Below are 56,666 nucleotides of genomic sequence, written 5' to 3' on the forward strand. Positions count from 1 at the left end.
TGGCGATCCGGCCGGCGCGGCCAGCATCGCCGCCAAGATCGACGCGCCGAATCCCCGGGTGGCGAGCGTCGCGGTGCAGGCGCTGCTCGGCAGCGGCCGGACCGGCGCGGCGATTTCCGTCGGCCGCAACGCGCTGCGTGCCGGACACGACAGCGCGGCGCTGCGTTCGCAACTCGCCCAGGCGCACCTCGCGCGCGGCACGCACGACGACCGCCTCGTCGCCGCGCTCGAACATCTCGCCGCGGGCGTCCGGATGGCGCCGGACGATCTGCGGCTCAATTCGCTCTATGGCGAAACGCTCCTGCGTGCCGGGAGCTTTGCGGAGTCGGTGCCGTTCCTCGAGAAAAGCGCCGCGCTCGCGCCGGGGCTGGAACACGTGCGGGCGATGTACGCGCGCGCCTTGCGCCATTCCGGCGATCACGCGGCGTCGGCCGAGCAGTATCTGCAACTGGCCCGCTCGAATCAGGAGCACGCGCGCTGGCAGCGCGCGGCGGCCGGCGCGCTGACCCAGGCGGGCCGCATGGACGAGGCGGCCACCCTGTTCGACGCGTTTATCCATCGCCGTGCGGCCGGCTTGCCGGCCACCTTCGAGCAGGCGTTCGCGCGGATCGATGCTGACGCCAACACGATCACGGTGCCGCGCGCGCGGCTCGACTGGGCCTGGGCGCTGCGCGGCGCGAGCGGCGAAGCCGGCGCGGAGCCGGCGGCGGCACAGCCTGCGGCGCAAGCGGCGACACAAGCGCTGTCGCGCGAGGACTGGGAACGTGCGGCGCAATGGGGCTATCTCGCCGACCACCTGCTGCTCGACTGGCTCGAATGCCGCGAGGATCGCGCGGAAGAAGCGATGGAGCTGCTCGCGAACCTCGACGAGGCCGAGCAGTTCTTCGAGCCGCTGTGCGAGGGCGGACGCGGCTTCGTGCTCGCCACGGCCCACGTGGGGCCGCTGTACGGCGGCCTGATGGCGCTCGATCTGCTCGACATTCCGTCGCGCTGGGTCGCATCGACGCCGAGTATCAGCCGCAGCCACTACGCCCGCTCGCTGATCTCGACGAGCGACAGGACCGAAGTGCAGGTCGTGAAGGCCAGCCTCAAGGCGCTGCAGGAAGGACATGCCGTGTGTCTCGCCGTGGATGGCGCGCTCAATCCAGCCGCGGCGCGCGTGCCGTTCGAGAGCCAGGAGATCACATGGTCGAGCTTCGCCGCGCGCGCCAGCTACCGCCTCGGACTGCCCTCGGTTTTCTATGCGCCCAGATGGGAGCGGGGCCGCATCGTGCATACGCTCGAACGGCTCTCCGAGCCGCATGACGGCGAATCGCTCGAAGACTACGTCGCGCGATGGCAGCACGAATGGCTCGCGCATCTGCGCGGCCATCTCGCCGGGCAGCCGGAAAACCTGCGCCTGAGCGGCGGACTCTGGCGGCACGTGGTGGCGGCCGATCGCTCGAATGCGGCGACGGACAAGGGTTGATTGGGTTCACTAACGATTACGCGGAAGATTACGCAGAACGTGGAGAAGCAAACATGAAACAGAACGAAACCGCGGCGCAAGCCGGCTTGCCGTCATGGCTACAGGACGGGACGCAGGATGGGCTGCGAACCTTGTTGCAGGAAAAGCGCTATTGCTGGCTCGTCACCGGCGCCGCGGGGTTTATCGGCTCCAATCTCGTCGAGACCTTGCTGCTGCTCGGGCAGGACGTGCGCGGCCTCGATATTTTCGCCACCGGCCACTGGCACAACCTGCACGAAGTGAAGAAGCGGGTCGGCGAGGCGGCCTGGAGCCGGTTCGCGTTCCACGAGGCCGACATTCGCGACGCGGACTCGTGCGCAAAGGCGGTCGCCGGCGTGGACTACGTGCTGCATCAGGCGGCGCTGGGCTCGGTGCCGCGCTCCGTGAAGGACCCCAAAACGACCAACGACGTCAACGTGTCCGGCTTTCTGTCGATGCTCGACGCCGCGCGCCAGGCCGGCGTGCGGCGCTTCGTCTATGCCGCGTCGAGCTCGACCTACGGCGACGAACCCAATCTGCCGAAGCGCGAGGAGCGCATCGGCAATCCGCTCTCGCCGTATGCGGTGACGAAGCTCGTCAACGAACTCTATGCGAGCGTCTATTCGCGCACCTACGGTTTTCATTCGATCGGCCTGCGCTACTTCAACGTGTTCGGCCCGCGCCAGGATCCGGACAGCGCGTATGGCGCGGTGATCCCCAAATGGATCGCGGCGATGCTGGCGGGCGACGACGTGCAGATCAACGGGGACGGCGAAACGAGCCGCGACTTCTGCTACGTGGGCAACGTCGTGCAGGCCAACCTGCGCGCCGCGTTGAAGGAAGACCTCGCCGCGAGCGACGTCTACAACGTCGCGGTGGGTGGCCGCACCACGCTCAACGACCTGTTCTCGATCATCCAGGCCGGGCTCGCCACGCATGGCGTTCACTACGCGAAGCAGCCGGTCTACCAGTCGTTCCGCGCGGGCGACGTGCACCATTCGCAGGCCGACATCGCGAAGGCGGTACGGGAGCTTGGCTTCTCAGGGCTGTTCGATCTCCGGCGCGGCATGACAGAAGCACTCTCCTGGTACCTCGCATTCATCGCGGGCGAGCGGTCGCCTGCTTGAGTCGGCTCAAGCAGGTTCGAACCGGCCGGATGCGGCAGGTCGCGTCAATCGATAAAACACACTCAGGCATGGATTTCAGCGACGCGAAGAATGCGCGCGTCGGTGCCGGCTGAAGGCGAATCTCCTGAGCTACCTTTGCGATGGCGACGGGGCGCGGGCGTCAAGTTCTTCGCGCGGGTGCGCGTGGGTCGCAACGCGATCACTGCAGCGGAAACTCGATGTGCAGTTCGTCGATTCGCCGTATCAGCAACTGATCGGTCTCGCTGACTGGCTGCACCCGGTAATATGCGCTCGACCTCGCGATGCAAACTAGTCGCGCCTGTCGAGAAACCGGCAGCACATGCGTAGATCAATCATCGCTTTGCGCTCAGCAGTCCGGCGTTGCCGTGCGCTCCTGACACTAAATTGTCCTCCTGCGTCAACTGTCCGAACTTCTCGTGCAGCGCTTTCACGTCCACCGGCGCCTCGCTCGACGGCGCTCCAGTCGCACCAAACGCGTCTGCAGCACGCTCCTGTAGCTGCCGCTTCCCTTCCATGATCTGGTTCTGATGCACATCGAACTGCTGCGCCAGTTCGGCCAGTGTCCGCTCGCATTTGACTGCCGTCAGCGCTACTTTTTCTTTCAACCCCGCTGAGTGCGTACGTCGGGTTCTCTTCATCATTTCGTCGGTTCGTTTGCCAGCATTTTAGCTGGCTTAGCCTATGTTCTCCCTGTATTTCGTCGATTTCTGGTTCCAACTTTCCCGTTGGTTCGATCTCACAATCTTCGAGGCGCTCTATGGGCAGAGTATCCGACTCGCCGGGCTGTCGCTGTGTGGTTCGCATCGTTCACCATCACTGCCTCCATCAGCTTCATTTTTCCGGGGAGGACGCCTTCGGTGCTACGTCGCAATCCCATAGGGCCGTATGGCCTGCCTTTATATAAAGGCTCCTCCTTATATTCAGAGAAATGAATCAGAGAAATCTTAAGATAGATAGCAATTTCGGGAAAAATTAATTGGAACAATCTGAATGCTCATGCTGAAGGTCAATTTAGTTCTGGTCCTATATCAATCCCCTTGCACCTTTAATAAGCTTGGCCAGCTGCCTTGAGGCTATCTAAATAATTTAACGACGACTACCGATGCCTGACGCAGGTGTAAGTGTGGCGGAAGATCGCAATTAGGCCGAGAAGCAGCAAAATTAATTCTAAACTTTGGAGTATGGAACATGAAAATGAAAGCAATTCTCCCGGCTCTCGCAGTCGGCAGTCTGTTTGGCCTTACGTCGCTCGGCGCATACGCCGCAGACGGCACGATTACCATCAACGGCTCTGTCACGAGTCACACGTGTTCGATCGACGGAAATGCGAGTGGCGCCGCCAATAAGACGATCACGCTCGACCCGGTATCAGCCGGTGCACTGGCTGCGACGGGCCAGACTGCTGGTATGTCGAAGGCTGCTGACTTGAAATTCGCGTTGTCGGGCTGCACGGGCGGAGCCAAGGCAATCGCAACTTTCGAGAACGGCGCGACTGTCGATCAAACAAGTGGCCGTCTGTTGAACATGGCCAGCACTGGCGCCGCACCGAACGTGCAAGTCGAGCTGCTGAACGGCGCCTTCCAGCCGATCAATATTCTGACCAACTCGAACAACCAAGTGGCGACCAACGGCGCCACCATTACGGGCGGTCTTGCCACGCTGCAGTACTACGCACGCTACTACGCGACGGGCACGGCAGGTCCCGGTGCCGTGCAATCAACCGTGCAGTTCTCGATGAATTATCTGTAATCGTTGAACGAAGACGCCCGCATGAGTGGGCGTCTTCCCGCAGCTTTTTTCCGAACGAAAAATCAAAGGTGCTTGTGATGAAGTTGTTTAGGCAAATGACTACGGTGATTGCTCTTGCCGGTACGCTGCTCGTTTGCGGTGCACAGGCAAGCGTGACGATCAGCGGTACACGCATCGTGTATCCGCTTGAGCAACGTGAAGTCTCGGTCAAGCTAAACAACGACAGCAGTGAGCCGTCGCTGGTACAGGTGTGGATCGACGACGGCAATGCCAACGCAAAACCTGATGAGATCAAGGTGCCATTCGTCATTACACCGCCGATCTTCCGTATGGACCCGAAGAAATCGCAGACGTTACGCGTCACGTATAGCGGTGAAGCACTGCCGCAAGATCGTGAGTCGGTCTTCTGGCTCAACGTGCTGGACATTCCACCGAAGGTCGAGGCGACCGCCGACACCAATACGCTCCAACTGGCGTACCGCACCCGCATCAAGATATTCGTGCGCCCTTCAAAATTGCCGGGCATCCCAGAGGATGCACCAGCACAACTCAGCTGGAAGATTGCAGCTTCGCCTGATGGCAAGGGCCAGGCAGTGAGCGTAACGAATCCGACACCCTACTACGTGTCGTTTAGTGAAGTCGATGTCGCAAGCGGAGGTCACACGTTCAAAAACGAACGGGGTGGCATGGTTGCTCCGTACGCGACCGAAGTTCTGCCTATCGACAAGATGAATGGGGCATCCGCCGGCGCGAAGGTTCACTTCATCGCAATCAGTGACTTCGGCGGTCCCATCGCTGGCGACGCGACGCTCGGCCCGTAATCCGGCGGAGACCAAACAGATCTTTGGCACAACCCGAAGGTTTTCCTAGTTGGAGTGCCTTGCACAGGCAACGTGCGGGGCGACACGTGCCGATTAAAGATGTCGGATTTATTCAAATGATGAAGAGCCCACCTCGTCTGAAATATAAAGCTTGTCGCCGCGACGTCCATGTCTGGTTCAAGTCAAATCCTATTGCTGCAGTTGCGGCATCAGTGTTCTCGGTCGTCGGAGGCGTTCAGTCCATTGACGTAAGGGCTGAGGAAACTGCCACTGTTGCGACCGCGCAGTTTGATACGACGTTTTTGCGCATGGATCCGACGCAACCGGTGGACATCTCACGATTTTCACGAGGGAACTCCCCTTCTCCGGGTATTTATCCTGTCGACATTCTCGTGAACGATATTCGCGTCGCACACGAGCCAGTGAGTTTCGTGACAACAGGCGGTGGGCAAGGTGTGCATGCCTGTCTGAGCTACCAGATGCTGGAGAAGCTTGGCGTCGACTTCGCCAGGGTGCGTGCGGACAGCAGCGTCAAGTCATCCTCGCCCGATACGGACTCCAGTACACCTGGATTGCATGCCAGGCAGGCGGGGGAATCAGGCGTTGCCACTGCAGATGAATGCGTCGATCTCACGGCGCTGGTGCCAAACGCGTCGATCGACTTTGAGTTCTCGGAGCAGAAACTCATGCTCAGCGTACCGCAGAAGTACATGCGTAATGCTGCGCGAGGTTATGTGCCGCCGGAGATGTGGGAGGATGGTGTGAACGCGGGGTTTGTCAGCTACAGTGCGAACACGTATCGCACGAGTGGTTCAGGCATGAATTCGACGCAGAGCTATCTGGGCCTGAACTCCGGCGTGAACATTGGTTCGTGGCATTTCCGTCACCGCTCGTCCGCCTCGCAGGCGACTGGCCGAGGTACGCAGTTCGATAATATCGCCACATATGTCCAGCGTGACCTCACCGCACTCAAGTCCCAGATAACGCTGGGTGATGGGTATACCACTGGGGACGTGTTCGATAGTGTGCAGTTTCGCGGGGTCCAGATCGCGACAGATGACCGCATGTTGCCAGACTCGCTGCGCGGCTACGCACCGGTCGTGCGCGGAACGGCTGAGTCGAATGCGCGCGTGACAATTAGGCAGAATAATCAGCTTATCTACGAAACCAGTGTGTCACCGGGACCATTCGAGATCACAGACCTCTACGCTACAGGATATGGAGGAAATCTCGATGTTACTGTCACCGAAGCAAGTGGTCGGACCAGGACCTTTACTGTGCCGTATGCGTCTGTTGCGCAGTCGTTGCGGCCGGGAGTTACGCGCTTCTCTGTGACTGCGGGTCAGTTGCGGAATAACAGTCTCGACAGACAGCCGAATTTCGCGCAATTTACGCTACAGCGCGGTTTGACGAACATGCTGACTGCGTACGGTGGCGGTATCGTCGCTACCGGCTATCAGTCTGCAAACCTGGGCGTGGCACTCAACACCGGGTTGGGTGCGCTTTCTGCCGATGTGACCGGAGCGCAGACACAGGTCCCTGGTCAGAGTTCCATGCGTGGCACCAGCTTACGCTTCGGCTACAACAAGTTCTGGGATCAGACCGGTACTAATTTTGCGGTGGCGGCTTATCGCTATTCGACGTCGGATTTTATGAGTCTGTCGGACGCAGCATCAGTGCGCGATCTGGCGGCCCGCGGCCACGACATCAATTCAGTTTATCGCCAGAAGAACCGCTTTCAGCTGATACTCAACCAGAGTTTGGGCAGTTACGGTAATCTGTTTTTGAATGCATCGGCGCAGCAGTACTGGAATCGTAGCGGCAACGACACCTTCTATCAGGCAGGCTACAGCAACAGTTTCAAGTACGGCTCATACAGCCTGAGTGCCGGACGCGCGCGCAACTTAAATGGATCGGTGTCTGATCAGTACATGATCACATTGTCGATTCCGTTAGGTCGTGGCGCTCGCGCACCGTTGATGTCGACAAATATCTCGAGATCGGGCGACAACACTAACGTACAGACCAACCTGAGCGGTTCCTTGGGCGACAGCAATCAGTACTCCTACAACGTTTACGGTACTCGAGCTTTTGGGAACGGCAGCAGTTCGACCAATGCCGGGGTCAGCGGTACGTACCGCGCACCGTATGCGGAGCTGCAAGCTTCGGCAAGTAGCGGCACCGGGTCGAGCCAGGTGTCGGCAGGCATCAGCGGGTCGGTGGTCGTCCATCCTGGTGGGGTGACGTTGTCGCAGATGGTCGGCGATACCTTTGGCGTGATCGAAGCGCCAGGCGCGGAGGGAGCTGGCGTTACTGGCGCTGCGGGGGGCAAGATCGACGGACGCGGCTACGCTGTGGTCCCGTACCTAGACCCTTACCACATCAACACGATCGACGTCGACCCGAAGGGGACCTCAACCGATGTCGAATTCCAGTCGACTTCAGAACAGGCCGTGCCACGACTCGGCTCGGTGGTGATGCTCAAGTATAAGACGGTGAGTGGCCGTGCAGCGTTGATCCGTGCGCCACGAGCCGATGACAAGCCACTGCCGTTCGGCGCTGATGTGGTGGATAGCAGTGGACAGACCGTTGGCGTCGTCGCGCAGGACAGTCGCATTTTTGCGCGCGGGGTGGAAGACCAGGGTTCACTGTTCGTGAAGTGGGGCACGGCAGGGTCCGAGCAGTGCCGGATCGATTATGTGTTGCCGCAGCCGACGGGTAAGCCGCAGTCAGCGTATCCGTTGGTGGAGGGACATTGCGTTGCCGAGGGAGCAATCCCAATGAAGGCGGATTCCCTCAACGTCGATGCTGTGCAGTGAAATACGAAATAAATGTGCGAACGGGGCAGAACACTGTCCAACGATACCGGCGATAGCACGTCCTGGCTCATGTCGGTAGTTGACTGAGCGCGTGCAGCTTGGCGCCTGGTCACAGAGATAGATTTCATGAGATGCGCCGTTTTATAACGGAAGTGTCGGTTTCTTGGAGTGGAGTGGGAATGTTCAATATTCTTGATAAGGCAGATAATGTCACAGGTGCTGTACGTGCGTGGCTGAATCCATGTGTAAAGGCTCCGATAGGTTTCGGGGCGAAGGCTGTAGCGCTACTCGTATTGCTGATGGCCGGAAATGGGAGCTTCGCGGCGGACCTTATCTCGATAACTCCAAATCCGCCTCCTACCCTGAATTTTCCGTCCATTATAACGATGGGGCGTGATAACCCTAACCCTTATGGCCCGACAGTTGAGCAGACCTTCCAGGTGACCCTTGGTCAAGACGTGGCCTGCAATATTAATAGGTATATAGAGATTGGCAGCATCCCTGTCACGGGCACTGGTTCTGCTGAGGGCGTATTCAAGACAGGCCTTAGTGGCATTGGCGTATTGTTGAAGATGACAAGAGTACTAGGGGGAGATGTGAATGATCTCAAACCACTTGTTTCTGGTTCTTTAGGTACATTGTCAGATCCTGGGAGGAACAAAGGTAGCTACCCCATAAAAATTTCAGCTACACTGGTTCCCCTCAAAAATGGGGGGGCTGCTTCCGGGAACGTGGGTAGCTTGCCATACATAAAGCTAACGCTGGGGGCATTCGGGTGCATGTCTGGTGGCCCATCTGTTGTTCAGTATCTGGGAAGTGGAACGATATCGGGCGCCACTACATGCAGTATCAACCCAGCCAACGCAGCCTTGAGTTTCCAGCTACAGGCGGTCGACTCGAAGGACCTGCCGACCATTGGTTCGAACGCAGGAGGCCAAGCAAGGCTGTTGAACGTGGACTGCGGTGACGCCCGCCCAAATATGTTTGCTACGTTCACCGACTCAACTAATCCGGGTAACAGATCTGACAAGCTGACACTAGTAGACGCTGAAGACGATTCAACGGCAAAGGGTGTGGCCTTGCAACTCGTTATAGCAACACCTGATGAGGGCGCGAAGCTCATCTCGTTTGGTCCCGATTCGTCAGCCGCAGGAACAGCGAATCAAATTCATCTGGTTAACACCGCGACCAGGCCGGGGAGTAGTGGTTATATCTTCACGATTATCGCACGTTACGTCCGCACAGGAACGATCACGCCGGGTAGGGTGAATGGCCTGGCAACGTACACGATGTCATATCAGTAGCAGATGCGCAGCGCGGGACAGTCTAAACACGATGTGATGAATGATTCGAGGATCCAGTTCAAATAGGAGCAGCATGAAACCTCCCGTTTTCTTTCAGATTCAATATCGACTGCGCTCGCGGACCCAGTGTGAAGGGGCTCCACCACGCCGTTGAGCGCTCATACAGAATGAGAATTAATAGTCTTCCGTACGCTCGCCCGGTAGCGCGTACTGCACGCGCTGGTAAAGGGGAAACACCGTGCTGTAGCCAGGAACCGGAACAGGATCGGTTCCAGCCAAATGCGGGAACACATACATGACCAGGTCCGGGTTCGGCAGCCGATGGAACTGGCGATTGATCTCGTTCTGAGCGGTGCGCGTATAGGTCCTGCCGTCGATGACAGAGCCCTGCTCCAGCAGCGGTCGCCGCAACTGCTGGCGCGCGTCCAGTAACCGGCGTGTCGCTTGGCTGCCTGTGGCAGATCCGGCTGTCTCATAATCCCAAATATCCAGCATGGTGCTGCCGTTATGAGGCAGCAGTTTCTCTTTGTCGGTGGCACAGCCAGCCAGAAGTGCCACTGCGAAAAGCACCCCCACGTATTTAGTCCAGGTCCAGAACATGGGAACCTCCTGCGCTATAGTCGACGCGGCGCCCCTTGGGGGCGTAGTCGATATTGATGGACCGTTCCAGATGAACGGCGACTTTGGCTCCGGGCTGCACATACACAGCGGCGAACGCCTGACCGTACAGTTTGTTGACCCACTGCGACATTTCTTGAACGCCACCGGCGAGAATGCGACCCATCGCTTCGTTACCTGAGATACCGACGGTGCCCAACTGGCCATTGCTCCCGGCCACCATGGCGACGTTACCGTTGTCAGATTTGATGAGAGAGGCTGCGCCGGCACCAGCGGCCGTGATCAGTGCCTGCGTGCCCAGATATTGCTGAGCATTACTGCGGCGTTCGCCGCTGACGCACGGAATACCATAAGGGTCGCTGATCCACCCGAGGCTGCCGTCTGTGGTCACACCGCTCGCGCCCTGAGTGTTTCCAGTGTCATCTTCATCGCGGTCATTGCGGCCGGATCCAGGCACCGTGCGCACCGTCCCGTCCTTGAATATGAAAGTCAGCGAACGAATGTTTCCCCGCACGCACGACAGCGTCCAGTCGCCGGAGGCTGTACCGCTGACAACGGCGCCTGCCACCTCAGGCAGATCGACGCCGTTGGCGGTGAGATTTTCCGGGCCGATCAGAACCTTGAATGGAAACGGGTCGTTCACCGTGCCGTCCACCGGCACTCGACCGATCAGCGCTGTCATGGCGATCGAGCCCATCAGCGTCGAGTTCGATGGAACGGTGTAGACCGGCTTGAGCCGACTCGCCTGGTCCAGATCGCGATCTCGATGGCGAACGGTTTCTCCCGGTTGTTCCAGAGCTGTCTGAGCGGGGCCGAAGCTCGTAGGGAAACTTAATGATTTGCCGGCTGCACCGCGACCAGCGGAACCTTCGGCGGGACGCGCGTCATCTGGCTCAACCCAGCGCATGCCATCGATAAAGCTCTTCCCATCACTGGTGTCCAGACCCAGGCCGACAGGCAAGTCAGACGGATTGCTACCTGCGCTACCAAGGCTGTCCATACGCCGTTGCAGATCCTGTAGAACGCTGGCGGTCTGGCTCTTTTCACCTTCGAGCGCCGCACGGTCTTCCTGTAGACGCCGGCGCTCCGTCTCGAGTGCGCCCTGTATCCTCTGCTCGATCGACGCTTCACGCGCGCGCAGGCGCTCGGTTTCCTCTTTCTGCTGCTTGTTGTCGCCCAATGCGGTTTGAAGCTCAGTGCGTAACTGTTTGACTTGGCCGACCAGGGTAGCGACGGTATCACGGGGCGTGTCGCCTTCTATCCCCAGCGCCTTCATCTCGTCCGGGGTCAGGCGTGGCCCGCTGTCAGCCACTTTGCTGGCGTGATCGCCGCCGCTAAACAGCTTGATGCCCACAAACAGCACCAGTAGCACGAGAGGGAGAACCAGCCACTTCAAGAGACGGTTACTTTTCATGGCGGTCTCCTGCATCGGGCGCCGTCAGGTTCAGTGAGGCGTCGAACGGACTGAGCACTGGTAGCAGCGATTCAGCCAGGCCATGCCTGCGGGTTACCAGATAGACCACCGTGGTATCGCTGGCTTGTCCGGCAGGTCCAAGGTCAGGATGCTGGAAGGTTGCTGTCACGAAGTCTCCCTGGAGTACGCGGGGGTCGAGCGACAACACGTTGGACGTGGTGTTGCGCAGGCGCACAGCCGTTACCCAGAAATCCTCCAAGCGCCAGGCCGCCAACGCGCGTGCCTGCACGGGCAACGATGGCAGCAACGAGCGCAGCGACAAGTCACGACGAACGTTAACGCGGCCTATGCCGCTTACGGCTTCTACCGTGCGCAGAGGCGCAAACAGGTTCTGTGCGGCATAACGGGTGAGCACCACTGGGACGGGTGTTTCCTTTGATGGATTCGATGGAGCTTCGCTTGCCTCTCCATCTTCACTACGCGCGGAGCGGTCGGCGGTTCCGTAGCGCTTGGGTGCTCCGTCTCCTTCGACGATACGCACGGGCTCCAACGTAGACTGGTTTTTTGCCGCCGGTTTGGCCTCGATATCCAACAGGATCAGCGCCCCCGTGTCGGCGTCTTGCAGTTGTAGACGCGACGGCTCGATAACGTCGCTGGCTCGAAGGTAGATCGCGCCACCCGCACTCTGAACACGCAGCTTGCCATCAAGCTCTGCCGGTATGCCAACCCGTACATTGCGATCGATAAACACGACACGCTCCTGGTCCACCAGCAACGGAATAGCGAGTGGCATGCGCTCCCAGCGCAGGATTTCAACAGCCTGCGCGGCGACCGGCACGCTAAGAGCAAGGAGGGCGAGCAGACGCATCATGGCGTGGCTCCTTCAATGGACAATGCCTTGGCCGGGGCCGGGGCGACCGTGACAGGCGCGGAAATGCGTTGCGGAGGCTGGCTGTAACAGTCGAGAACCAGGCCGAACGGATTGCGTTCCGGATCCTGGTCCGAGCGGGTGACTTTCACCGAGTAGCGCACCAATGCTCGCTTGACCGGCTCCGAGCCGTAGTACTCATCGGCGTTGAGATCCAGCGTGACAATCCAGTCTCTATCGGAGAGCGCTTTCACGCGCGCTGTCGGATCGTCGCCATATCCACGCCCCGGAATTTCGTAGACACCCCGTACCCGCTGGCGAAGTTCGCCAGCGGCGCGGCGAGTATCCAGGTCCTGCTGCAAATATGCGTGGCAACCGGGTGTCAGATATGGTGAAAGTGCATTGAGGTTGCGGGCATAGTCTTGCTCGCCATTGGCGGGCCACCGATGCAACTGCTGAAAGATGTAGTAGGTGAATGCGTAGACCGACTCTGGTGGCACTTCCCACCATTTTCTAGTACTGCCCGAACGCAGGTCCGGGGGTACATGAATGGTCAGGTCGCGAGGGGCGCTCCACCACCCTCCTCCGAGTACCAGTGCCAGAACGAACAGCGCACCGGCGCCAAACCGAAGCGTCTTCACATGCGACGTCAGATGGGCGACCTCGTTCTTGAAACGGCTCATAACTTACCTCGCTGCGTGCTCCAGTACCCGGAACGCGTAATGAGCCTGCCGCGGCTTGGGCGTGTGGCCAGTGCTGGAAAGTTCTGAGCCAGATACCACTGGATCTGGCGATGCAACCATGTCTCAGGTCGTCCACGTTTCAGACGCCGCAGGAGGCCACCACCGATGAACACGCCTGCTGCGATTCCAGCCACAATCATCGTGGGCATCAACGCAATGCTGGATGCGAGCCAAGCCAGCGGAATGCCCAGAAGCAGGCCTGCGGCGCCAGACAAGCCTGCGCAGATCCAGAGCTCGTCAGCGGTGAGTCCACGGACCACAACCGGCTGGCGATTCAGCCGGTGTGGCAGGAACTGCACGGTGCCTTCCTGATCGTGGCTCGCCATCACAACACGCCCGTAGCCGTGGTCAGCAGCCAGATGCCGATGACCAGGAGCATGGCGCCCACAGCCACCGACAGGCCGAATTGTCCCCATGTGGCCCGACCCGTGTGGATTTCGGAATAACGGGTGTACGCGTGATAGCAGACGCCAAGAAACATTGCCGCAATTACTATCAGCGCAACCAACATGATGATGTCGTAACCGTAATTCTGCAGTGTCTGCAGAATGCCGCTGCCCTGGCCGCGGGAAGGATCTTCCATCTTGGGAAGTCCAGCCGAAATGGCAGAAAGCGGCGTGCTCGCCAGGGCAGCCAGGAGAACAGATCGAGTCGATACACAGGATTGTTTGAACTTCATATCCAACGCCTTTTTAGAGTTACCGAAGAAGCAGGAAAGCCAGTACGATGTACACGGAGAAAAAGCGCACGAGCACCGCAATGAACTGACGCTGATTGATACGCTGCTCCACCCATCCGACGTAGGCGGTGCGCATCGCCCAGACTCCCCACACCAGAAGCAGGGCGAACAGCATGCCCAGAAGCAGGATCGAGAGATCATGCGCAGTGATGCCACTGTTGGCCTGGAAGGCCGCATCCTGAGCTGCATTCACGGCGCCTCCCGCCTGCTGACATCATTGCGGTAGTTCCCCATGAGCTCGACCGGATCGCGCGGTTGTGCGCGCTGCGGTGTCAGGTAGTCCTGAATGCCCGTCCGGACGCGGCGAACGTCCTCACGCAAACGGGCGTAGTCGAAGTGGTAGCGAACTCCGTCTTGTTGGCCGGTCGACTCGGCTATCGCTGCACCTCGCTCAGCTTGACGCTCCAGTCCGTCGAGTTGACGTACCAGCACTGCCAACTCGGCACGCTGCTCTGCCTCACCGGCACATGCCACCGAGGAAAAGCCAGCCAGCACGAGCGCTAACGTCCAGCGGTGGCAGAAGAGGAAAAACATGTTCGCTATTCCGAGTTGAGGAGGAATGGCGAAAGGTTCCTGCAGAATGGCCTGAGGCGCTGCAATCAATCAGAATGCCGACCTAACCGGATTTATGGGCCGGGCTAGGGCGCTGTTAAGCTGAGGAGCGCGGCACGCGCACAAATTTGTCTGCCGACAGTTTCAGCGAATGCAGTGGCCCGGATGTGCCGCCTCTTTCGGTAAGAGAGACTGACTATCGACCTGCCGGCGCTACTGTTGGAGTAAGGCTATAAATACTTCTTAAAGCTCCCTGCAGTCAGGCTCACCGCGAATCCCAGTAAGGCGGCGCTCGGCAGCAGGATCAGAAGCGGGTGCGCTGAGATCGGCAATGCCAAGTACGTGACCCAGGGCAGCACGGCCAACGGCATCAGGCTGGCTTTCGCACGGTGGTAGACGAAGCCGGATTCGCGGCCTGCGCCGAATCGGCGTACGTCCCTCCGTACCAGGCCGTCGATCAACCCGACGAACGCTGCCGTAAAAATCAGCGGAAGCGTCAGCACCAAGACCAGCAGGCGCACTAGGAAGGTGAGCGTGGTGAAGGCCGCCGCGATCAGGTAGCTCTCGGCCCAAACATAGACTTGGCTGATGTAGTACTGGAAGTTCCGGGTTTGCTCATGGCTGGGTGCGCGAGCGCGCTCTGCGGTCCGGCTCATGCGCTCCAGCAGCCCTGATCGCACGAACACCCATTCGTAGCCGGTATCCACCAGCGTGCGCGCCGTGCGCCCCGGTTCTTGCACGACCATGCTGCGCGTGAAATGGCTGGACAGGTGCCCCAGTTCGTACTGCAACATCTCCTGGGAATGGCGCCAACCCTGGTCCTGCCAGAACAGGTGCATACCGACACACTCAATCACGATCGAGAACAGCAACGAGCCGATCAACACTCCAAGCAGCCGGAACGGCAAGGTGATGGTGCCGAGGATCAGGCCCTGGCGCTGGTTCTGCTCCCGTTGCGCGGTCGAGGCGGCATCTTTCATGGCGCGGCCTCATCGGCAGCACTGTGGCCGGCGGTGTTGGCTACTACGTGAGTCCCGATCGCAGCGGCATCGTCCAGCAGGTCGTCAGGCAAGGCCGCGTCCTGCAAAACCGGGGAGCTGGTGAACTCCCACCACTGCGTGGCTTCGCTGTAGCTCTGCCGCATGTGGCCGGCCAGTTGCTGCAAGTCCGCCGGCATCACTTCGTCCGGGTCCGGGGCCGGCAACGGCATCCTGATCTTCCAAAGCTGACCGCCCTGCAGCAGCGCAAAACACTGGCCCTTGGGCAGGCCGACGATGTGCGACGGTTCGATCATCGGCACGCTGGTACTGCTGATGCGGTCCTGGGTATTCGACGTGAAATCTGTCGCTCCGCGAATGTCCGAGCTATCGGTCGCACCGGAAACGATGGTCGTGGTGTAGACCTCGACCTTGGGCAGTTGTCGGGTCAGCAGTTCAGCAGTCGCCGTTTCCCGAACCCGTAGCATGAACAGGTTATTGAAGTTACCTATCACCTGGCCTGCCTTCGCACGGTTGCCGATGCGGGCCTCAATGTCCGAAAGCGTCTGGGTGTACGCGGTGACTTGCAACCCGGCGCCGCCGCCCTTGTTGATCAGCGGGATGAACTCGTCGCCCATCAGCTCGTTGAACTCGTCGGCGTGGACGTTGATCGGCACGCGCGAACCAGCCGAAGCGCCGGGCAGGCCATCGTCGATTCCGTGCTTGTAGATGTGCCCAGCGACCGACACTAGATCGGAGAACATGGAATTGCCGACGGCTGCGGCGACTTCGGCGTCGGACAGCGCATCCAGGCCCACATAGACCACCGCACGCTTTCGGATGACCTGCATCCAGTCGAAGATCGGCCGCGGGTCGCCCAAGTCGGCGTAGTTCGGGGCCAGAAGCTGGGCGATCTTGCCGCTGGTGAGTTTCTCCAGCAGAGGCAGAAGGCTGGCGACGATTTTGTCGAAATATGTCTTGTCATAGCGGACGGCAGAGCGCAGGCCGTCCAGCACCGGATCGTAGTTGCGCGCCTGCGAGAGGTACTGCTCGAGCGCCACCACGCGCTTCTCGCGCCCGATCATGTTGCGCGGGATGTTCTTCTCATTGAGCTTTGCCTCGATCTGGACGATCACCTCCCAGGCCTTGGGCTCCGTCTTGGAAAAAAAATGCTGGGCGTATTCGATGAACAGCGCATCAATGTTGATGACGTGCCGCTGGATCAGCATGTAGTCCGGACGCTGCCCCAACTCGACCAAAGCGCGGGCGATGATGTTGACGAAGCGCCAAGCGAACTCCCTGAAGGCCGCGCTGTTTCCTTCGCCGGAGAGTTGCCCAGCGATGCGGGTGGCGACTTCCGAGATGCGCCCGAAGCGGCCCACCGCGTTGTATCGGGCGCTGATCTCCGGCCAGCCGAGATGAAAGATGTAGAACTCGCCTTCGCGCCCCGCACGCTTGGCCTCGACGTACATGCGTTTGAGCAGGTCCGCATCGCCCTTAGGATCGATGACGATCACGACCTCATGCTCGCCCGCCGCGTTCACGCGCCGGATGTCCTGGGTCACGAACAGTTCGGCCAGCCGCGTCTTGCCCACGCGCGTGGTGCCCAGCACCAGCGAGTGCCCGACACGCTCGCCCAGCGGCAGGCTGACGTCTACCTCCTCGGGTTCGATGCCGTGCAGCCGCGGCAGGCCACCCACGGGCGGCAGCGGCCGCACCGGGTTGAAAGGCACGTCCCAGCCGGTGAGCGCAGGCAACCGGGACAGCGGGAACGGCGCGAACTCCAGCCGTTCCTCCAGCCGCCGCGACAGTCGGTAGGCAGGCGTCGGCTCGACGTAGCGGCGGAACTCCGGCCGGTACGTCTGCATCAGCCTATGGGTGTGCTTCTGTTCCCACAGGAAACCCCGCCCGACGAACAGCCGCTGCTGGCTGACCGGCACGTCCTTGCTGGTCATCACGTATCGCGGCAGACGGCGGATATTGCGCCGGTAGCGCAGGATGACGCGGGCATCGCTGTAGCGGATCGCGCCGTAGGCGAAAAATGCCAGTGCACTGCCGACCCCCATGGCAGGGCTCAGTGCGAGCGACCATGGGGCCACCAGAGACAGAAACGCGGCGCCTGCACACGCTGCGACGGTATATAGCTCTACCGCTGGACGCAACAAAACCTCGACGGGTTGCTTCCCTGACATGGCTTCATTGCTCGATGCCGGTGGCGGTTATCAGCGCTGGGTAGTGCCGCAGGCCCAGGCGATCGGCCAGGTCGTCGCCAGCCACGGGCGCAAGTGGCACACCAGGAGCCAAGACACGCAGCCGCTCCAGGCCTTGCATGGTCTGCACGTTGACCACCAGGCCGACCGCGCCGCGCTCGCGCAGCGCAGTCGCATGGCGGCGCAGCCAGGCCTGGGACTGTTGATTTGCACCGAATCCTGACCCACCCTCTGCAGTAATTTGCATCGAATCTTGACCCACGTAGAACACTGACCTGCTCGGCAACGGGCGGGGGAACGGAGTGATCGACGTGGCTATATTGAGCATCATCCGACGCTGGCACTTTCGCGATCATGTCTCGTTGCGCGAGATTGCCAAACGGCTGGGCGTGTCCAGAAACACGGTCAGGCGTTACATACGGGCCGGCACGGTCCTGCCCGCCTATCCCGAACGTCACAGCCCCAGCAAACTCGACGGGTTCGCTGCGAAGCTTGCTGGCTGGTTGAAGACCGAGGCGACGCGACCCCGCAAACAGCGCAGAACCCTCAAGCAGATCCACGCGGACCTCTGTGCACTGGGCTTCACCGGCTCCTATGACCGGGTCGCGGCATTTGCCCGGCGCTGGCGACAGGAGCAGCGCGAGCAGGCGAAGACGACCGGGCGCGGGACGTTCGTTCCCCTGCGGTTTGCTGCAGGCGAAGCGTTCCAGTTCGACTGGAGCGAGGACTGGGCCGTCATCAACGGCGAGCGCACCAAGCTGCAGGTCGCGCAACTCAAGCTCAGCCACAGTCGAGCCTTCTTCCTGAGAGCCTATCTGCTGCAGACTCACGAGATGCTGTTCGACGCTCACCATCATGCGTTCGTTGCGTGGGGCGGCATTCCACGCCGCGGCATCTACGACAACATGAAGACCGCCGTCGACAGGGTGCGTCCCGGCAAGGTGCGCGAAGTCAACGCGCGGTTCAGTGCAATGGTGAGCCACTACCTGTTTGACGCCGAGTTCTGCAACGTCGCCTCGGGGTGGGAGAAGGGGCAGATCGAGAAGAACGTCCAGGACAGCCGTCACCGGCTCTGGCAGAAGGTGCCGACGTTCGGTTCACTCGCCGCACTCAACGACTGGCTGGCCGACCAGTGCGTGCTGCTGTGGCAGCAGACCCGACATCCGGAGCAGGACATGACGATCTGGGAGGCTTGGTCGGCCGAGCGGCCACACCTGATGCCGGTGGGCCAGCCGTTTGATGGTTTCGTCGAACACAGCAAACCCGTCTCGCCAACCTGCCTGGTGAACTTCGAGCGCAACCGGTACAGCGTGCCAGCGTCGTTCGCCAACCGACCCGTCAGTCTGCACGTCTACGCCGCGAAGCTCGTCTTCGTCGCCGAAGGCCAGGTGATTGCCGAACACGAGCGGCGTATCAACCGCAGCCACGACCGCGGCGAGACCATTTACGACTGGCGTCACTACCTGGCAGTCTTGCAGCGCAAGCCGGGAGCGCTTCGCAACGGTGCACCCTTCGCCGAGTTTCCAGCCGGATTCCGCAAGCTGCAGGGCGTGCTGCTCAAGCGCCCCGGTGGCGACCGGGAGATGGTGGAGATTCTGGCCCTGGTCCTGCTGCACGACGAACAGATGGTGCTTGCAGCAGTCGAGCTGGCGTTCGAGGCCGGCGCACCGAACAAACAGACGGTGCTGAACATCCTGAGCCGGCTGCTCGACAGTCCGCCAGTGCCGCCGCTGCAGACGCCACAGGCCTTCGCACTGAAGGTTGAGCCACAGGCCAACGTGGGCCGCTACGACCGTTTGAGGAATCGGGAGGACGATCATGCAGCCTGACGTCATGATGCAGATGCTCAAGTCACTTAAGCTGCACGGTATGGCACAGGCGTTAGGCGAGCTCGCCGCGCAGGACTCGCCGGCCTACAAGTCAGCTTCGCTTGTGCTTGCCGGGTTGCTCAAGGCGGAAATCGCAGAGCGCGAAGTGCGTTCACTCGCGTATCAGATGAAGGCGGCACGCTTCCCGGCGTATCGCGACATCGGCGGCTTCGACTTCAGTTGCAGCGACGCCAACGAAGCGCTGGTGCGCGAGTTGTACAAGTGTGAGTTCATCGACTCCGCGCACAACATCGTTCTGGTAGGTGGACCTGGCACTGGAAAGACCCATCTGGCAACCGCGATCAGTGTGCAGGCTCTCGAGCACCATCGACGCCGCGTGCGCTTCTTCTCCACCATCGAGCTGGTCAATGCGCTCGAACAGGAGAAGCTCGTGGGCAAGCCCGGACAGCTCGCCACGCGACTCATGTATGCCGATCTTGTGGTTCTCGACGAACTCGGCTATCTGCCGTTCAGCCAGACCGGCGGTGCCATGCTGTTCCACCTGCTCAGCAAGCTCTACGAACGAACCAGCATCATCATCACCACCAACCTGAGCTTCGCTGAGTGGGCCAGTGTGTTTGGAGATGCAAAGATGACGACGGCGCTGCTCGACCGGCTTACGCACCATTGCCATATTGTAGAAACAGGCAACGATAGCTACCGTTTCAGAAACAGCACGACACAACCGAAGAAGGAGAGAAAGAAGACCCAAATACCCACTGAATAACCCGCAAAGCTGCTCCAACGGGTGGGTCAGAATTCAATGCAATTCGTGGGTCAGGATTCGGTGCAAATCAACAGCCGTAACGTTCCGGCGCAAGGTCGGCGCGTTATGAACTGCTTTGCAACTACAGCTCTTAAACGAATTTCATACAGTTATTAGACGATCCGAACGGCTTTTCAGATTGATCCCATATTCAAATCACCCGCAAATCTGCACGCTTGTGCTTGGAGAATTCCATACACGTCCACATCTACTGAGCACTTTTTGCTGGTCATTCCTTTACTGCAAGCAATGATCGTAGGTGCTCAGCCCCAGGGGCTCGTATGGCAAACCAAGCACATTAACCTTCTGCATCTTCTGTCCGTCTTATCACAGTCGCTCTGCTCAACCACATCCAACCGGGTGATGTGGCACTGACCATCGATGCATTTGAGCAATGGTTGGGCACAATCACCGATGGGGCGGTGACCTTGGATTGCCTGCGCGCCGTCGCAGGCAATCTTCCGGCTATCCGAAACTTCCTCAATCTGGCAGACCTGCTAGGCGATAGCGTATACGTCTGTTACGTTGAGGTCTGCTGCATAGAGCGTCGCACGAATCAAATGCAGCATGCTTTGCATATTGCGATAGTTCACTGTCTCAATCGCGTTGCGACCCTTCAGTTCTTCCTGCGGCGTCAACAGGGCATCATAGATTTGCCAACCGTCCCGACCCGGTTCATTGCGCATCACCATATTGATCAGTTGGTGTTTGACTGGCTCCAGATGCCAAACGGGAATCCGCTGACCTTTGTTGCCTATCGTGAGCGCGAGCAGTTTTCCCTCGCGAACTTCGTGGCTGATCCAGCGTCGTGACTTTCCTGCCATCCTGGCGTAGTCGGCAACGACCACGTTGTGCGACGCCTCGAACTTCTCCAGAAGCTGCATGCGTTCGCGATGCTGATCAGTCGGAACAGGCTGGGCATACTGGGGCACATCTACAGCCGACAGGCGCTGGCTTTTGTCGACGAGATCGATGACGTCGTTCCCGGGTTTTGAGACCAGCAATACAGGCGGTGCCAGATGTGCCTGCAAGTGACCTCCCGCCATAGCGTCCGGTGACATGAACGGCACGCCGCTCAAGTGAACGGTCAGTGTTGTGCTGGCCGCCTCGAGCTTTCCCTGTTCGAGCAGATCTAGACGATCAGCCCAGTCCTGCATCATCACACGTCGCTGCTCGACGTATTCTGCGTGGTTGTAGGCCGACGCCACCCGGTTAGGATCAACGTGTGAGAGCTGCGCTTCAATCCAGGGCTTGGGATAGCCGATCTCGTGGAGCGCCGTGGACATCGTGCCGCGCATTCCGTGACCAGTGAGCAACGTGTCGTAACCCAGACGCTTGATCGCCATATTGACCGTGTTTTCACTCATGCGCAGCTTCAGATCGCTGACGTGCGGGAACAGGTACCGTTGTGCAGGCTTGACCTGGGCCAGGAGGTAGCGAACGATTTCCTGCGCTTGCTCGGACAGGGGAACCACGTAAGCCGGGACGTCGCTTGGGCGACGCCGTTCCTTGCGCATCCTGTTCTTCAGTTGCTTCACCGCGATTGGTGGAATGTTCCAGACACACTGGTCCAGATCGAATTGATCGGGGGTTGCCGAACGCAGTTCCCCGGTGCGCACGCCAGTCAGCAGCAGCAGACGCATCGCCAGGGTAGTTTGTTGCCGGACTGGCCCTTTGCGCAGGGTTTGAAGGAACGCGGGCAACTGGGCCATACGCAGGAACGGATTGTGTTCAACCGGAGGCAACGGTATAGCAACGACATCCAGATCGGTGGCCGGGTTCTTTTCCAGATCGGGGATGACGACGAGGGCGAAGCGGAACATCTGGGTAAACCAGGTACGCACCTTCTCTGCCACGGAGTACGACTTGCGGGCTTCGATCCGCTGGATGACTTCAAGCAGATGCCCGCGTGTCACGTCATAGATTGGGAGCGACTTCAGCAATGGCAGAACATCGTTGTGGAAACCCCGACGAATCTGCGAGAGCGTGCTCTGCCGGCCGTCAGGCAAGACAATCGACCGATGGGCCAACCATTGTTCGAAGACAGCGGAGAAGGTGTTGTCGCTGGCCAGGCGCACGGCCCGTTGCTTCAACTTGCGTTCAAGGTGCGGATTGATGCCCTTGGCAAGCTGCGAGCGAGCTTCGTCGCGCATCGAGCGCGCCTGCTGCAGAGACACTTCCGGATAACTGCCGAAGGAGATGCGCTTTTGCTTGCCTGCCCAGTAGTAGCGGAAATGCCAGGAACGTCCACCTGCGTGCGAGACCCGAAGACACAAGCCGAGTGTGTCGCGAAGATCGTAGGGTTTGCCAGAAGTTTTGGCGCCACGGATGGCGAAATCGGTAAGAGACATATCATCGAACTCCTGAAGCTGATCGTTCAGGGCGATGCTGTTCTTCTGTCGCTCACGCTTCCACAAACAATGGGGAATGCTCCCAACCCCCATTTTTGTACTCAATTATGTACTTAAACCGGGTGGCTGTTGGTGGCTCCGTATGATTCTTGGTGGAACTCAAATGGTCAAAAAACCCTTTGAATTCAAGGCACTTACGGAAGTCACTGGAACATCATGGAAATCAAGCGTGGAGCGGGCGATGGGAATCGAACCCACGGCTCTAGCTTGGGAAGCTAGGGTATTACCATTATACGACGCCCGCAGAATGCGCGATTTTACAGGGATTTTGGTGGTTTGGGCAGGGGTGTCGCTTGGGCGCTGGCGTGGAGACGGTCACGGCTCGGCGTGCTCATGCTGTCATTGCTTGTGATTTTGCTGGCTTTGGTTTTCGATCGCCGAGCATTGTGGCTTCATGGGGGGATTGAACGGGGCCTTCTGCGTTCAGATCGAATCGCCCTCGAAATAGTCCGTATCGATTTTCTTGATCTCGTAGGTGCTGGCGGTCGACACTCCCACGCCATGATCGGCCATGAGCTTCACCAGCAGAGCGCCATCCACGAGGATGATTTTCGATGTGATAACGCTTGCGTAATCACGGGCTTCACGGCTGAAGTTCGACGTGGTGAGAAATACCCCTTTATTGGCTCGCTGGCCTTGCAGGGCGCCTGCGAATTTCTGGATTTCGGGGCGTCCAACCGTGCTGTCCCAGCGCTTGGCCTGCACGTAAATCACATCGAGGCCGAGCTTGTCTTCCTTGATGGTTCCGTCGATGCCCCCGTCACCGCTCTGACCAAGAACGCTTCCCGCGTCCTGGCGCGAACCGCCGTACCCCATTGCTACCAGAAGATCGATGACCAGACGCTCAAAGAACGCGGGCGTCGCGTTCCTGATCTGGTCGAGCAGTTCCGCCTCAAGATTGGATCGCAACTGCTGATACGCCTGAGCAAACAATTCCTCCGGCGTGGTCTCAGCCGGGGTAGGCGCGTCCTGAACCAGCGGGTCGGTACTCGGCTCATTCTGGGTTGAGTCAACTCGCTTCTGTCGAAAGGCGACAAACTCCGGGAATTGATTCAGCAACGGGATGTCGATCCTCGCAGGCTGCTGTGCGAGCATTTCGAGTCCGCGAGGTGTGATCCTGAAATAACCACGCCTCGGCAATTCAAGCAGTCCGGCTTGTTTCAGGTAGGTGCGTGCCCAACCCGCGCGGTTGTCGAACACAGGGAATGTGCCGCTAGGAAGCATTTTGTTCCGCTCGTCGTCAGTCAATCCAAACGCAATTGCCAGCATTTCGGTGGCGTCACGTAGTCGGTGCTCTTTCTGATCGGCAGCTAGCTTTAGCAGCGGCAGCATGAGTTCCTGAAACCCGGGAATAGGCATGGCGGTAACGATTCATTGATTGGTAATCGATGAATCATAACAAGGGGCAGGTTCAGGTGTGTCGAGTAATCTTTGCCGGCCTCTTCGCACGAAGCGTGTCCGTTGAGTACCGGTCGAGCTGTTGTGCGAAACGGGTATCGCTGCCGCCTTTTCACACGGCGTTGGCCGTCATATTTGTTGACTCGCTTCGTCGGATTCGATGCCTGTTCTGGCTCGTGACTCTTCTCGATCTGATACTCACTGCGTCCACGCCGACGCAAGGCGGGCATGATCTCGCCGACGTCCTCGCCGGAGTCGTTCTTTCCGTTTTGACCATCATGTCCATTACCGTCGCGACTCGCTGGGGCCGGTCATGCAATGCAATGTGCTCACGCGAATCGCGCGGCATGTCACTTATGTAAACCGCGCTGGCTTCGATAGCCTCACCGAGTGACGTAAAAAAGCCTGGCCATCCTGAGGGTTCCGTGACTGCCTCGTATAGCAGGTGAACGATTTCTTCGTACCGCTCGGTCGATAGATCCATCTGAAACCCCGTTGCTTCTGGTTGTTCGATACGGCGTATTGCTCAGGCACTGCTTTGGCCTCGATGACGTCGCGCGTCATTGCTTACGATCGGATTGCGCCGTGATGAATTTTTAATTTCGTGCAGACCGTTGCGACTGAATGAATAGCGTTGCCGCGATCGTCCGCGCCTGGACGGGATTCAACACTACAACGATTTCACGTCACTGACCATCGACCCGATTCGCGAATTGACTGAAGCAATGCAGGAAATTTTTTGGACGTTGATTTTGAGACTGAATAGTCCTATTATCGTTTGCATGAATCGATCTGATACTCATCGTCCTCACCGTGCCGCCGAACGCGGACGGCCACGAGAATTCGACGTCGACCACGCGGTCGACGCGGCGGCGCGCGTATTCTGGGAGCAGGGCTATCACGCGACTCCTGTCGACGTGCTGTGCGAGGCGACCGGCGTTTTTCGAGGCAGCCTGTATAGAACGTTCGGCGACAAGCATGGCTTGCTGGTCGCGGCATTCGATCGTTATGCGGACGGCGCGGTTGCGCGACTGAAGGAAAAGTTGGCTGCGGACATGCCGCCACGCGAGGCACTTCGCGAAGCGCTCCTGCATTACACCCGGGTGAGCGCGAATCTCTCAGAGCGGCACGGCTGCTTCATTACCAACGCCGTAATCGAACTTCTGCCGGGCGACCACGTTCTGCGTCCGCATATCGAAGCGACGTTGCAGCGCATCGCCACACAGTTCAGTCTCGCGATAGCGCGAGGCCAGCAGGCAGGTCAATTTGACCGGCATCTCGACGCCGAGGAAGTCGGCCGCTTTCTACTTTGCATCGTGCAAGGAATACGCGTGCTCGGCAAAGTCGACATGAACGAGGTCGCGCTCGCCTCGATCGTGGATATGGCATTGCGCGCATTGACGTAAAGCATTCCCAGGTACGTTAGCTAGCCGGTGGCCTACCGCGCAAACGGTTGCCGCCGAAGTCTCTGTCTATTTTGAGAACGATCATTCATGAATACGTCGACTGCTTCGGCTTCCGCTGCGCCTTCTGCACGATACTGGAAAGGCGTGGCCGCGTGCCTCGTCGCGACCATTCTGATTGGCGTGATGTTTCCCGTCATGACCGATGCACTGCGTCGCATCGACCCTTTTACGTTTACTTCGCTCCGCTACCTGATCGCAGGCGTGGCCCTCGCGTTACTGCTGTTGTACCGCGAGGGCCCGGTTGCGTTTCGTGCGGACGGCGAGTCGTTGCCGATTGCCTGGCTGCTCGGGTCGGTCGGCTTTTGCGGCTTTGGTTCGTTTGTCTTTCTCGGGCAGCAACTCAGCGGTGAGCAGGGCGCCCTCAACGCGTCGATCATGATGGCGACGCAGCCCATGATGGGTTTGCTCGTCAATGCGCTGGTGCGCAGGTCCGCGCCCCCGCTGCCGTCACTGGTCTGTGTCGTTATCTCGTTCACCGGTGTCGCACTGGTCATCACGCGCGGCGACCTGAGGGCGGCGTTGCTCGAGCCGCAGCACTACGCGGCAAGCGGTCTGATCGTGCTGGGTGCGCTTTGCTGGGTGATCTACACCTTCGGTTCCGCGTACTTCACCCGCTGGTCGGCGCTCAAGTACACGACGATCACGACGTGGCTCGGCCTGAGCACGATCGTCGGCGTCAACGTGCTGCTCGTCGTGACGCGCGTCGTCAGCGCGCCCACGTTCGCGGCACTACGGGCGGTCACGCCGCATCTGATTTACATGGGGCCGATTGCGGGCTTTGTGGCAATCCTGTGCTGGATCTCCGGCAACCGAACCCTCGGGCCGATGAACGGCGTGCTGTTCATGGACGTGGTGCCGGTGACCACCTTCGTGGTGTCGGCACTCGCGGGCGTCGTGCCGAACAAAGCACAGGTGTTGGGCGCGGCACTGACGGCGTCGGCGCTGGTTCTCAACAACCTTTATCTGCGGCAGCGAGCTCAGATCACGAAATAGGTCAGTTGCACCGCCGCCCGCGTGACCACCATCTGCAGTACCTGCACGATCACGAACAGCAGGATCGGCGACAGATCGATGCCGCCGAGTTGCGGCAGCACGCGGCGCAGCGGATTCAGAAACGGCGCGGTCAGCTGATACAGGATCGGCATCGCGGGCGAACGCGGATTGAGCCACGACAGCAGCGCCATCAGGATCGTCATCCAGATGATCAGATTCAGCGCCCATTTGATCGCGGTCAGCACGGCGACGATCAGCAGCGTCGGCACGAGCGCGCGCGGGTCCGCGCCGGTCAGAACGACCATCAGCACGACGTAGAGGATCGCCGCGATCAGCGTCGCCACGACGCTTGCCCAGTCGATGTTGCGCGTGCTCGGCAGAATGTGCCGCAGCGGCAGCACGATCCAGTTGGTGGCTTGCATCACGGCGTTCGACACCGGGTTGTAGGGCGGCAGGCGCACGACCTGCAACCACGCGCGCAGCAGCAGCGCCGCGCCGAATAGCGTGAAGACGGTATTGAGCAGAAAACGGGCGATATCGCCAAACATCTTGTGTCCTTATGCTTCTGATGACGGCCGCCGACCGGCCGCGGGCTACCGGCGTCGCCCGATCGGAGCGCGCCGGCGGTTGATCTGGAATTGCACGCGTCTTTCTTGCGAAACGGCGCGTCGTACAGCGTTTGTTGCGAATGGCCGCGCGAGCCGGGCATGTGGTGCGTCGCGCGATGTTGCCCTGCGTCACGCGGAGGCGGCCTCATTGCGCGCCGCCGCTTCCCCGCTGTCTGCGCGACATCACACGGAAACCCGCACCTCGCTGATCAGGATCGTGCCGTTGCCGCCGTCGGTGTAGTTGGGGATGTCCGCCAGCAACGGCTCGGACGCGGGCTTGAATACGTTATAGAAGTCCTCCGCGCTGTCGAACAGGAAGTGACCGGCCGCCACGTACGGCGGCGGCGTTCCGGGCGGCCCGGCGTTGAGGCCCGCGTCGACCGACCAGCCTTTGAGCGCCGCCCCGAACAGCTTCGCCGCGAGCGGCATGTGCGTGGCGCAGTAATAGTCCATGTCGAAGCGGCCGTTTTCCCGATACGGGTAGAGGATGCTGACCTTGATCATTGTGCGTTCTCGTCTGTTGATCCCGAAGCGCGGCACCCGTGCGCCGCTGCTTCGCGCCGTGCCTGCCGGCCGTCACATTATCACGGCTTACTTGACGCTTGCACCTGCCGCGGCCCGATTTAGCGAGCGGCTCAGCGATTCTTCCACAGCTTCGGAGATCGCTTCAATCGTGGCGGGCGGGCTCGTGCGGCGTTGCGCGAGGGCGACCGCGCGACGCGTCAGCAGGCCGTAAAGCGCGGCGTGGTCGCCGCCGAGCCCTTCGAACAGCGCGAGCTGTTTCTGCACGACGCCGGTGTCGCCGCGCGATACCGGGCCCGCGAGCGCGTTGGGCAAACCCTTGTCGCGCGCGGTCTCGATCGTGCCGGCGAGCATCGGCAGCAGCGCGCGCAGCGCGTCGTCTTCGGCGAAACCGAGCGTGCGCCACAGCGCGACGCATTCGGCGAGGCTGCATAGCGCGAAGCTCGCCGCATAGTGCGCCGCGCCGTGATAGAGCATGCGGCTGCCTGGCGGAATCGACAGCGGATGGCAGCGCAACGCGACGGCGAGGGCGGTCAGCGTGTCCTTGAGCGTGCCGTCGGCCTCGATCGTCACCGAGCAGCCCGCGATCCGGTCGAGGTCGGCGGGCTCGCCGCCGAACAGGTAGAGTGGGTGAAAGCCGCCGATCGCCGCGCCCTGGTCGCGTGCCGGCGCGAGCAGTTCCACCGGCGACGCGCCGCTGCAATGCACGAGCGCCTTGCCGTGGCGGCTCGCGGCGTCGGGGGCGGCGGCGAAGCGGAGTGTGTGCGCTGTCGTACCGATGCTGTCATCGGGAACGGCTAAAAAAACGATATCGGCGGCGTCGACGACCTGCTGCGGATCGTCGGATGCCGCGCAATGCTCGATCTGCGCGGCGAGCCGGCGCGCGGAATCGGCCGAGCGGCTCGCCACTGCGCTAACCGGGTAGCCGGCGCGTGAAAAGCTCAGCGCGAGGCAGCGCGCGAGCCGCCCCGCGCCGATGAAGCCGATGCGCGGCAAGGAAGACTGGGACATGGTCGCGTGCTCCTGACGGATCGTTTGAACGGGAAAACAGCAGTATCGCCGATCCGCCAGCCGGGGCGCGATCCGGCCCCTTCGCGTTTCGGCGGCTCAGTTGGCGCGCCATATGGCGGGCGCGGCCCTTCATCGGGCGGCGCCGCGCTCGCAGGTCCGAAAACTGCTCAGAATGGGGCTCGAGTGGGCTCCTCGCGTCGAGGAGCCGGATGAGCGGTTCACGAGCCGGTTTGGCCGTTGCTGTTTCGTACTTCTTTCGTACTTTGTTTGCAGTCAGATTCGGGAGAGTCGGAATGAATATTTTTGCTTACCGAAAACACTTGCGGTTCCTGACGCGCGCGCAACGCCGTCGCTGGTGGGATCAGAAAAAGCGCCTGACGCCGCGCGTGCGGATCAGCGGCGCCTACGTTCCGCCGAACGTGTCCCGCGAATTCGTGTACGTGAAGGTCGGCTAGGCGCGCGACCCGCGCAGGTGAGAAAATGCCCGCCTGATGGATCGGCCGGGCATTTTTTATGGGCAATTTTTTCCGCTGTCAGGATTGAAGCGAATTTGTAATCAAAGATTACTGAAACGTGAATTCAGGATTGCCGCCGCGGCCGCCTATCCGGGGCGCAGCCGCCTGGCCCCGTCCAACTTCTTGATTTTTAGCCTGTTTTGTCCGTCTCGCGAGGGCCTTCGCGCGTGCGTTTGCGGGTGTCGTCAGCACCGTTCGCGCCGCCAATTGCAATTTGCAACAAATGCGAACAGATAGACTGGGGCTTTTTCGATACATTGGTTTTAAAGCATGCGAGGCATGCGCAGTCGGCGACCTTGGCAGGCCGCGCTAGGAGAAGAAAAGTGAAAAAGATCGTTCCGTTTGTCGTTGCAGCCGCACTCGGCCTGGGACTTGCCGGGGCCGCCGAAGCGCACGTTTCCGTCGGTATCGGCATTGGGGTGCCGATCGCGCCGGCGTATCCCGTGTATGCGGCTCCCCCGCCGGTCTATTACGCGCCGCCGCCCCCGCCGGTGTATGCGCCGGTCGTCGTCGCCCCGCCGCCGGTGGTCGTGGGCGGCTACTACGGGTACGGCCGCCCGTACTATCGTCACGGCTACTACCGTGGTTACTACGGTCACGGCTACTATCGCCGCTAATCGCACGAGGCAGTCAGGATATCGACGGCGTAACGCCGGCCTCGGGCCGGGTTGCGCCGTTTTATTGCCGCGTTGGCTTGCGCTTTCGCGCCTGCTCTGGCGCTCGCGTCGGCGGAGCACCGTTCCAAAGCATCGACGAAGCTGGGAAAATGGCTGTTTCGCCACCGCTCTGGAGAATCTCGCCGATGCAAGCGCTTCCCGCTCCCACTTTCGATGATGTCCTCGACGCCGCCGCGCGTCTCGAAGGCGTCGCGCACCGTACCCCTGTTCTGACGTCGAGCACGTTCGACGAGCTCACGGGCGCGTCCGTGTTCTTCAAGTGCGAAAACTTCCAGCGTATGGGCGCGTTCAAGTTTCGCGGCGCCTATAACGCGATCTCTCATTTCGACGCGGAGCAGCGCAAGGCGGGCGTATTGACATTTTCGTCGGGCAATCACGCGCAGGCCATCGCGCTGTCGGCGCGCCTCGCGGGCATCCGCGCGACGATCGTGATGCCGCACGATGCGCCCGAGGCCAAGGTCGCCGCGACGAAGGGCTACGGCGGCGAAGTGATCACCTATGACCGCTACAAGGAAAACCGCGAGGAGATCAGCCGGCGGCTCGCCGAAGAACGCGGCATGACGCTGATTCCGCCGTACGATCATCCGCACGTGATCGCTGGGCAGGGCACGGCGGTGAAAGAGCTGATCGACGAGACCGGGCCGCTCGACATGCTGTTCGTGTGTCTTGGCGGCGGCGGGCTGATCGGCGGCAGCGCCTTGTCGGCGGCGGCGCTGAGCCCGGCCTGCACGGTGATCGGCGTGGAGCCGGAAGCCGGTAATGACGGCCAGCAATCGCTCGCGCGCGGCGAGATCGTGCATATCGACACGCCGCGCACGATTGCCGACGGCGCCGCCTCCACGCATCTCGGCGATTACACGTTCGCGATCATCCGCAAGCTCGTCGCGCGGATCGAAACGGTCAGCGACGCGCAGCTGATCGAGACGATGCGCTTTTTCGCGCAGCGCATGAAGATCGTCGTCGAGCCGACCGGTTGCCTCGCGGCGGCGGCGGTCATGAACGGCATCGTGCCGGTGAAGGGCAAGCGCGTCGGCGTGGTGGTGAGCGGCGGCAATGTCGATCTGCCGAAGCTCGCGCAGTATCTCGCGTAGGCTATCTCGCATAAGCGCCGCGCCAGGGCGCGGTGAAACCTGAAACGGCGCGCAAGCCGAACCGGCCTCGCGAGCCGTTTTTTTATCTGCCTGAGGGACGCTTCAGCTTGCCACGTGCGCGGCGCCTTGCACGATCAGATCGTGATATCCGTTGACGATCACGTTGTACGAGAAATACGCGAACAGCAGCGCCGACAACACATGGCACGCGCGCAGCAAGCCCGCGCCGGCGCGCTTGCGCCCGTGGCTGCCGAGCCCGCAGATAAAGAGCGTCCAGCACAGCCCGCCGAGAAAGAAGCCGGCAAGAAAGACGAATGCGGTCTGCGGGCTCGTTGCGCCGGCCTTTGCGATCAGCGCGCCGCCGACCGCGGCGAACCACAGGATCGCCGACGGCGACGATACCGCGAGCAGCACGCCGCGCAGAAAACCGCGCCACGCCGACAGATGCGGCGCACGGGCGTCGCCTTCGCCGGCGACGGCGGGGGCGGTGGCCGGAAACATGGCTTCACGCGCCATCTTCCACGTGAGAAACAGCAGGATCGCCGCGCCGCCGATCCACACGACCCAGCGCACCGACTCGAATTGCAGCAGCGCGGCCATGCCGGCGAGCGCGAGCGCCGCGTAAATGAGGTCGCCGACGCAGGAGCCGAGGCCGAGCCAGAAGCCCGGCCGGAAACCGTGCGACAGCGTCAGCGAAATGATCGCGACGTTGACGAGACCGATGTCGAGACACAGCGACAGCGACAGAAAAAATCCGTCCGACATCATTGAGAAGGCGTGCATCCGGGCGACCGCTCCATCCATTCCGTTGTTTGTTGTGCGAGGCGCGGCCCGGAGGCCCAACCCAGAGTGGCTCGGCTCAGAGGCCCAACTCGCTCCACAGGTTGTCGATGCGCTGTTTGACCGCGTCGTTCATGACGATCGGGCGGCCCCATTCGCGGTCGGTTTCGCCAGGCCATTTGTTGGTCGCGTCGAGCCCCATCTTCGAGCCGAGCCCCGCCACCGGCGACGCGAAATCGAGGTAGTCGATCGGCGTGCGATCGACGAGCACCGTATCGCGCGTCGGGTCGACACGCGTCGTGATTGCCCAGATCACTTCCTTCCAGTCGCGGATATTGACGTCTTCGTCGACGACCACGATGAACTTCGTATACATGAACTGTCGCAGGAAGCTCCACACACCGAACATCACGCGCTTCGCGTGGCCCGGATAGCTCTTCTTCATCTGCACGATCGCCATGCGGTAGCTGCAGCCCTCGGGCGGCAGATAGAAGTCGGTGATTTCGGTGAACTGCTTTTGCAGCAGCGGCACGAACACCTCGTTCAGCGCGACGCCGAGCACCGCCGGTTCATCCGGTGGTTTGCCGGTGTAGGTCGAGTGATAGATCGCGTCGCGGCGCATCGTGATGCGCTCGACCGTGAAGACCGGAAACCACTCCTGCTCGTTGTAATAGCCGGTGTGGTCGCCATACGGGCCTTCGAGCGCATGTTCGTACATGGCCGAGGCACCCTTCGACGGACGCGGCGGCGCGCCTGCCGGAGCGGGCGAGGGCGTGCCCTCCTGCGGATAGATGAAGCCTTCGAGCACGATCTCGGCGCGCGCGGGGACCTGCAAACCATCGACGCCGGGCGTGAGGCACTGCGCGAGTTCGGTGCGTCCGCCGCGCAATAGCCCGGCGAACTGGTATTCGGACAGCGTGTCCGGCACCGGCGTGACCGCGCCGAGCACCGTCGCGGGGTCCGCGCCGAGCACCACGGCCACCGGATATGGCTGGCCCGGATTGCGCAGCGCGAACTCGCGAAAATCGAGTGCGCCGCCGCGATGCGCGAGCCAGCGCATGATGACTTTGTTACGGCCGATCAGCTGCTGGCGATAGATGCCTAAGTTTTGTCGGCTCTTGTTCGGGCCTTTCGTGACGGTCAGACCCCACGTAATCAGCGGGCCGGCGTCGCCGGGCCAGCAGGTCTGGATCGGCAGGCGGGCGAGATCGACGTCGTGGCCTTCCCAGACGATCTCCTGGCAGGGCGGCGCGCTGACCGTTTTCGGCGCCATGTCCCACACGGCCTTCGCGAGCGAGAGCAGCTTGCCCGCATCCTTGAGCCCCTTGGGCGGCTCCGGCTCCTTCAGCGCGGACAGCAGACGGCCGACATCGCGCAGCGACTCGAGCGCCGCGGTGTCGCCGTCGCCGGACTGCGCATCGATTCCCATGCCGAGCGCGACGCGGCGCGGCGTGCCGAACAGATTGCCGAGCACCGGAAACGCATGCCGTTCGGTGTTCTCGAACAGCAGGGCGGGGCCGCCGGCGCGCAGCACGCGGTCGCACAGTTCGGTCATTTCGAGGTTCGGCGACACCTTTTGCGAGATTCGGCGCAGTTCACCGATCGTTTCGAGGCGGCCGATGAAATCGCGCAGGTCTTTGTATTTCATCTGTGACGGTTCAGGGGCCGCGCGAGCGGCAAGTATGCAAGGTAAATAACGGCACAGGGGGCGGCAGCCGGCGGTAAAAACCGGCGGCGTGCCGGGTTGCCCCGGCCAAAGCGATTGTCGATTTTACCTGCGTTGGCCGGCGCACGTAGATCAGCCAGATGGCCTGGCCGAAACGGCCAGGGTGAGATATCCCAAAACGCGTATTCCACGCGGTTCCCAGCCCTCTCAGGGCGGTTCATAATTACAAATAGTTATAATTTTTGAATTCTATAGTGTTGACGATCTATAAAACCGTGCATAGAATCCGTCCACATTGGTTGAGGGGCATTAACCTTTTTACCGCTGCCCCCGGTTCCTTGAGACGCAACGCGTCACCGTTTCCGCTCCCCGCAGGGTACGAACGGCCTTATGAAGTCCTCGCCAGCGTCGATGAACGCTGGTTTTTCGCGTGGGAGCCTGGCCTGCATGCAGGCTTTTTTTGAGATGGCTCCCCACCAACGGTATTTGCCGTTTTCCCGACGTCGCTGCTGCCCAACCAGACAGTGCACGCGATGTCCTGACTCTGCGAACACGTAGCACCGCCTGTTCCCTCCGGCGGCGTTCGCGGATCATGCAAGATGGGAGATCTGAATGAACGCCTGGTTATCGTGGCGTCCCGATGAGCGCATTGCACAGGTTGTACGTGGTGCGCTGCGTCGCGGGACGCGACTGAGTCATCACCTGTTCAGCATTGTCGGCGGCCTTGCCGTGGTGCTGGCTCTCGCACTGTGGCTGATGCCGACCTGGCGCGGCGTGCTCGCCGCGCGGCTGATGCCGGTTATTTCCGCTGCCGTCCAGGCAGGCCCCGCGCGCCTGCTGCAGGGCAATCCGCTGCCGTCGATCGGCTCGCCGGCAACTGCCGGCGCGTCCGCCGACGAGACGCTGTCGGCCAACTCGCCGGGCAATGGCGACGCCGCGAACGACGGCAGCACGACGCTGACCGCCAGCAATACAAGCTTCGACAGTGCTTTCGACGGTCCCAGCTCCAACAGCATGGGCGTCGCGACGCTGAACGGGCTCGACCCGCGCACGATGCAAAGCGTCAGCGCACTGGCCCGCCTGATTCCCTCGCAACGCGTGTCCGCCGACGCGCGCGACGACCGCGTGCTCGTTTCGGGCCGCGAGCAGGATCTGGTCGCGTCGTATCTGGCGCGGCGTTATCGCGTCGCTCAGGAGCCCGTCAGCGAGCTCGTGAAAGCCGCGTTCGACACCGGCCGCGAAGTGGGCCTCGATCCGCTGCTGCTGCTCTCGGTGATGGCGATCGAATCGGGCTTCAACCCGTACGCCGAAAGCGGCGTCGGCGCCCAAGGCCTGATGCAGGTGATGTCCAAGGTGCATTCGGACAAATTCCAGTACTTCGGCGGCGAGGGCGCGGCGCTCGAACCGCTCGCGAACATCAAGGTCGGCGCGCTGGTGCTGAAGGATTGCATCGCGCGCGGCGGTTCGCTGGCGGGCGGCCTGCGCCTTTACGTCGGCTCGACCAGCCAGGACGATGGCGGCTACGGCGCCAAGGTGATGGCCGAGCGCGGCCGTCTGCGCGACGTCGCCCGCGGCCGCAAGGTGCCGATCAATGCGCCGCAGGCGCCGGTCCTGACCGCTTCGGCCAATCCGGCGGCGGCTGCCGCCGGCGCCAACGGCGGCAGCGGCAAGCGCGTGCAGGTGACGCTGCAAACCGGTCACGCGCTGACGCCGACGACGCCGGCCGTGCACACGCAACCGGCCGAACAGGACGATGCGACGCGCCATGTGGCGTCGGCGTCTGAAATGGGGGCTTGAGTTCGGCGCTGTCGAGACTCGTGCTTCGGTTGGCCGGCAAGCTCCGGCTGACACAAAAAAAGGACACCCGTGAGGTGTCCTTTTTTGCGTCTGGGCATCCAGTCGAACCGGGTCGTGGTCGTGTGACGCTAACCCGGAGCCCGAACTCAGGACCGCCCGAACAGCTTCGCGAGCCGCTCGACCGCTTCTTCGAGCTTCGGATAAGCGGTCGCATACGACAGCCGGATGGACTCCCTCGGCGCATGCGTGCCGAAATCCATACCCGGTACCAGCACGACGCCGGCATCGTGCAGCATTGCCTTCGTGAGCGCGGCGCTGTCGCCGGCGGCCGGATGCGCGACGCCGCGGCAATCGGCGTAGACGTAGAACGCGCCGTCGGGCATCACCGGCACCGAGAAGCCGAGCGATTCGAGCGCCGGCGCGATGAAGTCGCGGCGCCGCTTGAATTCGAGACGCCGCGCCTCGTAGATCGCGAGCGTTTGCGGCTCGAAGCAGGCGAGCGCCGCATGCTGCGCGAGCGCCGACGCGCAGATGAACAGGTTCTGCGCGAGTTTTTCGAACGCGCCGACCATCCCGGGCGGCACGACGAGCCAGCCGAGGCGCCAGCCGGTCATGTTGAAGTACTTCGAGAAACTGTTGACGGTGATGACGTCTTCGCCGAACGACAGCGCCGACACCGGCTGCGCGTCATAGCTCAGGCCCTGGTAGATCTCGTCGACGATCGTAAAGCCGCCGCGCGTGCGTACGGCCTTGACGATGCGCTCCAGCTCGGCCGGTTCGATCGACGTGCCGGTCGGGTTCGACGGCGAAGCGAGCAGCACGCCGCGCGTGCGTTCGCCCCACAGGCGCTCGACGTCGGCGGCGGTGAGCTGGAAGCGCGCGGCCGGCCCGCTCGGCACCATCACCGGCTTGCCTTCGGCGGCGATCACGAAATGGCGGTTGCACGGATAGCACGGGTCCGGCATCAGCACTTCGTCGTCGCGATCGACGAGCGCCGCGCACGCGAGCAGCAGCGCGGCGGACGCGCCGGCCGTGACGACGATGCGCGCCGGATCGACGTCGATGCCGTAGAACCCGGCGTAATGCGCCGAGATCGCCTCGCGCAGCGCGTGCAGGCCGAGCGCGCTCGTGTACTGCGTGACGCCGCGGCGCAGCGCATTCGCGGCCGCCTCGATGACCGGCTCGGGCGCGGTGAAATCGGGCTCGCCGATGCCCATGTGGATGATGTCGCGCCCCGCGCGTTCGAGCAGCGCGGCCTCCTTGGCCAGCTCCATCACGTAGAAAGGCTGGATGGCGTCGACGCGCGCGGCAAGCCGCACGAGGGGTTCGGTCACGGAGTTCATACGGTCAGATCCGGTTCAGGAACAGAAACAGAAGCAGAACGCCGCTTCGCCCAGCCGATGATGCGCTCATCGAGGGGCGAAGCGGCGTCCGGGCGGGCGATCGAGATTCTTCGCCCTGGGCAGTGAGGCGCGGCAGGGGCCCGCTGCATGGCATGGCCCCGCGTGCGCCGCGCTCAGCTCTTGCGAGCCGCCTGCGTTTCGGTGGCGCGCAGTTGCGCCGACAGCTTGTCGAGCACGCCGTTCACGTACTTGTAGCCGTCCGAGCCGCCGAACGTCTTGGTCAGCTCGACCGCTTCGTTGATGACCACGCGGTACGGAATGTCGACATGATTCTTCAGTTCGAACGCGGCGACCAGCAGCACCGCGCGCTCGACCGGCGAGAGCTGTTCGATCGGGCGATCGAGGCACGGAGCGATCGCGGCGGAGAGCGTCTCGGAGTCGCGCATCACGCCATGCAGGAGCGCGTCGAGATGTTCGTGGTCGGCCTTGTCGTAACCTTGCGCGCCGCGCAGCTGCGCGTCGATCTCACCGCCGGGCGAGCCCGACAGCAGCCACTGGTAAAGCCCCTGCGTGGCCAGTTCGCGGGAGCGTCGGCGTGCGCTCCTCATGCCTCTTCCTCGTCGTCTTCGTCTTCTTCCTCGTCGTCGCCGCCGAGCTGTTCCAGCGCGACCGCGAGATTGGCCATTTCCACGGCCACGCGAGCGGCGTCGCGACCCTTCTCGGTCATGCGCGCGACAGCCTGCTCGTCGTTCTCGGTGGTCAGCACCGCGTTCGCGACGGGGATGCCGAAGTCGAGGCCGATGCGCGTGATGCCCGCGCCGCTCTCGTTCGAGACGAGTTCGAAGTGGTACGTCTCGCCGCGAATCACCGCGCCGAGCGCGATCAGCGCGTCGAATTGCGCGCTTTCGGCGAGCTTTTGCAGCGCCAGCGGGATTTCCAGCGCACCCGGCACCGTGACGAGCAGCACGTCTTCGCCGGTCACGCCGAGGCGTTCGAGTTCTTCGATGCAGGAGTCCGCGAGGCCGTTGCAGACGGGTTCGTTAAAGCGCGCCTGGACGATGCCGATGCGCAGTCCGTCGCCGTCGAGATTCGGTTGGTATTGTCCGATTTCCATGTGAATTCCGTAGTTGATGAGTGGGCGCGTGGAGGGCGCGATCAGCCTTGCGGGGCCTGCGTTTTGCTGCCGGGCATCGGCACGAAGCCCGTGACTTCGAGACCGTAACCCGACATGCTGCCGAGCTTGCGGGGATTCGACAGCACCTGCATCCTGCCGACGCCGAGTTCGCGCAGAATCTGCGCGCCGACGCCGTAGGTCTTGAAATCGACCGGCCGGCGCTTGAGCGCGTCGGCTTTTTCCTTCGAGTCGAACGCCTTGAATACGTCGATCAGATGGTCTTTCGAGTCGCCGCAATTGAGCAGCACGATCACGCCGAGGTCGCGCTCGGCGATCTCTTTCATGGCCGCGTCGAGCGTCCACGAATGGGTCGATTCGCCGACTTCGAGCAGATCGAGCACCGACAGCGGCTCGTGCACGCGCACCGGCGTGTCGTGCTCGGGGCTCGGCGTGCCGCGCACGAGCGCGAGATGCGGCTGGCCGCTCGGCTGGTCCAGATACATGACCGCGCGGAACGCGCCGTGCGCCGTTTGCATGGTGCGCTCGCAGATGCGCTCGACGATCGATTCGGTGCGGCTGCGGTAGTGGATCAGATCCGCAATCGTGCCGACCTTCAGGTTGTGTTCTTTAGCGAATTCCAGCAGGTCCGGCAGGCGTGCCATCGTGCCGTCGTCCTTGATGATTTCGCAGATCACCGCCGCCGGCGCGAGACCCGCGAGCGCCGTGAGGTCGCAGCCGGCTTCGGTATGGCCGGCGCGCACCAGCACGCCGCCGGGCTGGGCCATGATCGGGAACACGTGGCCCGGCTGCACGATGTGCTCGGCTTTCGCTTCCGGCGCGACCGCGGTGGCGATCGTGCGGGCGCGGTCGGCCGCCGAAATGCCGGTGGTCACGCCTTCGGCCGCCTCGATGCTGACCGTGAACGCGGTGCCGTACTGCGTGCCGTTGCGATACGTCATGAGCGGCAGGTTCAGCTGCTTGCAGCGCTCCTGGGTCAGCGTCAGGCAGATCAGGCCACGGCCGTAGCGGGCCATGAAATTGATCGCTTCCGGGGTGACAAACTCGGCGGCGAGCACGAGATCGCCCTCGTTTTCGCGGTCTTCTTCGTCGACGAGAATCACCATCCGGCCGGCTTTCAGTTCGGCGATGATCTCTTGGGTGGAGGCGAGCGTCATGTTGGGGGAGACTTTTTCGGGAAAGCGCGTATTTTACGCCACGCGCGTGGCCAAGTCGCCTCCGCCGGACGACATAGGCCGATTAGTCGACTGGCAGCGGGTCGGCCCGCGCTGGGCCTTTCCTGATGACTGGATTACACGGGCTGTCTACTTTCTGGCCGACTTCGTTCGCACCGGGGCGGGGGCGTCATGGGGGCCGCAACTCGGACGCGCTTCGAACCAGGTCGGGAGATTCACGGTCTCGGGCTCGCCCGGCGTTTCGAGGTGCGCAAGCAGGATCTGCGCGGCTTTGGCGCCAAGCAGCGAAGCGTCGCGCATCACGGTTGCGATGGCGGGCTGATGGAACCGGCTCAGCGGAACGTCGTCGCAGCTGACGAGCGACAGATCGGTGCCGAGCTGCAAGCCGAGCCGATGAACCGACTCCAGCGCCCCTTCGAGCAACTGGTTGCCGCCGAGCACGATGGCGCTCGGCGGACGTTTGGCCGAGAGCATGTCATCGAGCGCCACTTTGCCGTGTTCTGGCGACAGCGTTCCGTGATGCACGATCAGGTCGCGCTTCACGCCGAAGCTGTCGAAGGCCGCTTCCATGGCGCGAATTCTCTCCCGCGTCGGCCGTACGTCGCGCCCCACCACGAGGCCGATGCGCGGCGGCACGCGGATGTCGGCTGTGCAAATGCAAGAGCCCGGGGGCGCGATGCCGCGCTCCCGGGCTCTCTTCGTGCATGAACCGCCGACTACCGCTTACACGGCCACCCCCATGGCCGGATCGCTGACGCCGTCCTGGCCGTTTTCCAGGCGGCCCGCAAAGCGGCGCATGAAGTTAGTGTTGCCCGATCCGTTCGCGGCGGTGGGCGCCGAGACCGTGAAGTCGTACCAGTTGTATTGATCCGACAGCGTCCAGTACGGCTCGACCTGCATGCCCGGGTCGATCGTATAGGTCCAAGGGCCATCCGTCCGGTAGGCGTTGGCCGCGACAGTCACGGTGATGGCCGCCGAGCCGCTGTTCATGATCGTCAGATAGACGGCATCGTTCTGGTGGTCGTAGCACACGCGTACTTCGGGATTGGCGCCGCTCGCGATGTCGTTGACGTTGCCGGTGAATTCGCGGTTGTAGCCGTTCGGGCCGCACACCCACAGATCGTAGTTGCCGGCGTTGTTCTTCACGGCCGCCCACGCGTCCGAGATTTCCTTGCCGGCTTCCACCGTGTAGCGCTGCGGCGGGTTGTTGAGGTTCAGCTTGTCGTAGACGTGGAAGACCGCCGCCTGCGTGCCGGTATTGCTGAAGATCAGCCACACCGAGCCGCTCGCCGCATCGACGTTCGCGCTCGTATGGAGGTGGTACGGCAGGGCCTTCGACGGGCGCAGCATCTGCGGCTGGGTCGGCAAGGCCGCGCTGCCGTAGGTGATGGCCGGCACCGCGCCGGCTGCGTCCTGGCTCGCATAGAGCGCGTTGGCCGCGGCCTGGGTGGGGGCCGCGGGCAGGGTCGGCACCACCGTGACCGGATTCTGGAAGTTGAAGCAGGAGGTCATGTCGCCCATGACCGCGCGACGCCACGGCGTGATATTGGTTTCCTCGATGCCGAAGCGCTGCTCGATGAAGCGCAGCGTCGAGGTATGGTCGAACACCTGCGAATTCACGTAGCCGCCCACGCTCCACGGCGAGACCACCAGCATCGGCACGCGCACGCCGGGGCCGATCACGGCGCCGCTCGGCGAGTTCGGATCGGCCGCGGCCGACGACATCGTGAAGTACTCGTATTCCGTCGATACCGTGGACTTGCCGTAATAGCCGCCCGAGCCATTCGGAGACGGCACGCACGGCGGCGGCATGTGGTCGAAGAAGCAGTCGTTCTCGTCGTAATTGATAAGGAGAACGGTCTTGCTCCAGACCTCGGGGTTGGACGTCAGGATCTCGAGCAGCTGCTGCGAATACCATTCGCCCTGACCCGGCGACGACGAGCCCGGGTGCTCGTAATAGGCTTCGGGCGCATGGACCCAACTGACCTGCGGCAGCGTGCCGTTCGCGACGTCGTTGGCGAGCGACGCGAGAAAGCCGCCGTCTGGCATCGTATTGGCAATGCCGGGGGCGAGCGGATTGACCGCGTCCATGGCCGGCGTATACGTCGCGTTGGTGCCGTAGGCCGTGTTGAGCTGCTGGTTGCAGACGCGGAAGTTGTGGAATGCCGCATTCATGTTGGTCACCGCCGGATCGGGCGGATACCAGTACACCTTCCAGCTCACGCCGGCGGCGGCGAGGCGTTCGGCCGTGGTCGTCCACGTCAGGTCGGTGGTGGTCGGCGCGGCGAGCACGAGGGTCGACGTCTGCGTGTCGCACACCAGCTGGTTGGCGACCGCGCCGTTGGTGCCGGTCTGCAGGAACAGGCGGTTCGGGAAGGTCGGGCCGTGCACCGAGCAGTGATAGTGGTCGCAAATGGTGAACGCGTTTGCGAGCCCCCAGTAGAACGGCAGTTCGTTCTGGCTCAGGTAGCCCATCGACTGGTTCGCGCCCTTGCCTTGCGGCCATGCGTACATGGCGCCGTTGTTCCAGCACGAATGCTGGGTGGCCCAGCCGTGATCGCCGCCCGTGACCACGCCGTCGCCGAGGCTCGGGTTCAGGTAGTACGGCTGGATTCGCGTGCCCGAGACGCCGGTCTGGTTCCAGACGGAGCCGTTGACCGTTGGAATCGTCAGGCGGTCGCTGAAGCCGCGCACGCCGGGCAGCAGCCCGAAGAAGTGGTCGAACGAGCGGTTTTCCTGCATGAAGATGACGATGTGCTCGACGTCGTTGATCGTGCCGGTGGCGTTGTTCGGCGCAATCGCGAGGGCACGCTGGATGACCGGCGGCAAGGCACTCAGCGAGATGCCCGCGGCCATCGAGCGCAGAAAACTGCGGCGGTCCATTCTGGTCATGATGACTCTCTGGTTGATACGGTTGATTCGTTGGGCTGCGTGCCGGAAACGGACATTGTCAGTCCGGTCCCGGCGGATCGGCGGCCCGGTTCAGGGCGCGCAGTCGAGCTGGGTGTTGAGCCCCGGCGTCGGGATGACCGTCGTGCCGCTCGCCGCGCAAGGGCCCGACGCGGGCGCCGCGACGATTGCGGTTTGCGTCGCGGCGGTGCCGCTGGTCGACGTGTTGGCCGCGGCGGCGGGCGCGTTGCTGTCGCTTCCGCCGCTGCAGCCGGCCATCGCCAGCGCGGCGGCGCAGGCGACGGTCAGGCCGCACAGGCGCAGGCCGGCCCGGGAAAAAACGGTGAGAGAGAGGGTAGTCATGCCTGTAGCTCCTTATTGCGGCAAAACCGAGGACAGCGGTGCCTGGGACTCGAACAGATTGAGGACTTCGGACGGGCTCAGCGCGCGGTTCCACATCGAGACATCGGAGAAGGCGACGGGCGCGAGGTTGGCCGCGTTGATCGCATAACCCTTGTTCTTGAAGAACAGGCCGGTGCCGTCCTCGCCGAAGCCGAAGCCGACTTCGCTGGTGTTGCTGTTGACCCCGTTGATTGCGGAAATCGTCATGCTGGAAGAGATCGTCGCGGGGACGCCCGTGCAGGTGCTGCCGCTGACGTTCGGGTCGCAGAGGTAGAGGATGATCTGGTTGGCCGTGTCGCCGGCGTTATCGGGCTGGTAGCGATTCAGGTTGCCGACCATCGCGACATAGATCCACGTGTTGACGCTGTACGGATGGCCGGGCGAACCCGTGGTGTCCGTGCGGTTCGTGCCGTCCGCGACGTTGAGGTCGAAGCCGCAGCCGAACGAACCGAGCACGAGGCCCGCCTTCGCGCCGGAGCTCGCATAGCCGTTCTTGTTGCCGAAGACCGGCACGCCACCCGCATCGGGGCAGGCCGGCGCCTTGTACCAGAAGCCGATCGTGAACGCGCCACCGCTCGCCGCGGTCGTCGAATTGGTGGTCGACGCGGACTGGATCGCTTCGTTCACCACGTCGAGCGAGGGGCTGTTCGGCGCGAGCAGGTAGCCGTCGTAGCCGTTCGCGTCGAGATTGACCGGCGTGACCTCGAGCGCGTTGCCGCCGAACGGGCCGGGGTAGGCCGTGCCGGCACTGTTCACGCCGGCGGCGATCAGATCGGCCTGGAACGGCGCCAGCGTGCTGTTATTGAAGTGGTCCGTTTCGGGCGTCGTATTCAGATTCGTCGAGCCCATCGGATAGTATTCCTGAAGGCCCGTCGTCGAGACCGACAGCTTCGGCGTCTGCACGAAGGACACCGGCTGCGAGAGCACGGCGCGCGGCGCGCTGCCGGCGCTCACCGCATAGTTGAGCTGGTAGGCGCCCGTGGCGATCAGGTACTGCGACAGGCCCGTGTCCGTGTAGGTGGTCGCGCCGGCGGGCAGCGAGGCGATCTGCTGTCCGTTGCGATAGACCGCGAGCGCGCTGCCCGACGGCGCCGTCCAGTTGAGCGTCACGTTGGCCGATGTCGTGTCGTTCTGGTTGATCGTCGTCGCGAGTTGCGTCACGGGCTGCGCACCCGTCAGTTGCGCGCCGTCCATCGTGTAGTTCGCCGCCGACGGCAATGCGCCGAGGAAGGACAGCAGCGTCGGCGTGACGTCGGCGATGCTGGCGTACGCATACAGCCCCGCCTCGGACGCGGGCACGGCGGCGTTGAGGTTGGCGGTCCCCGTATTGGCGCTCTGGTTCATGCCGATGAAGGTGGTCGATTCCGGTTCGAGCGCGAGACCGTCCGCGCTGCCGCTCGCATTGAGACCATGCCCGGACGTCACGACGATCAGCCACTGGCTGCCCGAGGCGGCGGCCGTGGCGTTGACCAGTTGGCCGACGTCGGCGTCGAGTTGCGCGAGCGTGTTCTGATACTGCGCCGAACTCGCGGTGAAATCGTTCGCCGCGGTTTCGGCGTCGCCGTACTGCGCCACGACCGTCGAGTAGGCCGGCTTGCCGATCAGCGAGAGGGCGCCGCTCGTCACGCAATCGGCCGCGGTCGTGCTGGGCGAGCAGTCCGTGAGCGTGTCGAGATGGCCGCTGGTCTGGATCGGCGCGAGCATCTGCGCGAGGCTGCTGCCGGCGACCACCGCGCCGTTCAGTCCGCTGCCGGCCGCCTTGGTCATGTCGAACAGCGTGCCGGCCTGAACGGCCTGATTGGGCGCATTCGAATAGACCTGGTGACGGTTGGCCCAAGCGCCGGTCAGGAGCGTGGCCCAGGACGGTCCGTCGAGATTCGGCTGCTGGCTGGCCGCGCCCGCGACACCGCCGCTATAGGCGAGCTGGATGCCGAAGTGTGCGAGGTTCGGCAGCGTGTTGTTGGCGATGCCGGCCTGCACGGCGGCGTAGGTCGCGCCGTCGAGGTCGATCAGCAGCACGCGGTTGGTCGGCGTGGTGTTGCCGGGCGTGCCCGAGGTTCCGGACGTTCCTGAAGTGCCCGACGTTCCGGAGGTGCCCGAGGTACCGCTGCTGCCCTGGGAATTGCCGCCACCGCCGCTGTTGCCGCCGCATGCGGCGAGCGCACCCGCCATCATGAGCGCGCACGCGCCTCGCAGCAGGCGCCGCTGTGTGCGCGTGGCGGGCGCGAAGGGCAGGGAAGCCGACGGGCTTCCCCCGGCCAGGAGCTTGCTGAGTGACGCGATTGCGCTGGATTTCATGATGACTGTCGGATTCGATGAAGGGGTTCGGCGCGTGGTGATCGGGGACGTCCGGCCGCGCGGCGAGAGCGGCAAGCAGGTGTTTCCATGCTTGCCCTTCGTGTGCCGCACGGACCGGTCGTCCGCGCGTTGTTGTTTACTTCGACAGCAGGGTGGAGAGCGGAACCTTCGATTGATAGAGGTTTTGCACTTCGCTCTGGCTCAGCGCGCGTGTCCACATCGAGACGTCGGAGAAGGCGATCGGCACGTAGTCGGCCGCGTTGATCGCATAGCCCTTGTTTTTCGCGAACAGGCCGGTGCCGTCCTCGCCCATGCCGAAGCCGATCTCGCTGGTGTTGCTGTTCACGCCGTTCAGACCGTTCAGCAAGCCGGCCGTGAACACCGCGGCCGGCACGGTGGTCGAGATCTTCGTGCAGTTCGTCGAGCTGACGGCCGGGTCGCAGAGATAGAGGATCTGGGCCGAACCCGCATCGCCGGCGTTGTCGAGTTCGTACTGGTTCAGGTTCATGACCATCGCGACATAGAGCCAGTTGCCGGCCGAGTACGAGGTGCCGGGCGAGGTCTTGGTATCCGACCGGTAGGTGGAGCTGTTTTGCGCACTCGACACGAAATCGAAGCCGCAGCCGAACGAACCGAGAAGAATGCCGGGTTCGGCGCCCGAGGTCGCATAGCCGTTCTTGTTGCCGAAGATCGGCACGCCACCCGAATCCGGGCAGACCGGCGCCTTGTACCAGAAGCCGATCGTGAACGCGCCGCCGGTGGCCGTGCTCGTCGGCGCATTGGTGAGCGCGGCGGACTGGATGGCCTGGTTCACCACGTCGAGCGAGGGACTGTTCGGCGCGAGCAGATAGCCGTCGTAACTGGCGGCGTCGACATTGGCCGGCGTCACTTCCAGTGCATTGCCGCCGAACGGGTCGGGATAGGCGGTGCCGGCATTGTTCACGCCGTTGGCGATCAGGTCTGGCTTGAACGGCGCCAGCGTGCTGTTGTTGAAGTAGTCCGTTTCGGGCGTCGTGTTCAGATTCGTCGAGCCCATCGGATAGTACTCCTGCAGGCCCGTGGTCGAGACCGTCAGCGGTACGGGAACGACATACGAGATCGATGTCGTGAGGAGCGATGTCGGTGCGGTGGCGGCAACCACGGTGTAGTTAAGCTGATAGGCGCCCGTTGCGACCAGATACGATCCCAGACCGTGGTCCGTATACGTGGCCGTGCCTGCGGGCAGCGAGGCGATCTGCGTGCCGTTGCGGTAGATCGTGATGGCTTCGCCCGACGGCGCGATCCAATTGAGCGTCACGTTGACTGCCGACGTGTTGTTCGAATTGATCGTCGCGGTGAGGTCGGTGACGGGACTCGCGCCGAGCAGTTGCGCGCCATCGAGCAGATAGTTCGCGGCGCTCGGTGCGTGCCCGAGAAAGGACAGGATCGTGGGCGTGACATCGGCGATGCTCGCATACGAGTACAAGCCATTGAGCGTGGGCGGCACGGTGGCGCCGACACTGGCACCGGCTGCATTCGCGGGCTGGTTCATGCCGATGAACGCGGTCGATTCGGGTTCGAGCGGCAGGCCGTCGTCGCTGCCGTTCGCGCTCAGGCCGTGCCCGGAAGTCACGATAACGAGCCATTGGCTACCGGCATTCTGCTGCGTGGCGGCCACCAGTTGACCGACGTTCGCATCGAGCGATTGCAGGGCGCTCAGATATTGCGTGGAATTCGGCCCGTAGTTTTCCGAAGCGTCTTCTGCGTCGTGATATTGCGCGACGACGGTTGCATAGCTCGCGTTGCCGATCAGCGCCAGCGCGCCGTCCGTCACGCAATGCGCGACGGATGAGTTTTGCGAGCAGTCCGTCAAGGTATCGAGATTGCCGTCGCTGTGGATCGGCGAGAGCATTTGAGCCAGTCCGCTCGATGCCACGGCTGCGCCGTTCAGGCCGTTGCCGTTGGCCTTGATCGTGTCGAAGATCGTGCTGCCGGCAATCAGCGAATTCGGCGCATCGCTATAGACCTGATGCTTTTCGGCCCAGTTGCCGGTGAGCAGCGTGGCCCATGACGGCGTATCCAGATTCGGCGTCTGGTTGTTGGTGGCGGCCATGCCGCCGCTATAGGCCAGTCCGATATTGAGTTTCGACAGATTGGGCAGCGTGCCGTTGGCGATCCCGGCTTGCACCGCGTTATACGTCGCGCCATCGAGGCCGATCACGAGGACACGGTTGGCCTGGGTCGACGCGCTGGGAGTGGAAGCGGTTGCGCTTTGTCCATTGCCGGGCGTCGTGCTGTTCGACGCGCTTGGCGTGTTGTTGTTGCCCGATCCGCTGCAGGCGGCAAGCACGCTTGCGAGCACGAATGCGCAAACTGTGGCGCCGGTTCGCATGAGGTGTCGTTGCTTCCGGAGAGGGTGGTCGATTCTCATGCTTGTGCCTGTTGGGGTCGTTAAGGAGCGCAAGCATACGAATCGCGATTGACGCGAATGTGACGGTGTAGACGAGATATTTGACGGGATATTTCGTAGATTGTGTTGAGCGTTTGATTCACTCCGCGATACGCGCGATGCAGGCTTATGTCGGTATTCCTGATGTTTACGCTTTCCGCTATGCCGTTGTTTCACCAGTGGTTTTCTGAATGGGCGAAGCGGCTTCGGATCGCAAGTCCGACTATCGGACAAAGAGACAAAAAACAGGCTCCTGTTTATCTGGTTTCCTAATCAATTTACTGCGTTGCAAGTTTTGCTCGAGATCGAGCGGGGAAGATATGGGGTGCTGATGGAGAAGTTCTTCGGCGGCCTTTTCTGGCCGCAACCCGCTTGCGCCAGGGGGCGCAAGATGAGATGCGTTGAAGAGGCCATCTTCTGGCGGCGTGCCGATATACGAACCACGGGGAATGGTCGTATACCGTCAGAAATGCGGGTGTTGCTGGACCGTAGTCAGTTCGGGGGAGTTCGATGAGCCGGGAGCAGCGCGCCGGCTCACCAGAAACGAATCACTTCAACGATTCGTTATCCTGAGACGTCGAGAGCATCCGCTCCACATACCGCGCAATCAGATCCACCTCCAGATTCACCCGCACCCCTTCACCCAGATGCTTGAGCGAAGTCACCTGCACGGTATGCGGAATCAGGTTGATCGAAAACTCGCAGCCCTCGTCGCGATCTTCAACCGAGTTGACGGTGAGGCTCACCCCATTGACTGTAATCGAGCCTTTATACGCGAGGTAACGTCCAATCTCGCGCGGCGCGAGAATGCGCAGTTCATGCGATTCGCCGACCGGCGCAAAACGCGTGACCGTGCCGAGCCCATCGACGTGGCCGGAAACGATATGCCCACCGAGCCGGTCGTGCGCGCGCAGCGCTTTCTCGAGATTGACCTCGCCGGTTGCGCCGAGCCCTACCGTGCGGTTCAGGCTTTCGCGCGATACGTCCACTGCGAACGAGTGGCCGGTCATCGCGACTACCGTCATGCAGGCGCCCTGAATCGTGATGCTGTCGCCGAGCTGCACGTCCGTGAGGTCGAGGCCGCCAGCTTCGACGTTCAGACGCACGCCCGCGTCGCCGCTCGTGCCGAGCGGTTTGACTGATTCGATGCGGCCCACTGCCGCGACGATTCCTGTAAACATCGTGCTAGTCCTTGATCATTTCGAAACGGAAGGGGACGTGTGATCGGTCCCGGGTACGGTATGCGCCGCGAAGCGCGCGAGAATCCGCAGATCGTCGCCGATCCGCTCGATCGTGTGGAAGTTCAGCTTGACGCGCTTTTCGAGCAGGTCGGGCGCGGCGAGGTTGAACATGCTCATCGAGTCCACGCCGAGCAGGCTCGGCGCGAGATACACGAGCAGTTCGTCGACGCAGCCTTCGCGCAGCAGCGAGCCGTTCAGCTTGTAGCCCGCTTCGACATGCAGCTCGTTCACGCTGCGCTCGCCGAGCACGCTGAGCAGCCGAGGCAGGTCGACCTTGCCGGCCTCGTTCGGCAGCGACACGATTTCGGCACCGCGATCGCGCAGCACGCTCGCGCGTTCGGCGAGGCGCTGATCGAGATGGCCGCAGAAGATCAGCGTCGGCGCGCCGGCGAGAATCTGCGCGTCGGGCGGCACGTCGAGCTGGCTGTCGATCAGCACGCGGTGCGGCTGGCGCGGCGTATCGACCGCGCGCACCGTCATGCGCGGATTGTCCTCGCGTACGGTGCCGATGCCGGTCAGGATGGCCGAGGCGCGCGCGCGCCATGCATGGCCGTCGGCACGCGCGGCCGCGCTCGTGATCCACTGGCTCTCGCCCGACGGCAAGCCGGTGCGGCCATCGAGCGACGCCGCCACTTTCATGCGCACCCACGGACGGCCGCGCGTCATGCGCGACACGAAGCCGATGTTCAGCTCCTGCGCTTCGTTGGCGAGCAGTCCGCAGCGCACCTCGATGCCGGCGTCGCGCAGCATGGCGAGGCCGCGGCCGGAGACCTGCGGGTTCGGGTCTTCCATCGCCGCGATGACGCGGCCGATCTGCGCTTCGATCAGTGCGTTCGCGCACGGCGGCGTGCGGCCGAAGTGGCTGCACGGTTCGAGCGTCACGTAGGCGGTCGCGCCGCGCAGATCATGACCGCGCGAGCGCGCGTCCTTCAGCGCGCGCACCTCGGCATGATCCTGGCCGGCCGGCTGCGTGAAGCCTTCGCCGATCACCTCGCCATTCCTGACGAGCACGCAGCCGACGCGCGGGTTCGGGTCGGTCGTGTACATGCCGCGCTTCGCGAGTGCGAGCGCGCGTTCCATATGGACGAAATCGGTTTGCGAAAACATCGGTGTCCGTTGGCTACGGTGGCTGGGTGTTGCTGTTGTGGCGGCTGTTGCTGCTTCGGGCATTGGGCTTTTCAACCCTTCAGCGCCGCGAACGCGCCGCGCGCGGCGTCGAGCGTCGCGTCGATCACCGCGTCGTCGTGCGCGCTCGATACGAAGCCCGCTTCATACGCGGACGGCGCGAAGTACACGCCCGCGTCGAGCATCTTGTGGAAGAACGCGTTGAAGCGCGGCACGTCGCTTTGCGTGACTTCGGCGAAGCTCGCCGGGATCGACTCGCGGAAGTAGAGGCCGAACATGCCGCCGATGGCATCGGCCGCGAACGGCACGCCTGCTTCGCGCGCCGCCTGTGCGAGACCTTGCGTCAGACGCGTGGTGCGCGCGGCGAGCGTGTCGTAGAAACCGGGTGCCTGGATCAGTTGCAGCGTCTTCAGGCCGGCCGCGACCGCGATCGGATTGCCCGACAGCGTGCCCGCCTGGTAGACGCCGCCGAGCGGCGCGAGATGCGCCATGATGTCGCGCCGGCCGCCGAACGCTGCCGCCGGCATGCCGCCGCCGATCACCTTGCCGAGGCAGGTGAGGTCCGGCGTAATGCCGTAGACCTGCTGCGCGCCGCCGAGTGCGACACGGAAGCCGCACATCACTTCGTCGAAAATCAGCACCGCGCCGTGCTCGGTGCACAGGCGCCGCAGCGTCTGCAGGAATTCGGGCGTGGCGCGCACGAGGTTCATGTTGCCGGCGACCGGCTCGACGATCACCGAGGCGATCTCGTTGCCGAAGGCCTTGAACGCTTCTTCGAGCGCGGCGACGTTGTTGTATTCGAGCACGGTGGTGTGCTTCGCGATGTCGACCGGCACGCCCGCCGAGGTCGGGTTGCCGAAGGTCAGGAGACCCGAGCCGGCCTTCACGAGCAGGCTGTCCGCGTGGCCGTGATAGCAGCCCTCGAACTTGACGATGCGGCTGCGGTTCGTGAAGCCGCGCGCGAGACGCAGCGCGCTCATGGTCGCCTCGGTGCCGCTCGACACCATGCGCACCTGCTCGATCGACGGCATGAGCTTGCAGATTGCCTCGGCGATCTCGATTTCCGATTCGGTCGGCGCGCCGAACGAGAAGCCGTTCGCGAGCACGCGCTGCACCGCTTCGAGCACTTCCGGATGCACGTGGCCGAGGATCATCGGCCCCCATGAGCCGATGTAGTCGGTATAGCGCTGGCCGTCGGCGTCCCAGAAGTAGGGGCCTTGCGCGCGCTCGACGAAGCGCGGCGTGCCGCCGACCGAGCGGAAGGCGCGCACCGGCGAGTTCACGCCGCCGGGAATGGTGCGTTGCGCGCGTTCGAAGAGGGTTTCGTTTCTGGACATGACGATGGCTGGAATAGCTGGAATTGGGGTTGCGCAGCGGCGCAGAGGGCCTGCGGGTGATTCCCGCGGGCGATTCGCGCGATGCCGGGATAGGTGGGGAAATTGTACCGGAGTCGGCGTGGACGGGCTGTGCAGACGGGCTTGCCGGTTGCGCGCCGGCGGGCTTTTATCGGCCTCGGCGGGTGCGCTTCGTTCGATGCCGGGTTCGATGCCTCGTTCGAGTACCGGTTAGGCGTTTCGTTCCGTTGTGGTTCGGTGAGGCTTGGTGCTGGCCGCCGGCGCGTGAGCGAGCGAGACTGGGGTGGACTGTGCGAGGTGAGGCGGATGGTTTTCGTTCTGGCTGGGTTCAATCTTCCGCTGCGCGTTTTGTCGCGGTCTTGCGTGGCACGGCCTTGGCGCGAGGCGTTTTGACGGCCGGGGCGTGGCGGGTTCCGGCGCGGGCCGGCTGTGCCGTGCTTTCGCTCCCGCTCGTCCGCGTCGCGGCGGATTTCCCGCCAGCGGCATTCGCCGTCGCCTTTTGCGCTGCGGCTGCATGCGCCGTGACCTTCGTCGAGCGTGTCCGCCCAACCGGCGTGTCGAGCTTTGGCGGCTTGCGCTTGCCAGTCAGCTCGGCCCAGCGCTTTTCAAGCGCGCCCTCGGCGATCGGCTTGATGATCGTGCCCGAACTCTGGGCGTCCCATGTTTGCACCGAGAACGGATGCACGCGCAGCTGCTCGCGCGGAATCACCGGCGCCTCGTGCGCATCGACGAGCCAGTCGTAGACGAAGTCGATGCACAGGCGATAGCCGCGTTTGGTCGACGCGTCCGGCACTTCGTAGGGGGCGCGCGTCACGTAGCCCGAGCCGAAAATGCCCTTCGGCTCCTGAGCGACGCGATGCAGGAACACGCGATCCCCGGGCAGGATGCCGCGTGCAAAGCCGCAGCCCCATACATCGGTCACGGCGACCCCGGCGGCGACGCGTTTCGCGATGTCGGGCAGCTCGGGCCACGGCCATTTCTTGGGGCTCCAGATCAGCAGGAAAGCGGTCATCGCAGGCTCGAAACAGGATGGATGGGCGTCGGGCCGCAGCGCTTCGCGCGTGCGAGGCTCTGCGCTCGCGGCTGCGTCTCGTGATGCGGCAGAACGGTGGTGCGGCAGGACGTGCACGCGGCAGCTTAACCGATCGGCGCGGCGCTTGCGGCGCAGCGTTACCACGGCCGCCGCCGCCGTCCGGGCCGGTGCGGCGGCCATGGTGGCCGATTGCTCACGCGGCGAGGCGCGGGCGGCGGTGATCGTTCGACCGTCGCGTACAATCGGGGCCATCAGGCTGTTACGGCCCCGCTTTGCCCGTCGCGCGGCCGATGTCCGCGCGGCTCCATCCGGATTTCCCCATGTCTTACGTCGTCAAGCGCCGGCCCGATGGCCGGCTGATCCTGCTGCTCGGTGCGCTGGCCGCATGCGGGCCGCTTTCCGTCGACATGTATCTGCCGAGCCTGCCGACCATCGCGCAGGCCTTCGCGGTCAGCACCGCCGCCGCGCAGTCGACGCTCACGAGCTTCATGGCCGGCTTCTCGATCGGCATGCTGCTCTATGGTCCGCTGTCGGACACGTATGGCCGCCGGCCGGTGCTGCTCGGCGGCATCGCCATGTTCGCGCTGGCGAGCATCGCGTGCGCGCTGTCGTTCTCGATCGGCTCGCTGGTCTCGTTCCGCTTCGTGCAGGCGTTGGGCGCGGGCGCGGCCTCCGTGCTCGCGCGGGCGATCGCACGCGACGCGCACGAGCCGGCAGACGCCGCGCGCGTGCTGTCGATGATCGCGATCGTCACGTCGATCGGCCCGCTGCTCGCGCCGCTGATCGGCGGACAGTTGTTGCTGCTCGGCGGCTGGCGCATGATCTTCGTCCTGCTGACGCTGTTCGGCAGCGCGTGCGCGGTGACCGCCTACCTCAAGGTGCCGGAGACGTGGCCGCGCGAGAAGCGCGCGCAGTCGGCGCTGCTCAAGTCGTTCGGCGCGTATGGCGCGTTGCTGCGCGATCCGGTCGCGTGGGGGCATATGCTGTGCGGCGGCATGGCGTTCGCGTCGATGTTCGCGTACATCACGGCGACGCCGTTTGTGTACATCGAGTATTTCCACGTATCGGCGCAGCATTACGGCTTTCTGTTCGCGCTGAACATCGCCGGCATCATGTTCGGCAATTACATGAACACGCGGCTGGTCGGCCGGCTCGGCCCGGTGCGGATCATTTCGTTCGCGGCGACCGTGAGCTTCGTCGCGTCGCTGTTCGTCAGCATCGTCTCGCTGACCGGTTTGGGCGGCTTGTGGTCGATCGTATTCGGCCTGTTCTTCGTGGTCGGCGTGGTGGGTCTGTTGACCGCCAATTGCACGACCGATCTGATGCATCGCTATCCCGTCAACGCGGGCGCGGCGGCGGCCGTGTTCGGCGCGGTGCAGCTCGCGCTCGGCGCGTTGTCGAGTATCGCGGTCGGCTTGTGGCAGGACGGCTCGCCGCAGGGGATGGGGGTCGTGGTCGGCGTCGCCGGAATCTTGTGTTACGTCGGACGGATGCTCGTGATTCGCTGGCATCGGCCGAAGGCGCCTGTCGCGGCGGCGTGAGGGTGGCTGAGGGCACGCTGACTATTGCGTGGGCGCTTTGCGAAGCTGGTACGGGCGCCATTGCGCGGATGCACCGTGGGCGGAGCGCGGTGTCGGCGTGGTGTGCCGTATGCGTTGCCGCTCCTGTCTTGTGTCGAGGTGTCGCGTGTGACGCGATGATGTGCATCTACGGAAAACACCTGGTGTTGCGCGCGCGCCACCGTGAGTTTCGGATTGCGTTGCTATGATGAAGCCACTGTTCCTCGGAGCGGCAATCATGGCGATCAAAGACCTGATGAACGGCGAGCGGCAACACGCTGCATTCGCCGAAGCGCAAAGGCTGGCGGATAGCGGCGCTTATTATGATTACACCGACATCGAATACGTCTTGCGCTTTGATTACGGGTTGACGGATGTATCGGCTCTGCTCGAAGGGCAGTTGATGCATCGCGATCTGAATCGCCGTTGCGCCGATGCGCGCGAGAAGCTGGAGATGGCTGGCGCGTGAGGGGGCGGTGGTTAAGTGGAGTGGGGCTTCGCGCGATGTATTTGCCATTCCCTTGCCGAGTCAATCCTCGTCTTCAAGCCAGATGCAGAAATATTGTCCATCTTCACTACTTACGACAATGCCTGAGTCAAATGTTGAATCTGTCAGGCCGTTCCATGAATTCGACAGTGCCGATGTCCTGTTCGAAAAATATCTGCTATCAGTAGATTCGTTTTCGGAAATTATTCTTTCAGCTAGTTCGGCTGCCTTCCTGCTGTCCATGCATTCGTAGTCGTAGGCCTGTCCTTTCCAGAGAAGATGCGTGAGGATAGCAATTGCGTTGGCTCTATCCTGCGCTACCAGCGCAGCTCTATCCGGGGTCAAGCCGAATTTTTTCAACACCTGGGACAGGTCATTCGAATAATCCAGAATGCTGGAAATTCTGATCATCGTTGGGCCTCTCGCAGCAAGGATTTCCTTGATTGGATTCATTTGAATATTCCCCTCAATTAGATATCCAGATAGGCGGTAAGAATGAAATATGGCATTCCGTTGTATGCCTTATGCCGAAGAACAACGGTGACCTTGCATTTCCGTCGGGCTGATCGACTGGCGTGTTAGTACTGCGGCCAGTTGCGGAGCACTCAGTACAACACGAACACCATCGTCATCGTTATTGATCTGGATCACTGAGAAATTCCCATCATTTCCATTTTTATCGGGATCTCAGCCTACCAGGCGGTTCCAGTGCTTTGCTATGGGATTGGGATGAAAGTGGAGCGCCTGTAACACGCCATGATTCGAATGGCGAACGCCCGAATATGGGCAGGCCGACGTATGGAGGCATCCAGAAGGCGCGCGAATCCCGGTATCGGTCAGGGATGGGCTGGAAACGAGTTCGTGCTAGATGCTGGACAGCAAAAACAAAACCCCGCACATCTCGCGATCTACGGGGTTTCATCGATCAAAACTGGCGGAGGCGGTGAGATTCGAACTCACGGAAGGATTGCTCCTTCGCCGGTTTTCAAGACCGGTGCCTTAAACCACTCGGCCACACCTCCAAACCGCAAATTGTAACCTGAAAATTGCCGGTCGCGGAGCCCGGTTGGGCCTCGGCTACCGCGAATTAACGCGCATCCTTCAGAAACAGCGCCTGCAAATCGTTCAGGAACGCCTGGCCGAGCGGTGTCGGCGCGATCTTTTCGTGATCGCGCGTGATGAGCTTGCGCCGCTCGGCTTCCTGCAACGCCGGCTCGATCGTGGTCATCGAAAGGCCGGTGCGCTCGGCGAAGCGATGCACCGGAAACCCCTCCACGAGCCGCAGCGCATTCAGCATGAATTCGAACGGCAGATCGCGCGGCCCGACCTCGTGCTCTTCCTGCACGGCCGCGCCGGCCTTCGCCTGCTCGATGAACGTCGCGGGATGCTTGTAGCGCGCCTGGCGCAGCACGCGATTCGGAAACGACAGCTTCGTATGCGCGCCCGCGCCGATGCCGAGATAGTCGCCAAAACGCCAATAGTTCAGGTTGTGCTTGCTTCGCCGATGCGGCTTCGCATACGCCGACACCTCGTAGCGCTCGTAGCCGGCCTCGGCCGTGCGTTGATGAATCCAGTCCTGCATGTCGGCCGACGCATCGTCGTCGGGCAACGCGGGCGGGAACTTCGCGAACAGCGTGTTCGGTTCGAGCGTGAGGTGGTACAGTGACAGATGCGGCGGCGCGAACGACAGCGCTGTTTCGACGTCGGCCTGGCATTCGGCGAGCGTCTGCTGCGGCAACGCGAACATCAGGTCGAGGTTGAAATTCTCGAATGTGGTCGCGGCGACTTCGACCGCATGGCGCGCCTGGGCCGCGTCGTGAATACGGCCGAGCGCTTTCAGATGCGCCTCGTTGAAACTCTGGATGCCCACCGAGAGCCGGTTCACGCCGCTCGCGCGAAACTGCGCGAACTTGTCGGCTTCGAACGTACCGGGGTTCGCTTCGAGCGTGATTTCTGCATCGGCGTCGAGCGGCAGCAGCGCGCGAATGTCCGACAGCATGCGCTCGAGTCCCGCCGCCGACAGCAGGCTCGGCGTGCCCCCGCCGATAAACACCGTATGCACCTGACGGCCCCACACGAGCGGCAGCGCCATTTCGAGATCGGCGCGCAGCGCGTCGAGGTAGTCGTGCTCCGGAAACGTCTCGCCTTTCCACTCGTGCGAATTGAAATCGCAATACGGGCACTTGCGCACGCACCACGGAAAATGCACGTAGAGCGCAAGCGGCGGCAGCGAGGTCAGCCGGATACTGCCCGGCGACGTGAACGCCTGGATGACGCCGTTGCCGACGTCGGCCGGCGTTGGCCTGATCGGAATCACGCTTCCTCCGACAGACGCGCGAGCAGTTGCCGCAACGCGATCGCGCGATGGCTGCTGGCGTTCTTCACCGCGGGTTCGAGTTCGGCGGCGCTCGCGTTCGGCGACGGCAGATAGAAGTACGGGTCGTAGCCGAAGCCGTGTTCGCCACGCGGCGCGTCGAGGATTTCGCCGTGCCAGCGGCCTTCGGCGATCAGCGGCTCGGGGTCGTCCGCGTGACGCACGAGCGCGAGCACGCAGTAGTAGTAACCGTGGCGATCGCTCGCGCCTCGCAATTCGTCGACCAGCCGTGCATTGTTCGCCGCGTCGCTTTTCTCGCCGCCGGCAAGCTGTGCGTAGCGTGCCGAATAGACGCCCGGCGCGCCGCGCAGCGCGCGCACGCAGAGGCCCGAGTCGTCGGCGAGCGCGGGCAGGCCGGTGAGCCTGGCCGCGTGGCGCGCCTTGGTCAGCGCGTTTTCGACGAAGGTCGGATGCGGCTCTTCCGCTTCCGACACGTTCAGCTCGCCTTGAGCGATCAGTTCGATGCCGGCCGCGCCGAGCAGCGCCGCGAATTCGCGCAGCTTGCCCGCGTTGTTCGAGGCGAGCACGACTTTTTTCAGCGGCATGTTCAATGGCGCGCCCGCCGGGTTGGTGCCGTTGGCGCTGGGCGTGCCGCCGTCCTTGCGCGCGTCGTTCACTGCTGCACTCCCAGCGCCTGCTTCTGCTTTGCGATCAGCGTGTCGATGCCGTCGCTCGCGAGATCGAGCAGCGCATTCATTTCATCGCGCGAGAACGGCACGCCTTCCGCGGTGCCCTGAACTTCGACGAAACCGCCCGAGCCCGTCATCACGACGTTCATGTCGGTGTCGCATTGCGAGTCCTCGTCGTA

The 56,666-nt window shown here is 62.6% G+C and carries 51 protein-coding genes, 2 tRNA genes and 1 pseudogene (1 of these 54 running past the window's edge); 16 read left to right on the forward strand and 38 right to left on the reverse strand.

All coding sequences use genetic code 11. The annotated features are described in order from the left end of the window. Together G3N58_RS17085 and G3N58_RS17090 are read left to right on the forward strand one after the other, a co-directional pair. On the forward strand, window positions 1-1,468 hold a 1,468-nt coding region (locus tag G3N58_RS17085; protein ID WP_241017142.1), incomplete at its 5' end, for a Vi polysaccharide transport protein VexE. A 53-nt stretch (window positions 1,469-1,521) separates the two neighbouring features. After that, entirely contained in the window at window positions 1,522-2,613 is a 1,092-nt protein-coding gene (locus G3N58_RS17090) for an SDR family oxidoreductase (RefSeq protein ID WP_205999696.1), read from the forward strand. Between the two features lie 353 nt (window positions 2,614-2,966). Here the strand turns inward: G3N58_RS17090 and G3N58_RS17095 are convergent, their stop codons facing one another. Continuing rightward, a complete protein-coding gene (locus tag G3N58_RS17095) occupies window positions 2,967-3,275 on the reverse strand; it encodes a transposase (protein ID WP_205999697.1) in 309 nt (102 codons plus the stop codon). 547 nt (window positions 3,276-3,822) lie between these two features. Between G3N58_RS17095 and G3N58_RS17100 the strand changes: the two genes are divergently transcribed. From G3N58_RS17100 to G3N58_RS17115, 4 genes are all read left to right on the forward strand, one after another. Next, window positions 3,823-4,383, forward strand: coding sequence for a fimbrial protein (locus tag G3N58_RS17100; RefSeq protein ID WP_346778272.1), 561 nt, complete (start codon window positions 3,823-3,825; stop codon window positions 4,381-4,383). Between the two features lie 95 nt (window positions 4,384-4,478). Then, window positions 4,479-5,204, forward strand: a complete 726-nt coding sequence (locus G3N58_RS17105) for a fimbria/pilus periplasmic chaperone (RefSeq protein WP_241017143.1) — start codon at window positions 4,479-4,481, stop codon at window positions 5,202-5,204. An 86-nt stretch (window positions 5,205-5,290) separates the two neighbouring features. Next, complete coding sequence (locus tag G3N58_RS17110) at window positions 5,291-8,023, forward strand: fimbria/pilus outer membrane usher protein (protein WP_346778273.1); 2,733 nt, start codon at window positions 5,291-5,293, stop codon at window positions 8,021-8,023. A gap of 179 nt (window positions 8,024-8,202) precedes the next feature. Beyond that, complete coding sequence (locus G3N58_RS17115; RefSeq protein WP_205999699.1) at window positions 8,203-9,327, forward strand: fimbrial protein; 1,125 nt, start codon at window positions 8,203-8,205, stop codon at window positions 9,325-9,327. Between the two features lie 174 nt (window positions 9,328-9,501). Here the strand turns inward: G3N58_RS17115 and G3N58_RS17120 are convergent, their stop codons facing one another. From G3N58_RS17120 to G3N58_RS17170, 11 genes and pseudogenes are all read right to left on the reverse strand, one after another. Then, window positions 9,502-9,927, reverse strand: coding sequence for a TIGR03751 family conjugal transfer lipoprotein (locus tag G3N58_RS17120; protein WP_205999700.1), 426 nt, complete (start codon window positions 9,925-9,927; stop codon window positions 9,502-9,504). Further along, a complete protein-coding gene (locus G3N58_RS17125) occupies window positions 9,908-11,359 on the reverse strand; it encodes a TIGR03752 family integrating conjugative element protein (RefSeq protein ID WP_205999701.1) in 1,452 nt (483 codons plus the stop codon). Before G3N58_RS17125 ends, G3N58_RS17120 begins: the two co-directional genes overlap by 20 nt. Continuing rightward, window positions 11,349-12,227 (reverse strand): TIGR03749 family integrating conjugative element protein, encoded by an 879-nt coding sequence (locus G3N58_RS17130; protein WP_205999731.1) that lies wholly within the window; start codon window positions 12,225-12,227, stop codon window positions 11,349-11,351. Before G3N58_RS17130 ends, G3N58_RS17125 begins: the two co-directional genes overlap by 11 nt. Further along, the gene (locus G3N58_RS17135; RefSeq protein ID WP_205999702.1) at window positions 12,227-12,910 is read right to left on the reverse strand and encodes a PFL_4703 family integrating conjugative element protein; all 684 of its coding nucleotides are present in this window, start codon (window positions 12,908-12,910) and stop codon (window positions 12,227-12,229) included. Before G3N58_RS17135 ends, G3N58_RS17130 begins: the two co-directional genes overlap by 1 nt. Then, window positions 12,907-13,296: a TIGR03750 family conjugal transfer protein gene (locus tag G3N58_RS17140; RefSeq protein WP_205999703.1), complete on the reverse strand. Its 390-nt coding sequence runs from the start codon at window positions 13,294-13,296 to the stop codon at window positions 12,907-12,909. Before G3N58_RS17140 ends, G3N58_RS17135 begins: the two co-directional genes overlap by 4 nt. Further along, window positions 13,296-13,649, reverse strand: coding sequence for a TIGR03745 family integrating conjugative element membrane protein (locus tag G3N58_RS17145; RefSeq protein ID WP_205999704.1), 354 nt, complete (start codon window positions 13,647-13,649; stop codon window positions 13,296-13,298). Before G3N58_RS17145 ends, G3N58_RS17140 begins: the two co-directional genes overlap by 1 nt. Window positions 13,650-13,668: 19 nt before the next feature. Further along, window positions 13,669-13,902 carry a TIGR03758 family integrating conjugative element protein gene (locus G3N58_RS17150; protein WP_205999705.1) on the reverse strand — a complete coding sequence of 78 codons (234 nt, stop codon included), beginning with the start codon at window positions 13,900-13,902 and terminating at the stop codon, window positions 13,669-13,671. After that, entirely contained in the window at window positions 13,899-14,243 is a 345-nt protein-coding gene (locus G3N58_RS17155; RefSeq protein ID WP_205999706.1) for an RAQPRD family integrative conjugative element protein, read from the reverse strand. The genes G3N58_RS17150 and G3N58_RS17155 overlap by 4 nt, the downstream gene beginning before the upstream one ends. 248 nt (window positions 14,244-14,491) lie before the next feature. Continuing rightward, window positions 14,492-15,241 carry a TIGR03747 family integrating conjugative element membrane protein gene (locus tag G3N58_RS17160; RefSeq protein ID WP_205999707.1) on the reverse strand — a complete coding sequence of 250 codons (750 nt, stop codon included), beginning with the start codon at window positions 15,239-15,241 and terminating at the stop codon, window positions 14,492-14,494. After that, window positions 15,238-17,430 carry a type IV conjugative transfer system coupling protein TraD gene (traD, locus tag G3N58_RS17165; RefSeq protein ID WP_205999708.1) on the reverse strand — a complete coding sequence of 731 codons (2,193 nt, stop codon included), beginning with the start codon at window positions 17,428-17,430 and terminating at the stop codon, window positions 15,238-15,240. The genes G3N58_RS17160 and traD overlap by 4 nt, the downstream gene beginning before the upstream one ends. A 4-nt stretch (window positions 17,431-17,434) precedes the next feature. Next, window positions 17,435-17,662: pseudogene (locus tag G3N58_RS17170) on the reverse strand (integrating conjugative element protein); the annotation flags it as partial. An 88-nt stretch (window positions 17,663-17,750) separates the two neighbouring features. Between G3N58_RS17170 and istA the strand changes: the two are divergent. Together istA and istB are read left to right on the forward strand one after the other, a co-directional pair. Continuing rightward, entirely contained in the window at window positions 17,751-19,277 is a 1,527-nt protein-coding gene (gene istA, locus G3N58_RS17175) for an IS21 family transposase (RefSeq protein ID WP_205999709.1), read from the forward strand. After that, window positions 19,267-20,043 (forward strand): IS21-like element helper ATPase IstB, encoded by a 777-nt coding sequence (gene istB, locus G3N58_RS17180; RefSeq protein WP_205999710.1) that lies wholly within the window; start codon window positions 19,267-19,269, stop codon window positions 20,041-20,043. The genes istA and istB overlap by 11 nt, the downstream gene beginning before the upstream one ends. Window positions 20,044-20,579: 536 nt before the next feature. Here the strand turns inward: istB and G3N58_RS17185 are convergent. The 3 genes from G3N58_RS17185 to G3N58_RS17195 form a co-directional block, all read right to left on the reverse strand. Next, window positions 20,580-22,433, reverse strand: coding sequence for an integrase arm-type DNA-binding domain-containing protein (locus G3N58_RS17185; RefSeq protein WP_205999711.1), 1,854 nt, complete (start codon window positions 22,431-22,433; stop codon window positions 20,580-20,582). A gap of 230 nt (window positions 22,434-22,663) precedes the next feature. Then, window positions 22,664-22,737, reverse strand: a tRNA-Gly gene (locus G3N58_RS17190). 179 nt (window positions 22,738-22,916) lie between these two features. Continuing rightward, window positions 22,917-23,825 carry a restriction endonuclease gene (locus tag G3N58_RS17195; RefSeq protein ID WP_240159168.1) on the reverse strand — a complete coding sequence of 303 codons (909 nt, stop codon included), beginning with the start codon at window positions 23,823-23,825 and terminating at the stop codon, window positions 22,917-22,919. A gap of 848 nt (window positions 23,826-24,673) precedes the next feature. Here G3N58_RS17195 and G3N58_RS17205 point away from each other — a divergent pair. Together G3N58_RS17205 and G3N58_RS17210 are read left to right on the forward strand one after the other, a co-directional pair. Further along, on the forward strand, window positions 24,674-25,297 hold the full coding sequence (locus G3N58_RS17205) for a TetR/AcrR family transcriptional regulator (protein WP_167281605.1): 624 nt from the start codon (window positions 24,674-24,676) through the stop codon (window positions 25,295-25,297). A gap of 87 nt (window positions 25,298-25,384) precedes the next feature. Then, the gene (locus G3N58_RS17210; protein WP_167046436.1) at window positions 25,385-26,350 is read left to right on the forward strand and encodes a DMT family transporter; all 966 of its coding nucleotides are present in this window, start codon (window positions 25,385-25,387) and stop codon (window positions 26,348-26,350) included. On the opposite strand, the gene G3N58_RS17215 is transcribed toward G3N58_RS17210, so the two are convergent. The 3 genes from G3N58_RS17215 to G3N58_RS17225 all read right to left on the reverse strand — a co-directional run bounded on the left by G3N58_RS17215 (window position 26,335) and on the right by G3N58_RS17225 (window position 28,491). Further along, entirely contained in the window at window positions 26,335-26,898 is a 564-nt protein-coding gene (locus G3N58_RS17215; protein WP_167046439.1) for a YggT family protein, read from the reverse strand. The two genes, G3N58_RS17210 and G3N58_RS17215, sit on opposite strands and share 16 nt — an antisense overlap. A 243-nt stretch (window positions 26,899-27,141) precedes the next feature. Continuing rightward, a complete protein-coding gene (locus tag G3N58_RS17220; RefSeq protein ID WP_167046442.1) occupies window positions 27,142-27,462 on the reverse strand; it encodes an EthD family reductase in 321 nt (106 codons plus the stop codon). A gap of 87 nt (window positions 27,463-27,549) precedes the next feature. Beyond that, window positions 27,550-28,491, reverse strand: coding sequence for a DUF2520 domain-containing protein (locus G3N58_RS17225; protein WP_205988428.1), 942 nt, complete (start codon window positions 28,489-28,491; stop codon window positions 27,550-27,552). A gap of 293 nt (window positions 28,492-28,784) precedes the next feature. On the opposite strand from G3N58_RS17225, the gene G3N58_RS17230 reads away from it, so the two are divergent. From G3N58_RS17230 to G3N58_RS17240, 3 genes are all read left to right on the forward strand, one after another. After that, window positions 28,785-28,946 (forward strand): hypothetical protein, encoded by a 162-nt coding sequence (locus tag G3N58_RS17230; RefSeq protein WP_167046448.1) that lies wholly within the window; start codon window positions 28,785-28,787, stop codon window positions 28,944-28,946. 383 nt (window positions 28,947-29,329) lie between these two features. Beyond that, on the forward strand, window positions 29,330-29,623 hold the full coding sequence (locus G3N58_RS17235) for a hypothetical protein (protein ID WP_167046451.1): 294 nt from the start codon (window positions 29,330-29,332) through the stop codon (window positions 29,621-29,623). 185 nt (window positions 29,624-29,808) lie between these two features. Next, window positions 29,809-30,774: a threo-3-hydroxy-L-aspartate ammonia-lyase gene (locus G3N58_RS17240; protein WP_167281601.1), complete on the forward strand. Its 966-nt coding sequence runs from the start codon at window positions 29,809-29,811 to the stop codon at window positions 30,772-30,774. 102 nt (window positions 30,775-30,876) lie between these two features. On the opposite strand, the gene G3N58_RS17245 is transcribed toward G3N58_RS17240, so the two are convergent. Further along, window positions 30,877-31,557, reverse strand: coding sequence for a LysE family transporter (locus G3N58_RS17245; RefSeq protein ID WP_167046457.1), 681 nt, complete (start codon window positions 31,555-31,557; stop codon window positions 30,877-30,879). 76 nt (window positions 31,558-31,633) lie between these two features. Further along, a complete protein-coding gene (locus G3N58_RS17250) occupies window positions 31,634-33,202 on the reverse strand; it encodes a UbiD family decarboxylase (protein ID WP_167046459.1) in 1,569 nt (522 codons plus the stop codon). A 630-nt stretch (window positions 33,203-33,832) separates the two neighbouring features. Between G3N58_RS17250 and G3N58_RS17255 the strand changes: the two genes are divergently transcribed. Next, entirely contained in the window at window positions 33,833-35,017 is a 1,185-nt protein-coding gene (locus G3N58_RS17255) for a lytic transglycosylase domain-containing protein (protein WP_205999713.1), read from the forward strand. A 146-nt stretch (window positions 35,018-35,163) separates the two neighbouring features. Here the strand turns inward: G3N58_RS17255 and G3N58_RS17260 are convergent, their stop codons facing one another. The 13 genes from G3N58_RS17260 to G3N58_RS17320 form a co-directional block, all read right to left on the reverse strand. Continuing rightward, window positions 35,164-36,360: a pyridoxal phosphate-dependent aminotransferase gene (locus tag G3N58_RS17260; RefSeq protein ID WP_205999714.1), complete on the reverse strand. Its 1,197-nt coding sequence runs from the start codon at window positions 36,358-36,360 to the stop codon at window positions 35,164-35,166. Window positions 36,361-36,533: 173 nt separating this feature from the next. Next, entirely contained in the window at window positions 36,534-36,968 is a 435-nt protein-coding gene (nusB, locus tag G3N58_RS17265; RefSeq protein WP_205999715.1) for a transcription antitermination factor NusB, read from the reverse strand. Continuing rightward, window positions 36,965-37,474 carry a 6,7-dimethyl-8-ribityllumazine synthase gene (ribH, locus tag G3N58_RS17270; RefSeq protein WP_167046470.1) on the reverse strand — a complete coding sequence of 170 codons (510 nt, stop codon included), beginning with the start codon at window positions 37,472-37,474 and terminating at the stop codon, window positions 36,965-36,967. The genes nusB and ribH overlap by 4 nt, the downstream gene beginning before the upstream one ends. Before the next feature lie 41 nt (window positions 37,475-37,515). Beyond that, entirely contained in the window at window positions 37,516-38,649 is a 1,134-nt protein-coding gene (ribBA, locus tag G3N58_RS17275; protein ID WP_167046472.1) for a bifunctional 3,4-dihydroxy-2-butanone-4-phosphate synthase/GTP cyclohydrolase II, read from the reverse strand. A 147-nt stretch (window positions 38,650-38,796) separates the two neighbouring features. Beyond that, a complete protein-coding gene (locus tag G3N58_RS17280; RefSeq protein ID WP_205999716.1) occupies window positions 38,797-39,303 on the reverse strand; it encodes a substrate-binding domain-containing protein in 507 nt (168 codons plus the stop codon). An 87-nt stretch (window positions 39,304-39,390) separates the two neighbouring features. Next, complete coding sequence (locus G3N58_RS17285) at window positions 39,391-41,559, reverse strand: phospholipase C, phosphocholine-specific (RefSeq protein WP_205999717.1); 2,169 nt, start codon at window positions 41,557-41,559, stop codon at window positions 39,391-39,393. 90 nt (window positions 41,560-41,649) lie between these two features. Further along, a complete protein-coding gene (locus G3N58_RS17290; RefSeq protein WP_240159170.1) occupies window positions 41,650-41,919 on the reverse strand; it encodes a hypothetical protein in 270 nt (89 codons plus the stop codon). Window positions 41,920-41,931: 12 nt separating this feature from the next. Then, a complete protein-coding gene (locus tag G3N58_RS17295; RefSeq protein WP_205999718.1) occupies window positions 41,932-44,256 on the reverse strand; it encodes a hypothetical protein in 2,325 nt (774 codons plus the stop codon). Window positions 44,257-44,392: 136 nt separating this feature from the next. Continuing rightward, window positions 44,393-46,627 carry an alkaline phosphatase family protein gene (locus G3N58_RS17300; protein WP_205999719.1) on the reverse strand — a complete coding sequence of 745 codons (2,235 nt, stop codon included), beginning with the start codon at window positions 46,625-46,627 and terminating at the stop codon, window positions 44,393-44,395. 605 nt (window positions 46,628-47,232) lie between these two features. Further along, window positions 47,233-47,865, reverse strand: a complete 633-nt coding sequence (locus tag G3N58_RS17305) for a riboflavin synthase (protein ID WP_167281588.1) — start codon at window positions 47,863-47,865, stop codon at window positions 47,233-47,235. Window positions 47,866-47,880: 15 nt separating this feature from the next. After that, window positions 47,881-49,032: a bifunctional diaminohydroxyphosphoribosylaminopyrimidine deaminase/5-amino-6-(5-phosphoribosylamino)uracil reductase RibD gene (ribD, locus tag G3N58_RS17310; protein WP_167046495.1), complete on the reverse strand. Its 1,152-nt coding sequence runs from the start codon at window positions 49,030-49,032 to the stop codon at window positions 47,881-47,883. A gap of 71 nt (window positions 49,033-49,103) precedes the next feature. Next, entirely contained in the window at window positions 49,104-50,387 is a 1,284-nt protein-coding gene (gene hemL / locus G3N58_RS17315; protein ID WP_205988396.1) for a glutamate-1-semialdehyde 2,1-aminomutase, read from the reverse strand. A gap of 346 nt (window positions 50,388-50,733) precedes the next feature. After that, on the reverse strand, window positions 50,734-51,417 hold the full coding sequence (locus G3N58_RS17320) for a hypothetical protein (RefSeq protein WP_241017147.1): 684 nt from the start codon (window positions 51,415-51,417) through the stop codon (window positions 50,734-50,736). A 341-nt stretch (window positions 51,418-51,758) separates the two neighbouring features. On the opposite strand from G3N58_RS17320, the gene G3N58_RS17325 reads away from it, so the two are divergent. Beyond that, window positions 51,759-52,979: a Bcr/CflA family multidrug efflux MFS transporter gene (locus tag G3N58_RS17325; protein ID WP_205999720.1), complete on the forward strand. Its 1,221-nt coding sequence runs from the start codon at window positions 51,759-51,761 to the stop codon at window positions 52,977-52,979. A 256-nt stretch (window positions 52,980-53,235) separates the two neighbouring features. Then, on the forward strand, window positions 53,236-53,466 hold the full coding sequence (locus tag G3N58_RS17330) for a hypothetical protein (protein WP_167046837.1): 231 nt from the start codon (window positions 53,236-53,238) through the stop codon (window positions 53,464-53,466). 60 nt (window positions 53,467-53,526) lie between these two features. Here the strand turns inward: G3N58_RS17330 and G3N58_RS17335 are convergent, their stop codons facing one another. From G3N58_RS17335 to rph, 5 genes are all read right to left on the reverse strand, one after another. Further along, complete coding sequence (locus tag G3N58_RS17335; protein WP_167281585.1) at window positions 53,527-53,937, reverse strand: hypothetical protein; 411 nt, start codon at window positions 53,935-53,937, stop codon at window positions 53,527-53,529. Between the two features lie 479 nt (window positions 53,938-54,416). Beyond that, window positions 54,417-54,506: transfer RNA gene (locus G3N58_RS17340), tRNA-Ser, on the reverse strand. Window positions 54,507-54,571: 65 nt separating this feature from the next. Further along, window positions 54,572-55,801: a radical SAM family heme chaperone HemW gene (gene hemW, locus G3N58_RS17345; protein WP_205999721.1), complete on the reverse strand. Its 1,230-nt coding sequence runs from the start codon at window positions 55,799-55,801 to the stop codon at window positions 54,572-54,574. Next, complete coding sequence (gene rdgB, locus G3N58_RS17350; protein WP_205999722.1) at window positions 55,798-56,475, reverse strand: RdgB/HAM1 family non-canonical purine NTP pyrophosphatase; 678 nt, start codon at window positions 56,473-56,475, stop codon at window positions 55,798-55,800. Before rdgB ends, hemW begins: the two co-directional genes overlap by 4 nt. Next, window positions 56,472-56,666, reverse strand: partial view of a ribonuclease PH gene (gene rph, locus G3N58_RS17355; RefSeq protein ID WP_167046513.1) — the 3' end only. The gene runs 543 nt beyond the window's last position; 195 of the gene's 738 nt are visible here — the last part of the coding sequence; the start codon falls outside the window, past its right edge — the gene reads right to left on this strand; it ends in the stop codon at window positions 56,472-56,474. The genes rdgB and rph overlap by 4 nt, the downstream gene beginning before the upstream one ends.

It is taken from the genome of Paraburkholderia sp. Ac-20342, assembly GCF_017104985.1.
GTDB lineage: Bacteria > Pseudomonadota > Gammaproteobacteria > Burkholderiales > Burkholderiaceae > Paraburkholderia.

What these genes read in the sequence shown, in the direction of transcription:
- G3N58_RS17090 (WP_205999696.1), top strand. Translation starts at nt 1,522, where the DNA reads ATGAAACAGAACGAAACCGCGGCGCAAGCCGGCTTGCCGTCATGGCTA.
- G3N58_RS17095 (WP_205999697.1), bottom strand. Translation starts at nt 3,275, where the DNA reads ATGATGAAGAGAACCCGACGTACGCACTCAGCGGGGTTGAAAGAAAAA.
- G3N58_RS17100 (WP_346778272.1), top strand. Translation starts at nt 3,823, where the DNA reads ATGAAAATGAAAGCAATTCTCCCGGCTCTCGCAGTCGGCAGTCTGTTT.
- G3N58_RS17105 (WP_241017143.1), top strand. Translation starts at nt 4,479, where the DNA reads ATGACTACGGTGATTGCTCTTGCCGGTACGCTGCTCGTTTGCGGTGCA.
- G3N58_RS17115 (WP_205999699.1), top strand. Translation starts at nt 8,203, where the DNA reads ATGTTCAATATTCTTGATAAGGCAGATAATGTCACAGGTGCTGTACGT.
- G3N58_RS17120 (WP_205999700.1), bottom strand. Translation starts at nt 9,927, where the DNA reads ATGTTCTGGACCTGGACTAAATACGTGGGGGTGCTTTTCGCAGTGGCA.
- G3N58_RS17125 (WP_205999701.1), bottom strand. Translation starts at nt 11,359, where the DNA reads ATGAAAAGTAACCGTCTCTTGAAGTGGCTGGTTCTCCCTCTCGTGCTA.
- G3N58_RS17130 (WP_205999731.1), bottom strand. Translation starts at nt 12,227, where the DNA reads ATGCGTCTGCTCGCCCTCCTTGCTCTTAGCGTGCCGGTCGCCGCGCAG.
- G3N58_RS17135 (WP_205999702.1), bottom strand. Translation starts at nt 12,910, where the DNA reads ATGAGCCGTTTCAAGAACGAGGTCGCCCATCTGACGTCGCATGTGAAG.
- G3N58_RS17140 (WP_205999703.1), bottom strand. Translation starts at nt 13,296, where the DNA reads ATGGCGAGCCACGATCAGGAAGGCACCGTGCAGTTCCTGCCACACCGG.
- G3N58_RS17145 (WP_205999704.1), bottom strand. Translation starts at nt 13,649, where the DNA reads ATGAAGTTCAAACAATCCTGTGTATCGACTCGATCTGTTCTCCTGGCT.
- G3N58_RS17155 (WP_205999706.1), bottom strand. Translation starts at nt 14,243, where the DNA reads ATGTTTTTCCTCTTCTGCCACCGCTGGACGTTAGCGCTCGTGCTGGCT.
- G3N58_RS17160 (WP_205999707.1), bottom strand. Translation starts at nt 15,241, where the DNA reads ATGAAAGATGCCGCCTCGACCGCGCAACGGGAGCAGAACCAGCGCCAG.
- traD (WP_205999708.1), bottom strand. Translation starts at nt 17,430, where the DNA reads ATGTCAGGGAAGCAACCCGTCGAGGTTTTGTTGCGTCCAGCGGTAGAG.
- istB (WP_205999710.1), top strand. Translation starts at nt 19,267, where the DNA reads ATGCAGCCTGACGTCATGATGCAGATGCTCAAGTCACTTAAGCTGCAC.
- G3N58_RS17185 (WP_205999711.1), bottom strand. Translation starts at nt 22,433, where the DNA reads ATGTCTCTTACCGATTTCGCCATCCGTGGCGCCAAAACTTCTGGCAAA.
- G3N58_RS17195 (WP_240159168.1), bottom strand. Translation starts at nt 23,825, where the DNA reads ATGCTGCCGCTGCTAAAGCTAGCTGCCGATCAGAAAGAGCACCGACTA.
- G3N58_RS17205 (WP_167281605.1), top strand. Translation starts at nt 24,674, where the DNA reads ATGAATCGATCTGATACTCATCGTCCTCACCGTGCCGCCGAACGCGGA.
- G3N58_RS17210 (WP_167046436.1), top strand. Translation starts at nt 25,385, where the DNA reads ATGAATACGTCGACTGCTTCGGCTTCCGCTGCGCCTTCTGCACGATAC.
- G3N58_RS17215 (WP_167046439.1), bottom strand. Translation starts at nt 26,898, where the DNA reads ATGTTTGGCGATATCGCCCGTTTTCTGCTCAATACCGTCTTCACGCTA.
- G3N58_RS17220 (WP_167046442.1), bottom strand. Translation starts at nt 27,462, where the DNA reads ATGATCAAGGTCAGCATCCTCTACCCGTATCGGGAAAACGGCCGCTTC.
- G3N58_RS17225 (WP_205988428.1), bottom strand. Translation starts at nt 28,491, where the DNA reads ATGTCCCAGTCTTCCTTGCCGCGCATCGGCTTCATCGGCGCGGGGCGG.
- G3N58_RS17230 (WP_167046448.1), top strand. Translation starts at nt 28,785, where the DNA reads ATGAATATTTTTGCTTACCGAAAACACTTGCGGTTCCTGACGCGCGCG.
- G3N58_RS17240 (WP_167281601.1), top strand. Translation starts at nt 29,809, where the DNA reads ATGCAAGCGCTTCCCGCTCCCACTTTCGATGATGTCCTCGACGCCGCC.
- G3N58_RS17245 (WP_167046457.1), bottom strand. Translation starts at nt 31,557, where the DNA reads ATGCACGCCTTCTCAATGATGTCGGACGGATTTTTTCTGTCGCTGTCG.
- G3N58_RS17250 (WP_167046459.1), bottom strand. Translation starts at nt 33,202, where the DNA reads ATGAAATACAAAGACCTGCGCGATTTCATCGGCCGCCTCGAAACGATC.
- G3N58_RS17255 (WP_205999713.1), top strand. Translation starts at nt 33,833, where the DNA reads ATGAACGCCTGGTTATCGTGGCGTCCCGATGAGCGCATTGCACAGGTT.
- G3N58_RS17260 (WP_205999714.1), bottom strand. Translation starts at nt 36,360, where the DNA reads ATGAACTCCGTGACCGAACCCCTCGTGCGGCTTGCCGCGCGCGTCGAC.
- nusB (WP_205999715.1), bottom strand. Translation starts at nt 36,968, where the DNA reads ATGAGGAGCGCACGCCGACGCTCCCGCGAACTGGCCACGCAGGGGCTT.
- ribH (WP_167046470.1), bottom strand. Translation starts at nt 37,474, where the DNA reads ATGGAAATCGGACAATACCAACCGAATCTCGACGGCGACGGACTGCGC.
- ribBA (WP_167046472.1), bottom strand. Translation starts at nt 38,649, where the DNA reads ATGACGCTCGCCTCCACCCAAGAGATCATCGCCGAACTGAAAGCCGGC.
- G3N58_RS17285 (WP_205999717.1), bottom strand. Translation starts at nt 41,559, where the DNA reads ATGACCAGAATGGACCGCCGCAGTTTTCTGCGCTCGATGGCCGCGGGC.
- G3N58_RS17290 (WP_240159170.1), bottom strand. Translation starts at nt 41,919, where the DNA reads ATGACTACCCTCTCTCTCACCGTTTTTTCCCGGGCCGGCCTGCGCCTG.
- G3N58_RS17295 (WP_205999718.1), bottom strand. Translation starts at nt 44,256, where the DNA reads ATGAAATCCAGCGCAATCGCGTCACTCAGCAAGCTCCTGGCCGGGGGA.
- G3N58_RS17300 (WP_205999719.1), bottom strand. Translation starts at nt 46,627, where the DNA reads ATGCGAACCGGCGCCACAGTTTGCGCATTCGTGCTCGCAAGCGTGCTT.
- G3N58_RS17305 (WP_167281588.1), bottom strand. Translation starts at nt 47,865, where the DNA reads ATGTTTACAGGAATCGTCGCGGCAGTGGGCCGCATCGAATCAGTCAAA.
- ribD (WP_167046495.1), bottom strand. Translation starts at nt 49,032, where the DNA reads ATGTTTTCGCAAACCGATTTCGTCCATATGGAACGCGCGCTCGCACTC.
- hemL (WP_205988396.1), bottom strand. Translation starts at nt 50,387, where the DNA reads ATGTCCAGAAACGAAACCCTCTTCGAACGCGCGCAACGCACCATTCCC.
- G3N58_RS17320 (WP_241017147.1), bottom strand. Translation starts at nt 51,417, where the DNA reads ATGACCGCTTTCCTGCTGATCTGGAGCCCCAAGAAATGGCCGTGGCCC.
- G3N58_RS17325 (WP_205999720.1), top strand. Translation starts at nt 51,759, where the DNA reads ATGTCTTACGTCGTCAAGCGCCGGCCCGATGGCCGGCTGATCCTGCTG.
- G3N58_RS17330 (WP_167046837.1), top strand. Translation starts at nt 53,236, where the DNA reads ATGGCGATCAAAGACCTGATGAACGGCGAGCGGCAACACGCTGCATTC.
- G3N58_RS17335 (WP_167281585.1), bottom strand. Translation starts at nt 53,937, where the DNA reads ATGAATCCAATCAAGGAAATCCTTGCTGCGAGAGGCCCAACGATGATC.